The organism is Streptomyces sp. NPDC057623, assembly GCF_042800355.1.
GTDB lineage: Bacteria > Actinomycetota > Actinomycetes > Streptomycetales > Streptomycetaceae > Streptomyces.
Window position 1 is genome coordinate 1 of record NZ_JBHVGZ010000018.1, and the last position, 56,441, is coordinate 56,441.

General features: G+C 71.8%; 52 protein-coding genes and 1 pseudogene (1 of these 53 running past the window's edge). 27 read left to right on the forward strand and 26 right to left on the reverse strand.

The window, feature by feature from the left end; translation table 11 throughout:
• The coding region (locus ACFU95_RS20060) for a HAMP domain-containing protein (RefSeq protein WP_383829052.1) at nt 1–1,085 on the reverse strand (1,085 nt) is incomplete at its 3' end.
• Between the two features lie 102 nt (nt 1,086–1,187).
• Between ACFU95_RS20060 and ACFU95_RS20065 the strand changes: the two genes are divergently transcribed.
• The 3 genes from ACFU95_RS20065 to ACFU95_RS20075 all read left to right on the forward strand — a co-directional run bounded on the left by ACFU95_RS20065 (nt 1,188) and on the right by ACFU95_RS20075 (nt 5,061).
• Nucleotides 1,188–3,122, forward strand: a complete 1,935-nt coding sequence (locus tag ACFU95_RS20065; protein ID WP_383829054.1) for a SpoIIE family protein phosphatase — start codon at nt 1,188–1,190, stop codon at nt 3,120–3,122.
• A gap of 27 nt (nt 3,123–3,149) precedes the next feature.
• Nucleotides 3,150–4,382 carry a radical SAM family heme chaperone HemW gene (gene hemW, locus ACFU95_RS20070; protein WP_383829056.1) on the forward strand — a complete coding sequence of 411 codons (1,233 nt, stop codon included), beginning with the start codon at nt 3,150–3,152 and terminating at the stop codon, nt 4,380–4,382.
• Between the two features lie 100 nt (nt 4,383–4,482).
• Entirely contained in the window at nt 4,483–5,061 is a 579-nt protein-coding gene (locus ACFU95_RS20075; RefSeq protein WP_383829058.1) for a Uma2 family endonuclease, read from the forward strand.
• Here the strand turns inward: ACFU95_RS20075 and ACFU95_RS20080 are convergent.
• Together ACFU95_RS20080 and ACFU95_RS20085 are read right to left on the reverse strand one after the other, a co-directional pair.
• Complete coding sequence (locus ACFU95_RS20080) at nt 5,039–5,854, reverse strand: DUF3097 domain-containing protein (RefSeq protein ID WP_383829060.1); 816 nt, start codon at nt 5,852–5,854, stop codon at nt 5,039–5,041. The two genes, ACFU95_RS20075 and ACFU95_RS20080, sit on opposite strands and share 23 nt — an antisense overlap.
• Nucleotides 5,855–5,896: 42 nt before the next feature.
• Nucleotides 5,897–6,634 (reverse strand): MBL fold metallo-hydrolase, encoded by a 738-nt coding sequence (locus ACFU95_RS20085; RefSeq protein WP_383829062.1) that lies wholly within the window; start codon nt 6,632–6,634, stop codon nt 5,897–5,899.
• A 160-nt stretch (nt 6,635–6,794) separates the two neighbouring features.
• On the opposite strand from ACFU95_RS20085, the gene hrcA reads away from it, so the two are divergent.
• The 9 genes from hrcA to ACFU95_RS20130 all read left to right on the forward strand — a co-directional run bounded on the left by hrcA (nt 6,795) and on the right by ACFU95_RS20130 (nt 17,308).
• On the forward strand, nt 6,795–7,811 hold the full coding sequence (gene hrcA / locus ACFU95_RS20090) for a heat-inducible transcriptional repressor HrcA (RefSeq protein ID WP_383829064.1): 1,017 nt from the start codon (nt 6,795–6,797) through the stop codon (nt 7,809–7,811).
• The gene (gene dnaJ, locus ACFU95_RS20095; protein WP_383829066.1) at nt 7,812–8,948 is read left to right on the forward strand and encodes a molecular chaperone DnaJ; all 1,137 of its coding nucleotides are present in this window, start codon (nt 7,812–7,814) and stop codon (nt 8,946–8,948) included.
• Nucleotides 8,949–9,162: 214 nt separating this feature from the next.
• Complete coding sequence (locus tag ACFU95_RS20100; RefSeq protein ID WP_383829068.1) at nt 9,163–10,239, forward strand: nitronate monooxygenase; 1,077 nt, start codon at nt 9,163–9,165, stop codon at nt 10,237–10,239.
• Nucleotides 10,236–10,985 carry a 16S rRNA (uracil(1498)-N(3))-methyltransferase gene (locus ACFU95_RS20105; RefSeq protein WP_383829070.1) on the forward strand — a complete coding sequence of 250 codons (750 nt, stop codon included), beginning with the start codon at nt 10,236–10,238 and terminating at the stop codon, nt 10,983–10,985. The genes ACFU95_RS20100 and ACFU95_RS20105 overlap by 4 nt, the downstream gene beginning before the upstream one ends.
• Before the next feature lie 102 nt (nt 10,986–11,087).
• Nucleotides 11,088–11,657: a hypothetical protein gene (locus ACFU95_RS20110; RefSeq protein WP_383829072.1), complete on the forward strand. Its 570-nt coding sequence runs from the start codon at nt 11,088–11,090 to the stop codon at nt 11,655–11,657.
• A 74-nt stretch (nt 11,658–11,731) separates the two neighbouring features.
• Nucleotides 11,732–14,944, forward strand: coding sequence for a S41 family peptidase (locus ACFU95_RS20115; RefSeq protein ID WP_383829074.1), 3,213 nt, complete (start codon nt 11,732–11,734; stop codon nt 14,942–14,944).
• 85 nt (nt 14,945–15,029) lie between these two features.
• Nucleotides 15,030–15,383: a histidine triad nucleotide-binding protein gene (locus ACFU95_RS20120; protein ID WP_383829076.1), complete on the forward strand. Its 354-nt coding sequence runs from the start codon at nt 15,030–15,032 to the stop codon at nt 15,381–15,383.
• A gap of 6 nt (nt 15,384–15,389) precedes the next feature.
• Nucleotides 15,390–16,295 (forward strand): ribonuclease Z, encoded by a 906-nt coding sequence (locus ACFU95_RS20125; RefSeq protein WP_383829078.1) that lies wholly within the window; start codon nt 15,390–15,392, stop codon nt 16,293–16,295.
• A gap of 20 nt (nt 16,296–16,315) precedes the next feature.
• A complete protein-coding gene (locus ACFU95_RS20130) occupies nt 16,316–17,308 on the forward strand; it encodes an adenosine deaminase (RefSeq protein WP_383829080.1) in 993 nt (330 codons plus the stop codon).
• Nucleotides 17,309–17,314: 6 nt separating this feature from the next.
• On the opposite strand, the gene ACFU95_RS20135 is transcribed toward ACFU95_RS20130, so the two are convergent.
• Together ACFU95_RS20135 and ACFU95_RS20140 are read right to left on the reverse strand one after the other, a co-directional pair.
• Entirely contained in the window at nt 17,315–18,550 is a 1,236-nt protein-coding gene (locus tag ACFU95_RS20135; RefSeq protein ID WP_383829082.1) for an MFS transporter, read from the reverse strand.
• A gap of 188 nt (nt 18,551–18,738) precedes the next feature.
• Nucleotides 18,739–19,524 carry an IclR family transcriptional regulator gene (locus ACFU95_RS20140; protein WP_383829084.1) on the reverse strand — a complete coding sequence of 262 codons (786 nt, stop codon included), beginning with the start codon at nt 19,522–19,524 and terminating at the stop codon, nt 18,739–18,741.
• Between the two features lie 115 nt (nt 19,525–19,639).
• Here ACFU95_RS20140 and ACFU95_RS20145 point away from each other — a divergent pair, with 115 nt between their 5' ends.
• From ACFU95_RS20145 to ACFU95_RS20155, 3 genes are all read left to right on the forward strand, one after another.
• Entirely contained in the window at nt 19,640–20,578 is a 939-nt protein-coding gene (locus tag ACFU95_RS20145) for a 5-dehydro-4-deoxyglucarate dehydratase (protein WP_383829086.1), read from the forward strand.
• Entirely contained in the window at nt 20,575–21,864 is a 1,290-nt protein-coding gene (locus ACFU95_RS20150; protein ID WP_383829088.1) for a glucarate dehydratase family protein, read from the forward strand. The genes ACFU95_RS20145 and ACFU95_RS20150 overlap by 4 nt, the downstream gene beginning before the upstream one ends.
• A gap of 133 nt (nt 21,865–21,997) precedes the next feature.
• Nucleotides 21,998–23,170 (forward strand): carbohydrate kinase family protein, encoded by a 1,173-nt coding sequence (locus ACFU95_RS20155; RefSeq protein WP_383829090.1) that lies wholly within the window; start codon nt 21,998–22,000, stop codon nt 23,168–23,170.
• A gap of 30 nt (nt 23,171–23,200) precedes the next feature.
• Here ACFU95_RS20155 and ACFU95_RS20160 read toward each other — a convergent pair whose 3' ends face one another.
• From ACFU95_RS20160 to ACFU95_RS20170, 3 genes are all read right to left on the reverse strand, one after another.
• Nucleotides 23,201–24,001 (reverse strand): VOC family protein, encoded by an 801-nt coding sequence (locus ACFU95_RS20160; RefSeq protein WP_383829092.1) that lies wholly within the window; start codon nt 23,999–24,001, stop codon nt 23,201–23,203.
• A 265-nt stretch (nt 24,002–24,266) separates the two neighbouring features.
• Nucleotides 24,267–24,620 (reverse strand): cytidine deaminase, encoded by a 354-nt coding sequence (locus ACFU95_RS20165; RefSeq protein WP_383829094.1) that lies wholly within the window; start codon nt 24,618–24,620, stop codon nt 24,267–24,269.
• A 28-nt stretch (nt 24,621–24,648) separates the two neighbouring features.
• Complete coding sequence (locus tag ACFU95_RS20170) at nt 24,649–25,470, reverse strand: helix-turn-helix transcriptional regulator (RefSeq protein WP_383829414.1); 822 nt, start codon at nt 25,468–25,470, stop codon at nt 24,649–24,651.
• Between the two features lie 148 nt (nt 25,471–25,618).
• Here ACFU95_RS20170 and ACFU95_RS20175 point away from each other — a divergent pair, with 148 nt between their 5' ends.
• Nucleotides 25,619–27,073 (forward strand): MFS transporter, encoded by a 1,455-nt coding sequence (locus ACFU95_RS20175; protein WP_383829096.1) that lies wholly within the window; start codon nt 25,619–25,621, stop codon nt 27,071–27,073.
• A gap of 41 nt (nt 27,074–27,114) precedes the next feature.
• Here ACFU95_RS20175 and ACFU95_RS20180 read toward each other — a convergent pair whose 3' ends face one another.
• The 4 genes from ACFU95_RS20180 to ACFU95_RS20195 are packed head-to-tail and all read right to left on the reverse strand — an operon-like array spanning nt 27,115 to nt 30,361.
• Nucleotides 27,115–27,474 (reverse strand): MmcQ/YjbR family DNA-binding protein, encoded by a 360-nt coding sequence (locus ACFU95_RS20180; RefSeq protein ID WP_383829098.1) that lies wholly within the window; start codon nt 27,472–27,474, stop codon nt 27,115–27,117.
• A complete protein-coding gene (locus ACFU95_RS20185) occupies nt 27,471–28,781 on the reverse strand; it encodes a hemolysin family protein (protein ID WP_383829100.1) in 1,311 nt (436 codons plus the stop codon). Before ACFU95_RS20185 ends, ACFU95_RS20180 begins: the two co-directional genes overlap by 4 nt.
• Nucleotides 28,778–29,275, reverse strand: a complete 498-nt coding sequence (ybeY, locus tag ACFU95_RS20190; RefSeq protein ID WP_383829102.1) for an rRNA maturation RNase YbeY — start codon at nt 29,273–29,275, stop codon at nt 28,778–28,780. Before ybeY ends, ACFU95_RS20185 begins: the two co-directional genes overlap by 4 nt.
• A gap of 15 nt (nt 29,276–29,290) precedes the next feature.
• Nucleotides 29,291–30,361, reverse strand: coding sequence for a PhoH family protein (locus tag ACFU95_RS20195; RefSeq protein ID WP_383829104.1), 1,071 nt, complete (start codon nt 30,359–30,361; stop codon nt 29,291–29,293).
• Nucleotides 30,362–30,760: 399 nt separating this feature from the next.
• Between ACFU95_RS20195 and ACFU95_RS20200 the strand changes: the two genes are divergently transcribed.
• On the forward strand, nt 30,761–31,237 hold the full coding sequence (locus tag ACFU95_RS20200) for a hypothetical protein (RefSeq protein ID WP_383829106.1): 477 nt from the start codon (nt 30,761–30,763) through the stop codon (nt 31,235–31,237).
• Nucleotides 31,238–31,290: 53 nt separating this feature from the next.
• Here the strand turns inward: ACFU95_RS20200 and ACFU95_RS20205 are convergent, their stop codons facing one another.
• Together ACFU95_RS20205 and ACFU95_RS20210 are read right to left on the reverse strand one after the other, a co-directional pair.
• Nucleotides 31,291–31,629, reverse strand: a complete 339-nt coding sequence (locus ACFU95_RS20205; RefSeq protein ID WP_383829108.1) for a P-II family nitrogen regulator — start codon at nt 31,627–31,629, stop codon at nt 31,291–31,293.
• Nucleotides 31,626–32,945 (reverse strand): ammonium transporter, encoded by a 1,320-nt coding sequence (locus ACFU95_RS20210; RefSeq protein ID WP_383829110.1) that lies wholly within the window; start codon nt 32,943–32,945, stop codon nt 31,626–31,628. Before ACFU95_RS20210 ends, ACFU95_RS20205 begins: the two co-directional genes overlap by 4 nt.
• Before the next feature lie 165 nt (nt 32,946–33,110).
• Here ACFU95_RS20210 and era point away from each other — a divergent pair, with 165 nt between their 5' ends.
• Complete coding sequence (gene era, locus ACFU95_RS20215) at nt 33,111–34,070, forward strand: GTPase Era (protein ID WP_383829112.1); 960 nt, start codon at nt 33,111–33,113, stop codon at nt 34,068–34,070.
• A gap of 292 nt (nt 34,071–34,362) precedes the next feature.
• Here the strand turns inward: era and ACFU95_RS20220 are convergent.
• Nucleotides 34,363–35,203: pseudogene (locus ACFU95_RS20220) on the reverse strand (helix-turn-helix transcriptional regulator); the annotation flags it as partial.
• Nucleotides 35,204–35,326: 123 nt separating this feature from the next.
• Between ACFU95_RS20220 and ACFU95_RS20225 the strand changes: the two are divergent.
• Nucleotides 35,327–36,181 (forward strand): NAD-dependent epimerase/dehydratase family protein, encoded by an 855-nt coding sequence (locus ACFU95_RS20225; protein WP_383829114.1) that lies wholly within the window; start codon nt 35,327–35,329, stop codon nt 36,179–36,181.
• A gap of 25 nt (nt 36,182–36,206) precedes the next feature.
• On the opposite strand, the gene ACFU95_RS20230 is transcribed toward ACFU95_RS20225, so the two are convergent.
• The 4 genes from ACFU95_RS20230 to ACFU95_RS20245 are packed head-to-tail and all read right to left on the reverse strand — an operon-like array spanning nt 36,207 to nt 40,193.
• Nucleotides 36,207–37,448, reverse strand: coding sequence for an MFS transporter (locus tag ACFU95_RS20230; RefSeq protein ID WP_383829116.1), 1,242 nt, complete (start codon nt 37,446–37,448; stop codon nt 36,207–36,209).
• A complete protein-coding gene (locus tag ACFU95_RS20235) occupies nt 37,445–38,788 on the reverse strand; it encodes a GH1 family beta-glucosidase (RefSeq protein ID WP_383829118.1) in 1,344 nt (447 codons plus the stop codon). The genes ACFU95_RS20230 and ACFU95_RS20235 overlap by 4 nt, the downstream gene beginning before the upstream one ends.
• Nucleotides 38,789–38,834: 46 nt before the next feature.
• The gene (locus ACFU95_RS20240) at nt 38,835–39,101 is read right to left on the reverse strand and encodes a protealysin inhibitor emfourin (RefSeq protein WP_383829120.1); all 267 of its coding nucleotides are present in this window, start codon (nt 39,099–39,101) and stop codon (nt 38,835–38,837) included.
• A 21-nt stretch (nt 39,102–39,122) separates the two neighbouring features.
• Nucleotides 39,123–40,193: a M4 family metallopeptidase gene (locus ACFU95_RS20245; RefSeq protein ID WP_383829122.1), complete on the reverse strand. Its 1,071-nt coding sequence runs from the start codon at nt 40,191–40,193 to the stop codon at nt 39,123–39,125.
• Nucleotides 40,194–40,513: 320 nt separating this feature from the next.
• Between ACFU95_RS20245 and leuA the strand changes: the two genes are divergently transcribed.
• Nucleotides 40,514–42,262 carry a 2-isopropylmalate synthase gene (gene leuA / locus ACFU95_RS20250; protein ID WP_383829124.1) on the forward strand — a complete coding sequence of 583 codons (1,749 nt, stop codon included), beginning with the start codon at nt 40,514–40,516 and terminating at the stop codon, nt 42,260–42,262.
• A gap of 261 nt (nt 42,263–42,523) precedes the next feature.
• A complete protein-coding gene (locus ACFU95_RS20255; protein ID WP_383829127.1) occupies nt 42,524–43,222 on the forward strand; it encodes a TerB family tellurite resistance protein in 699 nt (232 codons plus the stop codon).
• 10 nt (nt 43,223–43,232) lie between these two features.
• Here ACFU95_RS20255 and ACFU95_RS20260 read toward each other — a convergent pair whose 3' ends face one another.
• Nucleotides 43,233–43,655: a DUF6234 family protein gene (locus tag ACFU95_RS20260; RefSeq protein WP_383829130.1), complete on the reverse strand. Its 423-nt coding sequence runs from the start codon at nt 43,653–43,655 to the stop codon at nt 43,233–43,235.
• 209 nt (nt 43,656–43,864) lie between these two features.
• Here ACFU95_RS20260 and ACFU95_RS20265 point away from each other — a divergent pair, with 209 nt between their 5' ends.
• Genes ACFU95_RS20265 through ACFU95_RS20280 form a run of 4 tightly spaced genes read left to right on the forward strand, consistent with a single transcriptional unit; the run spans nt 43,865 to nt 49,180 of the window.
• Complete coding sequence (locus ACFU95_RS20265; protein ID WP_383829134.1) at nt 43,865–45,961, forward strand: MMPL family transporter; 2,097 nt, start codon at nt 43,865–43,867, stop codon at nt 45,959–45,961.
• A 46-nt stretch (nt 45,962–46,007) separates the two neighbouring features.
• Nucleotides 46,008–47,261 carry a sensor histidine kinase gene (locus ACFU95_RS20270; protein WP_383829137.1) on the forward strand — a complete coding sequence of 418 codons (1,254 nt, stop codon included), beginning with the start codon at nt 46,008–46,010 and terminating at the stop codon, nt 47,259–47,261.
• Nucleotides 47,258–47,917: a response regulator gene (locus ACFU95_RS20275; RefSeq protein WP_383829140.1), complete on the forward strand. Its 660-nt coding sequence runs from the start codon at nt 47,258–47,260 to the stop codon at nt 47,915–47,917. Before ACFU95_RS20270 ends, ACFU95_RS20275 begins: the two co-directional genes overlap by 4 nt.
• Nucleotides 47,918–47,965: 48 nt before the next feature.
• The gene (locus tag ACFU95_RS20280) at nt 47,966–49,180 is read left to right on the forward strand and encodes an exo-alpha-sialidase (protein ID WP_383829143.1); all 1,215 of its coding nucleotides are present in this window, start codon (nt 47,966–47,968) and stop codon (nt 49,178–49,180) included.
• Here the strand turns inward: ACFU95_RS20280 and ACFU95_RS20285 are convergent.
• Entirely contained in the window at nt 49,161–50,087 is a 927-nt protein-coding gene (locus ACFU95_RS20285; RefSeq protein WP_383829146.1) for a helix-turn-helix domain-containing protein, read from the reverse strand. The two genes, ACFU95_RS20280 and ACFU95_RS20285, sit on opposite strands and share 20 nt — an antisense overlap.
• Before the next feature lie 232 nt (nt 50,088–50,319).
• Between ACFU95_RS20285 and ACFU95_RS20290 the strand changes: the two genes are divergently transcribed.
• Both ACFU95_RS20290 and ACFU95_RS20295 read left to right on the forward strand, forming a co-directional pair.
• Nucleotides 50,320–50,715 carry a hypothetical protein gene (locus ACFU95_RS20290; RefSeq protein ID WP_383829149.1) on the forward strand — a complete coding sequence of 132 codons (396 nt, stop codon included), beginning with the start codon at nt 50,320–50,322 and terminating at the stop codon, nt 50,713–50,715.
• Between the two features lie 67 nt (nt 50,716–50,782).
• Nucleotides 50,783–51,232: a hypothetical protein gene (locus ACFU95_RS20295; protein WP_383829152.1), complete on the forward strand. Its 450-nt coding sequence runs from the start codon at nt 50,783–50,785 to the stop codon at nt 51,230–51,232.
• Between the two features lie 41 nt (nt 51,233–51,273).
• On the opposite strand, the gene ACFU95_RS20300 is transcribed toward ACFU95_RS20295, so the two are convergent.
• The 5 genes in view from ACFU95_RS20300 to ACFU95_RS20320 are tightly spaced (at most 17 nt apart) and all read right to left on the reverse strand, a layout consistent with a single transcriptional unit that may run on beyond the window.
• Entirely contained in the window at nt 51,274–52,209 is a 936-nt protein-coding gene (locus tag ACFU95_RS20300) for a dihydrodipicolinate synthase family protein (RefSeq protein ID WP_383829155.1), read from the reverse strand.
• Complete coding sequence (locus ACFU95_RS20305) at nt 52,206–53,228, reverse strand: oligopeptide/dipeptide ABC transporter ATP-binding protein (RefSeq protein ID WP_383829158.1); 1,023 nt, start codon at nt 53,226–53,228, stop codon at nt 52,206–52,208. The genes ACFU95_RS20300 and ACFU95_RS20305 overlap by 4 nt, the downstream gene beginning before the upstream one ends.
• On the reverse strand, nt 53,225–55,213 hold the full coding sequence (locus ACFU95_RS20310; protein WP_383829161.1) for a dipeptide/oligopeptide/nickel ABC transporter permease/ATP-binding protein: 1,989 nt from the start codon (nt 55,211–55,213) through the stop codon (nt 53,225–53,227). Before ACFU95_RS20310 ends, ACFU95_RS20305 begins: the two co-directional genes overlap by 4 nt.
• The gene (locus tag ACFU95_RS20315; protein WP_383829164.1) at nt 55,210–56,169 is read right to left on the reverse strand and encodes an ABC transporter permease; all 960 of its coding nucleotides are present in this window, start codon (nt 56,167–56,169) and stop codon (nt 55,210–55,212) included. Before ACFU95_RS20315 ends, ACFU95_RS20310 begins: the two co-directional genes overlap by 4 nt.
• Before the next feature lie 17 nt (nt 56,170–56,186).
• On the reverse strand, nt 56,187–56,441 hold the final stretch of the coding sequence (locus ACFU95_RS20320) for an ABC transporter substrate-binding protein (RefSeq protein ID WP_383829167.1). 1,374 nt of this gene lie beyond the right edge of the window; 255 of the gene's 1,629 nt are visible here — the last part of the coding sequence; the start codon falls outside the window, past its right edge; its stop codon occupies nt 56,187–56,189.

Sequence of the window (56,441 nt, forward strand, 5' to 3'; positions counted from 1 at the left end):
TCGGTGCCGACCTCGCGGGCGACCCTGGTCACCTCGTCGGCGAAGGCGGAGAGCTGGTCCACCATCGTGTTGATGGTCGACTTGAGTTCGAGGATCTCGCCCTGGGCGTCGACGGTGATCTTCTGGCTCAGGTCGCCGTTGGCCACGGCAGTGGTGACCTGAGCGATGTTGCGGACCTGGGAGGTCAGGTTCGACGCCATGAAGTTGACGTTGTCGGTGAGGTCCTTCCAGACACCGGAGACGCCCCGGACCTGGGCGCGCCCGCCCAACTGGCCCTCGGTGCCGACCTCGCGGGCGACCCTCGTCACCTCGTCGGCGAAGGCGGAGAGCTGGTCCACCATCGTGTTGACGGTCAGCTTGAGTTCGAGGAGCTCCCCGGTCGCCTCGACGGTGACCGTACGGGTCAGGTCGCCGCGGGCCACCGCCGTGGTCACCAGGGCGATGTCGCGGACCTGGGCCGTAAGCCGGGACGCCATCGTGTTGACGGCCTCGGTCACATCCCGCCAACTTCCCGACAAGCCCGTCACCTTGGCCCGGCCGCCGAGCCGGCCCTCGGTGCCGACCTCGCGGGCGACGCGGGTGACCTCGCCGGTGAACAGGGAGAGCTGGTCGACCATCTTGTTCACGGCGCGGCCGAGGCGGCGCAGGTCACCGCGTAACTGGCGACTGCCGTCATGCAGGTCGACGCGCTGGGTCAGGTCGCCGCCGGCCACCGCGTCGAGTACCCGCGTCGCGTTCGCCGCAGGCGCCACCAGGGCGTCGAGCACATGGTTGACGTCGTTGACGCGGGTCGTCCAGTCACCCTGACCCGGGCTCGCCGAGAGCCGCTCGTCGAGCCGGCCGTGCCGCACCAACTCCCGTTTGACCCGCTGCACTTCGCCGTTGAAGTGCGTGCTGCGGTCCATGACCTGGTTGAAGACAGCCGTCAGTTCGGCCACCACTCCCTCGCCGGTCTCGGGGAGCCTGCGGAAGTCGCCGTCCCGGGCCGCGGTCATCGCGGCGAGCAGCGGGCGCAGTTCCGATGCTCGAATTTGACCGTCTTTCTGTCCATCTTCGAGCACACGCGTAGCACGGTTCTCACTCATGGCGGCCCACTTCGGTAACTCGGTGCTTATGGGCGCGGCCAGTCTGTCACTCTGTCGGCGTCGACCGAGGCCTATTCGCACGAACCGTTCGGGGAGCTGTCCATGGGGGCCATTCCGGCGCAACGGGAGACCGTTACCCGTGCCTCTGGTGCGCCTGCGTACGGAGGCGTGGGCGCGGAAACCCGCACCACCCTCCCCGGCAGCGCCCTCTCCCCGGGCTCCGCCCGCACCCTCGTGCGGAACGCCCTCACCGAATGGGCCGCCTCCGGTCTCCCCGGCACCGAACACCTCAGTGACCGGATCGTCGACGACGCCGTCGTGGTCGTGAGCGAGCTCGTCACCAACGCCGTCGTGCACGCCGGTACCGATGTCGAGCTCGCCTGCCGGCTGGAGGACGAGACCGGCGCCCTCCTCGTCGAGGTCCTGGACCACCACCCCTCGCGCGCCCCGCGCGACGGCGACGCCGAGGCGCCGTACGAGACACCGGAGTACGGACGCGGCCTGCGGCTGGTGTCCCGGCTCGCCGAGTCCTGGGGCGTCACCTACCGCACCGGCGCCAAGACCGTGTGGGCGCGGCTGCCCGCCGAGGACCCGGTGGCGGCCAGGGACGACATAGAGGCGTACGCGCAGGAGCGCGCGCTGGAGCGCGGGCTGCGCGTCGCCGAGATCCTCGCGCCCGAGCCCCTGCGCGCCGAGCGCGAACGGGACTGGCTCAACCGGGGCGCCCTGTCCTTCCTCGCCGAGGCGTCCGACCTGCTCGCCGGGCAGCTCGACGAGAACCTCGTCGCCGCGCTCGCCGGCCAGCTGATCGTGCCGCGGCTGGCGGACTGGTGCGCGGTGTGGCTGGAGGACGAGGTCGCCGGGCGCTGGGGATACCCCCGATCGGGTGAGGCCGAGGGCGGCTGGGCGGTGGACGGCACCGCGGGGACCGGGCCCCGGCTGGCCCGTGTCTGGCACGGCTCCGAGAACCTCATCGAGGACCTCCGCCGCGCCCTGGAGAAGGAGCCGCCGCTTCCGCCCGACACCCACCGCACCGGGCCCGTCACCTACCCCTGGCCCGGCGAGGCGCTGGGCGCGCGCGGGGTGCGCGGCACGGCGCTCGCGTACCGCCTGGTCGCCGGCGGCCGCCCGCTGGGCACGCTGGTCATCGGGCGGGCCGACCTCATGCGCTTCCCCGACGAGATCACCGGGCTCGTCGAGGACCTCAGCCGCCGGGTGGCCCTCGCCATCGGCGCGGCCCGCCAGTACGCCCGGCAGGCCACCATCAGCCGGGTCCTCCAGCGCGGTCTGCTGCCCGGCGCCGTCGCGGAGATCCCCGGGGTGGCCAGCGCCCTGGTGTACGAGCCGTGCGACAAGGGCGGCCCGAGCGGCGACTTCTACGACCTCTTCCCGGCCGGTGACGGCCGCTGGTGCTTCGCCATCGGCGACGTCCAGGGCAAGGGGCCCGAGGCGGCCGTCGTGATCGGCATCGCGCGGCCCTGGCTGCGGCTCCTGGCCCGCGAGGGCTACCGCGTCGCCGACGTCCTCGACCGCCTCAACCAGCTCCTCCTCGACGACGCCACGGAGGCCGCCGACGCCGCCGCCCGCGCCCTCGTCGGCCCGGTCGCCCCCGGCGACGGCCCCCAGACCCGCTTCCTGTCCCTCCTGTACGGCGAACTCACCCCCTTCGACGGCGGCATCCGCTGCACCCTCGCCTCCGCCGGACATCCGCTCCCCCTGCTGCTGGGCGCCGGCGGCGAGGTCCACACGGCAGCGCACCCGCAGACCCTCCTCGGGGTCGTCGAGGACGTGACGTACACCAGCGAGACCTTCGAGCTGCTCTCCGGCGACACCCTGCTCTGTGTGACCGACGGGGTCACGGAGCGGCGCAGCGGATCCCGCCAGTTCGACGACGGCGACGGCCTCGCGACCGCCCTCGCCGGGTGCTCGGGGCTGAACGCCCAGCTGATCGCGGAACGGATCCGTCGGCTGGTGCACGAGTTCAGCGGCCGCCCGCCGGACGACGATCTGGCGCTGCTGGTGCTGCAGGCCGAGTAACCGGCGGGGTACGGGACAATAGAACCCATGCCCTCCGCACTCCCCGACGGCGAGCCCGTCCCCGCCGACGGCGCGCTCCCCGCGTCCGCGCTCGCCGGGTCGGCCGACCGCCCCCTCGGCTTCTACCTGCACGTCCCGTACTGCGCGACCCGCTGCGGCTACTGCGACTTCAACACCTACACGGCGACCGAGCTGCGCGGCACGGGCGGAGTGCTGGCCTCCCGCGACAACTACGCCGAGACCCTCGTCGACGAGGTCCGCCTGGCCCGCAAGGTCCTCGGCGACGACCCGCGCGAGGTCCGCACGGTCTTCGTCGGCGGCGGTACGCCCACGCTGCTGGCCGCCGACGATCTCGTACGGATGCTGGGGGCGATCCGCGACGAGTTCGGGCTGGCGCCGGACGCGGAGATCACCACGGAGGCCAACCCGGAGTCCGTCGACCCGGCCTATCTGGCCACGCTCCGGCAGGGCGGCTTCAACCGGATCTCCTTCGGCATGCAGAGCGCGAAGCAGCACGTACTGAAGATCCTGGACCGCACGCACACCCCCGGCCGCCCCGAAGCCTGCGTCGCCGAGGCCCGCGCGGCGGGCTTCGAGCACGTGAACCTGGACCTGATCTACGGCACACCCGGGGAGTCGGACGACGACTGGCGGGCCTCGCTGGAGGCGGCGATCGGCGCCGGACCGGACCATGTGTCGGCGTACGCCCTGATCGTCGAGGAGGGCACCCAGCTGGCCCGCCGGATCCGCCGGGGCGAGGTCCCGATGACCGACGACGACGTCCACGCGGACCGCTACCTGATCGCCGAGGAGACCTTCACGGCGGCCGGTTTCGACTGGTACGAGGTCTCCAACTGGGCCACCTCCGAGGCCGCCCGCTGTCTGCACAACGAGCTGTACTGGCGGGGCGCCGACTGGTGGGGCGCCGGCCCAGGAGCCCACTCGCATGTGGGCGGGGTGCGCTGGTGGAACGTGAAGCATCCGGGCGCGTACGCGGCCGCGCTGGCGGCGGGGCGGTCGCCGGGGGCCGGGCGGGAGCTGCTGTCCGAGGAGGACCGGCGGGTCGAGCGGATCCTGCTGGAGCTGCGCCTTCGGGAGGGGGTGGCGCTGGAGCTGCTGCGGGAGGAGGGGCTGGCGGCGTCGCGGCGGGCGCTGGGGGAGGGGCTGCTTGAGGGCGGTCCGTATGAGGAGGGCCGCGCGGTGTTGACGCTTCGGGGGCGGTTGCTGGCGGATGCGGTGGTACGGGATCTGGTGGATTGATCACTCGGGCGAGTGAATCCCCCCGGAACGCCGGTTCGGTCCTTAACCTGGTTCGTAGGCTGCCGCCAAAAGGACGCGGCGGATGTGGAGGGCCACGGAGATGACCGCTGTGGACGAGCGTGGGATGACCAGGTTCTTCGAGGAGTTCGAACCTCCGGAGGGCGTGAGGGTCGAGCTTCTCCGGGGGGAAATCGTGATGATGGCGGCTCCCGATCTGGTGCACAACCGGATCGTGGCGGACGTGCAGGACCAGATCCCGCGCAGGCCCTGGGAACGACTCCAGACGACGGACCTGGACATCATCGACGAGGCCAGCGAGCCCATTCCGGACCTCGTGGTGCTGGAGCGTGGTGTGGCTCCGGACTCAGGCAACCTCGTGCCGTCCCAGATGGTCACATTGGTGGTCGAGGTGGTCTCGAAGACGAGTGTCGACCGGGACTACGGGATCAAGCGCTCTATCTACGCGGCAGGCAAGATCCCTGCCTACCTGATCATCGACCCGATCATGGCGCACTGTGTTCTCCTCACCGACCCCATCGGCGACGGAGATCAAGCCGACTATCGCGGGCAGTGGATCACGAAGTTCGGCGACCCCGTGCAACTCGAACTGCTCGGTATGGAACTGGACACGAGTGAGTTCGGAACCCTGACGGGGGTCAGGCGTCACCGGCTGCCGTAACGAAGTCGATCAACTCCTCCACCCTCCCCAACAACTCCGGCTCCAGGTCCTTGTAAGACCCCACCCGCTTCAGGATCGCCTGCCACACCGCCCCGGTGTTCTCCGACGGCCACCCCAGCGCCCGGCACACCCCCGTCTTCCAGTCCTGCCCGTGCGGGACCTTCGGCCAGGCGGCGATCCCCAGCGACGACGGCTTCACCGCCTCCCAGATGTCGATGTACGGGTGGCCCACGACCAACGCGTGCTCACTCGTCACCGACTCGGCGATCCGCCACTCCTTCGTGCCGGGCACCAAGTGGTCGACCAGGACCCCGAGCCGCGCGTCCGGACCCGGTGCGAATTCGGCCACGACCGACGGCAGATCGTCGACGCCCTCCAGGTACTCCACGACCACGCCCTCGATGCGCAGGTCGTCACCCCAGACCTTCTCGACCAGCTCGGCGTCGTGGCGGCCCTCGACGTAGATACGGCCGGCGCGGGCCACGCGGGCGCGTGCGCCGGGGACGGCGACCGAACCGGAGGCCGTACGGGTGGGACGTACCGGGGCCGCGCCTGACGGGCGTACGAGCGTCACCACCTTGCCCTCCAGCAGGAACCCCCGCGGCTCCAGCGGAAACACCCGGTGCTTGCCGAAGCGGTCCTCCAGGGTCACCGTGCCCGCCTCGCAGCGGATCACCGCGCCGCAGAAGCCCGTGCCCGGCTCCTCCACCACCAGGCCCGGGTCCGCCGGGACCTCGGGGACGGGCTTGGGCTTCTTCCAGGGCGGGGTCAGGTCGGCGGAGTACTGGCGCATTCGGATGACGATAGGAGAAGCGCGGGCCGCGCGTCCTGCCGTTCAGCCCGACACGCCGAAACGGGCGGCCAGCGCGTCGCGCTGACGTCGTACGAACTCCGCGTCCACCACCGCTCCGTGACCGGGCACGTACAGTGCGTCCTCGCCGCCCAGGTCGAGGAGGCGGTCCAGGGCCGCCGGCCACCGGGACGGTACGGCGTCGGGGCCCGCCTGGGGTTCGCCGGACTCCTCCACCAGGTCGCCGCAGAAGACCACCTCCCGGTCACCCGCGGCCCCGCCCGGCACGAGCACGACGAGATCGTGGGCCGTGTGGGCCGGGCCCACGTTCGCCAGGAGGACCTGGCGCCCGCCGTCCAGGTCGAGGGTCCACTCGCCGCTCACCTGGTGGCGCGGCTGGACCAGCGCGTCCACGGCCTCCTCCGCGGACGCCGGGTCCAGACCGTTGCGCACCGCGTCCGCCCGCAGCTCCTCGCGCTCGTGCGCGAGGACGGCGTCCATGCCCACCGGGCCGTACACCTCCGCCCCCGCGAAAGCCGCAGCCCCGAAGACATGATCGAAGTGGGGGTGGGTAAGCGCGAGATGAGTCACACGGTGACCGGCGAGCCACTGCGCCTGCGTACGCAAGCGCACGCCCTCACCGAGGCTCGACCCGGCGTCGACGAGCAGGGCGACGCCGTCCCCGACGACCAGCCCCGCCGTGCAGTCCCAGCCCGGAAGCCGACACCGTCCGACCCCCGCCGCCAGCCGCTCCCACCCCAGCTCTTCCCAAGTCACCGTCATACGGCGACGCTAAACGACACCACCGTCGGGCACGGTGGTGCGCGACCGGCCTTGCCCGGGGCGTACCCCACCGCCGTACACTGGCCGGGGACGGTTGGCACTCACCAGCGCAGAGTGCCAGGCGAGACGCCAAGGGGACGACTTCTGGAGGTGTGCGCGATTGCTGAGTGAACGCAGGCTTCAGGTGTTGCGTGCCATCGTCCAGGACTATGTCGGGACCGAGGAGCCGGTCGGGTCGAAGGCCCTGACCGAGCGGCACAGCCTCGGCGTGTCCCCGGCGACCGTCCGCAACGACATGGCGGCCCTGGAGGACGAGGGCTACATCGCCCAGCCGCACACCAGTGCCGGACGGATCCCGACCGACAAGGGCTACCGGCTGTTCGTCGACAAGCTCGCCGGCGTCAAGCCGATGACCCCGCCCGAGCGGCGCGCCATCCAGAACTTCCTCGACGGCGCCGTGGATCTCGACGACGTCGTGGCGCGCACCGTGCGGCTGCTCGCGCAGCTCACCCGGCAGGTCGCCGTCGTGCAGTACCCGTCGCTGACCCGGTCCACCGTCCGGCACGTCGAGCTGCTCTCCCTCGCGCCCGCGCGGGTGATGCTCGTGCTGATCACGGACACCGGGCGGGTCGAGCAGCGGATGGTCGACTGCCCGGCGCCCTTCGGTGAGGGGTCGCTCGCGGATCTGCGCGCGCGGCTCAACAGCCGGGTCGCGGGGCGGCGCTTCAGCGATGTGCCGACCCTCGTCGAGGACCTCCCCGAGGCCTTCGACCAGGAGGACCGCGGCACTGTCTCGGCCGTGCTCTCCACCCTTCTGGAGACGCTCGTCGAGGAGAACGAGGAGCGGCTGATGATCGGCGGAACCGCCAATCTCACCCGCTTCGGACATGACTTCCCCCTCACCATCCGGCCCGTCCTGGAGGCCCTGGAGGAGCAGGTCGTGCTCCTCAAACTCCTTGGCGAGGCGGGTGATTCGGGCATGACCGTGCGCATCGGGCACGAGAACGCCTATGAGGGACTCAACTCCACGTCCGTCGTGTCGGTCGGCTACGGTTCGGGCGGCGAGGCAGTCGCCAAGCTCGGCGTGGTCGGACCGACCCGCATGGATTACCCGGGAACGATGGGAGCGGTACGCGCAGTGGCACGTTACGTCGGACAGATCCTGGCGGAGTCGTAAGTGGCCACGGACTACTACGCCGTGCTCGGCGTGCGTCGCGACGCGTCGCAGGAAGAGATCAAGAAGGCCTTCCGGCGGCTCGCCCGCGAGCTGCACCCGGACGTCAATCCGGATCCGAAGACCCAGGAGCGGTTCAAGGAGATCAACGCCGCTTACGAGGTGCTGTCGGACCCGCAGAAGAAGCAGGTCTACGACCTCGGCGGCGACCCGCTGTCCCAGGCGGGCGGCGCGGGAGCCGGTGGCTTCGGCGCGGGCGGCTTCGGGAACTTCTCGGACATCATGGACGCGTTCTTCGGTACGGCGTCGCAGCGCGGTCCGCGCTCGCGCACCCGCCGGGGCCAGGACGCGATGATCCGGCTGGAGATCGAGCTCGACGAGGCGGCCTTCGGCACGACGAAGGACATCCAGGTCGACACGGCCGTCGTCTGCAACACCTGCAACGGCGAGGGGGCCGCCCCAGGCACCTCCGCCCAGACGTGTGACATGTGTCGCGGTCGCGGTGAGGTGTCGCAGGTGACGCGGTCCTTCCTGGGCCAGGTCATGACGTCCCGGCCCTGTCCGCAGTGCCAGGGCTTCGGCACCGTCGTCCCGACGCCGTGCCCGGAGTGCGCGGGCGACGGACGGGTCCGGTCCCGCCGGACCCTCACGGTCAAGATCCCGGCCGGTGTCGACAACGGCACGCGGATCCAGCTCGCCGGTGAGGGCGAGGTCGGGCCGGGTGGCGGTCCCGCCGGTGACCTCTATGTCGAGATCCACGAGCTCCCGCACTCGACCTTCCAGCGGCGCGGCGACGATCTGCACTGCACGGTGACGATCCCGATGACGGCGGCGTGCCTCGGCACGAAGGTGCCGCTGGAGACGCTGGACGGGCTGGAGGAGGTCGACATCCGGCCCGGCACCCAGTCCGGTCAGTCGATTCCGCTGCACGGGCGTGGGATCACGCATCTGCGAGGCGGAGGGCGTGGCGATCTCATCGTGCACGTCGAGGTGACGACGCCGACCAAGCTGGATCCCGAGCAGGAGCGGTTGCTGCGCGAGCTGGCCAAGCTGCGAGGCGAGGAGCGGCCGCAGGGGCAGTTCCAGCCGGGGCAGCAGGGGTTGTTCTCGCGGTTGAAGGATGCGTTCAACGGTCGTTGACGTGAGCTGCGGGGTCGCTGCTGGGGGTCCGGGGGTCGGCCCCCGGGGAGGCACGGTCTGCCGGGGCAGCAGGGGTTGTTCTCGCGGTTGAAGGATGCGTTCAACGGTCGTTGACCCCTGGTGCGACGGGCGCTGACCCCCACGGGAAGTGTTGGCCTATGCCAAGGGGAAGGGCCGATTCGGACTTGTTCGGAGGACGTGACAACATGCCGTCATGTCCTCCGCGCTGACCGATCTCTTCCCCCACCCGATCGTGCAGGCCCCCATGGCAGGCGGCGTCTCCGTGCCGCAGCTCGCCGCTGCCGTGGCCGAGGCCGGAGGGCTGGGGTTCCTCGCCGCCGGGTACAAGACCGCCGACGGGATGTACCAGGAGATCAAGCAGCTCAGGGGGCTGACCGGGCGGCCTTTCGGGGTCAATCTGTTCATGCCGCAGCCCGAGTACGCGGACGCGGCCGCCGTGGATGTCTACGCCCACCAGCTCGCCGGTGAAGCCGCCTGGTACGAGACCGAGTTGGGGGACCCGGACAGCGGCCGGGACGACGGCTACGACGCCAAGCTGGCCGTGCTGCTCGACAACCCGGTGCCGGTCGTCTCCTTCCACTTCGGCGTGCCCACCGGTGACGTCCTGGAGTCGCTGCGCCGCGCCGGGACCTTCACCCTCGTCACCGCCACCACTCCGGACGAGGCCCTCGCCGTGCAGCGGGCCGGTGCCGACGCCGTGATCGTGCAGGGTGTCGAGGCCGGTGGGCACCAGGGGACGCATCGCGACAACCCGGAGACGGACCGGTCCGGCGTCGGGCTGCTCTCCCTCGTCGCACAGGTCCGCGAGACCGTGAGCCTGCCGATCGTCGCCGCCGGCGGCATCATGCGCGGCAGCCAGATCGCCGCCGCCCTCGCGGCCGGGGCGAGCGCCGCCCAGCTCGGCACCGCCTTCCTCGCCACCCAGGAGTCCGGCGCCAACGCCGTGCACAAGCAGGCGCTGACCAACCCCCTGTTCGTACGGACCGAGTTGACGCGCGCGTTCTCCGGCCGCCCCGCCCGTGGCCTGGTCAACCGCTTCCTGCGCGAGCACGGCCCGTACGCCCCCGCCGCCTACCCCGAGGTCCACCACCTCACCTCGCCGCTGCGCAAGAAGGCCGCCTCCTCCGGCGACCCGCAGGGCATGGCCCTGTGGGCGGGCCAGGGCCACCGGATGGCCCGCGAGCTGCCCGCCGGGCAGCTGGTCGAGGTGCTGGCCGCCGAACTGGACGCGGCGTCGACAGCGTTGTCGGGCAAGGGGGGTCCGCGATGACCGCCCCGGTGTTCGTGGTGGAGCACTTCGACGCCGGCGCCGGCGGACAGTACGTCCTCGACGGCCCGGAAGGCCGCCACGCGGTCTCCGTGAAGCGGCTGCGGGCCGGCGAGGAGGTCGTCCTCACCGACGGAGCCGGGCGCTACGCCGTGTGCGACGTGATCGCCGCCGAGGGCAAGGACCGGCTCGTCGTCCACATGACCTCGGTGTCCGAGGACCCGGAACCCACCCCCCGCATCACCGTCGTCCAGGCCCTCCCCAAGGGCGACCGGGGCGAGCTCGCCGTGGAGACCATGACCGAGGTCGGGGTCGACGCCGTCGTGCCCTGGCAGGCGGCCCGTTGCATCACGCAGTGGAGGGGCGACCGCGGACTGAAGGCGCTCGGCAAGTGGCGGGCGACGGCCCGCGAGGCCGGCAAGCAGTCCCGCAGGCTCCGCTTCCCCGACATCGCGGACGCGGCGACGACCAAGCAGGTCGCGGCGCTGCTCGCCGGAGCCGACTTCGCCGCCGTACTGCACTCCGACTTCGAGCACGGCAGCGAGCCGCTCGCCACCGCGGAACTGCCCTCCGAGGGTGAGATCGTGCTGGTCGTCGGGCCCGAAGGGGGCGTCGCCAAGGACGAGTTGGCCCTCTTCGAGGAAGCCGGGGCGAGGGCGTACGTGCTGGGGCCCAGCGTGCTGCGCACGTCGACCGCCGGGACCGCGGCGACCGCCCTGCTCCTCGGCCGTACCGGCCGCTGGTCCTGACGTCGGACACTCGTCCGGTTCGCGACCCCGGACCGGAACCGGAACCCGGAGTGGCCGTATGTGCCCTACCGCGTCGGCCGGGACAGTGGCAGGCTGCCCTCCATGGGGGCATTCAGGAGGATTTGGGGTCGCGCGGGCCACACGGGGCGTACGCGTGGGGTGCGGGTGGCCGGTGTGGCGGGACTCGCGGTGGTCGCCGTTGGCGGGGCGGTCGGCTGTGACCCCGGTGGGCTGAGTTCCGCGACCGTGGCGTTCACCACCGACCAGACCGTGACCGCGGAGCTGGAGCGGCAGAAGGCCGATGTGCAGTGGCTCAACTGCACGGGCTCGTACGACAACGGCGACGGCGACGGCAAATCCGGTGCGGCGACGGCCAGCGCGAACACCGTCGTCAAGGTCGACTGCGAGGGCGAGACCGCCGACGGCAAGGACATCGTCGTCACCGGCCGGATCACCCGGGCCGTCAGCGGGTCCTGCGTCCGCGGGGACCTCGTCGCCAAGATCGGCGGCAAGGAGTGGTTCCACGTCAACGGGCTCGGCGACTGCGACGCCACACCCTCGCCCGTCAACCCGTCCGGCGGCGGACAGCAGCCCGGGCCCACCGTCACGGTGACCGTCACCAAGACCGTCTACTGCAAGGAGCACCCGAACTGCTGGCCGGAAGGCAAGTGAGCGGTCACGGCCCGGAGTTGGGCAAGTGATCCAAAGGTCTGTCCCCGGACGCCGCCCCTGCTTAAGGTGATCGGGTGACTCAGTCCGTGACGTCCGGATCGTCTTCGTATCTCCGGTATCCGCATCTGCACGGCGACCTGGTCGCCTTCACCGCCGAGGACGACGTGTGGCTCGCCCCGCTCGACGGCGGCCGGGCCTGGCGGGTCAGCGCCGACAACGTGCCGGTCACCCTGCCGCGCATCTCGCCCGACGGGACGACCGTCGCCTGGACCTCCACCCGCGACGGCGCCCCCGAGGTGCACATCGCGCCGGTCGACGGCGGCCCCTCGAAGCGCCTCACCCACTGGGGCAGCGGGCAGACCCGGGTGCGCGGCTGGACGCCGGACGGCCAGGTCCTCGCGATCAGCACCCAGGGCCAGGCGGGCAGCCGCCGCACCTGGGCCCACACGGTCCCGCTCGACGGCGGACCGGCCACCACCCTGCCCTACGGCCCCGTCGCCGACGTCGTCCACGGACCCCACCTGGTCCTCGCGTCCGCGCCCATGGGCCTTGAGGCCGCACGGTGGAAGCGCTACCGGGGCGGTACGGCGGGGAAGCTGTGGATCGACCTCGCGGGCGACGGCGACTTCGTCCGGCTGCACGAGGAGCTGGACGGGAACATCGAGTACCCCCTGTGGGCCGGGCAGCGGCTCGCCTTCCTCTGCGACCACGAGGGCGTGGGCGCGCTGTACTCGTCCCTCGCCGACGGGTCCGAGCTGCGCCGGCACACCCCCCTCGACGGCTTCTACGCCCGGCACGCCGCGGGCGACGGCACCCGTGCCGTGTACGCCTCCGCCGGGGAACTGTGGCTCCTGGACGACCTCGACGGGGCCGAGCCGCGCCGGCTCGACATCCGGCTCGGCGGGCAGCGCACCGACCGGCAGCCGTACCCGCTGAACGCCGCCCGCTCCTTCGGGGAGGCCGCGCCCGACCACACCGCGCGCGGCAGCGCGGTCTCCGTCCGGGGCGCCGTGCACTGGGTCACCCACCGCTCCGGCCCCGCCCGCGCGCTCGCCGCCGAGCCCGGCGTACGGGCCCGGCTGCCGCGCACCTTCCGGGCGGAGAGCGAGGAGTGGGTCGTCTGGGTGACGGACGCGGAGGGCGACGACGCGCTGGAGTTCGCCCCGGCGACCGGTCTCGCACCGGGTGCCACGCCACGCAGGCTCGGCGCCGGGCAGCTCGGCCGCGTCCTGGAACTCGCCATGGCGCCCGACGGGAGCCGGGCGGCGGTCGCCGCGCACGACGGGCGCCTGCTGCTCGTCGAGCGGGAGACCGGCGAGGTCCGTGAGGTCGACCGCAGCCAGGACGGGGACGTGGCCGGACTGGTCTTCTCGCCCGACTCGGCCTGGCTCGCCTGGTCGCACCCCGGCCCGCGCCCGCTCAGCCAGCTCAAGCTCGCCAACACCACCGACCTGTCGGTCTCCGAGGCGACCCCGCTGCGCTTCCAGGACTACGCGCCCGCGTTCACCCCGGACGGCAAGCACCTGGTGTTCCTGTCGACGCGGGCCTTCGATCCCGTCTACGACGAGCACGTCTTCGACCTCGCCTTCGTCGTCGGCTCCCGCCCCCACCTGATCACCCTCGCCGCGACCACCCCGTCCCCCTTCGGCCCGCAGCGGCACGGCCGCCCCTTCGACGCGCCGGACAAGGACGAGACCCCCGACAGCGAGGGCGCCCCGACCACCCGCATCGACCTCGAAGGGCTCGCCGACCGGATCGTGCCGTTCCCGGTCGAGGCCGCCCGCTACACCAACCTGCAGGCCGCCAAGGACGGCGTGCTGTGGTTGCGGCATCCCGTACGCGGCGCGCTCGGCGCCTCCCGGGCCACGCCCGACGACCCCGAGCCCAAGACCGAGCTGGAGCGCTACGACCTCCTCCAGCGGCGCGTCGAGCATCTCGCCGACGACGCCGACCACTTCGAGGTCAGCGGCGACGGCAAGCGGGTGCTGCTGTGGACCGACGGCCGGCTCAAGGTCGTCCCCAGCGACCGGCGGGCCTCCGGCGACGACGACAGCGACTCGAACATCACCGTGGACCTGACGCGCGTACGGCAGCAGGTCGACCCGGCGGCCGAGTGGCGGCAGATGTTCGACGAGACCGGCCGCATCATGCGCGACCACTTCTGGCGGCCGGACATGAACGGCGTGGACTGGACGGGGGTGCTGGACCGCTACCGCCCGCTGACCGACCGGGTCGCCACCCACGACGATCTGATGGACCTGCTGTGGGAGGTCCAGGGCGAGCTGGGCACGTCGCACGCCTATGTCGCCCCGCGCGGCGGATACGGCGGCGGAGCCCGCCAGGGCCTCCTCGGCGCCGACATCTCCCGCCACCAGGACGGCAGTTGGCGCATCGACCGCATCCTGCCGTCGGAGACCTCCGACCCCGACGCACGGGCGCCGCTGGCCGCCCCCGGGGTCGCGGTGCGGGCCGGGGACGCGATCGTGGCGGTGGCCGGGGCACCGGTGGACCCGGTGACCGGGCCCGGGCCGTTGCTCGTCGGTACGGCGGGCAAGGCGGTGGAGCTGACGATCTCTCCGGCCGGGGGCGGCGACGTACGGCACGCGGTCGTCGTACCGATCGCCGACGAGCAGCCGCTGCGCTACCACGCGTGGGTGAGCGACCGGCGGGCGTACGTCCACGAGAAGTCCGGCGGCCGGCTCGGCTATCTGCACGTGCCGGACATGCAGGCGCCGGGCTGGGCCCAGATCCACCGTGACCTGCGGGTCGAGGTGGCCCGCGAGGGCCTCGTCGTGGACGTCCGCGAGAACGGCGGCGGGCACACCTCGCAGCTGGTCGTGGAGAAGCTGGCCCGGCGGATCGTCGGCTGGGAACTGCCGCGCGGTATGCGGCCGTACAGCTATCCGACGGACGCCCCGCGCGGGCCCGTGGTGGCGGTGGCGAACGAGTTCTCCGGGTCCGACGGCGACATCGTCAACGCGGCGATCAAGGCGCTGGGGCTCGGCCCGGTGGTGGGAACGCGCACATGGGGCGGCGTGATCGGCATCGACAGCCGCTACCACCTGGTCGACGGCACCCTGATCACCCAGCCGAAGTACGCCATCTGGCTGGAGGGTTACGGCTGGGACGTGGAGAACCACGGCGTGGACCCGGACGTGGAGGTGGCCCAGCGCCCACAGGACTGGGTGGCCGGGCGCGACGCCCAACTGGACGAGGCAGTGCGGATCGCGTTGGAGGGACTGGAGACCAGTCCCGCGAAGTCACCGCCGGCTCTGCCGACCTCCTAGGGGCGCGACCAGCCACAACCCACCCGCACCCGTCGACGATACGATGCCCTGCGTCAACCAGACCGGCCCGACCCCCGGAGGGAACATGGCAGGGGAGCCACAGGACGACTGCTTGTTCTGCAAGATCGCCGAAGGCCACGTCCCGGCGACGATCGTCCGCGAAACGGACGCGACCGTCGCCTTCCGGGACATCAACCCCCAGGCGCCCACCCACGTCCTGGTCATCCCCAAGGCGCACTACAAGGACGCCGCCACCCTCGCCACCGCCGCCCCGGCCCTCGCCGCGGACGTCCTGCGGGAAGCCCAGGCCGTCGCCGACGAGGAAAAGCTGGAGAGCTACCGCATCGTCTTCAACACCGGCGCGGGAGCCGGCCAGACGGTCTGGCACGCCCACGCCCATGTCCTCGGCGGCCGCGGCATGCAGTGGCCCCCCGGGTAACCGATCGTGTCCGTACGTGAACTGGTCGTCCTCGGAACAGCGAGCCAGGTCCCGACCCGGCACCGGAACCACAACGGGTATCTGTTGCGGTGGGACGGAGAGGGCATCCTCTTCGATCCCGGTGAGGGCACGCAGCGGCAGATGCTGCGTGCCGGAGTCGCGGCCCACGACCTGAACCGGATCTGTGTCACCCACTTCCACGGGGACCACTCGCTCGGCCTCGCCGGCGTCATCCAGCGGATCAACCTCGACCGGGTCCCCCATCCCGTCACCGCCCACTACCCGCGCTCCGGCCAGCGCTTCTTCGACCGGCTGCGGTACGCCACCGCCTACCGGGAGACCGTCGACCTCACGCAGGCGCCGGTCGCCGAGGACGGGGTCGTCGCCGACACCGGCGGCTACACGCTGGAGGCCGCGCGGCTGTCGCACCCCGTCGAGTCCTACGGCTATCGCCTCGTCGAGCCCGACGGCCGCCGCATGCTGCCCGAACGCCTCGCCGCGCACGGCATCAAGGGGCCGGACGTCGGCAGGATCCAGCGGGAAGGCGCGCTCGGCGGAGTCTCGCTCGCGGACGTGAGCGAGCAGCGGCGCGGGCAGCGGTTCGCGTTCGTGATGGACACGCGGCTGTGCGACGGGGTGTACACCCTCGCCGACGGCTGCGACATGCTCGTCATCGAGTCCACCTTCCTGGACGACGATGTCGAACTCGCCGTCGAGCACGGTCATCTGACGGCCGGTCAGGCCGCTCGTGTCGCGCTGGACTGCGGCGTACGGCATCTCGTGCTCACCCACTTCAGCCAGCGCTACTCCGAGCCGGACGAGTTCGAACGGCAGGCACGGGCCGCCGGTTTCGACGGGGAGCTGACGGTGGCGCACGACCTGCTGCGGGTGCCGCTACCGAAACGTCGGTGACACCCCCGTACGATGCTTTGATGCCCCTCCCCAAAGCAGAACTGCACCTCCATATCGAAGGCACCCTCGAACCCGAGCTCGCCTTCGAGCTGGCCGCACGCAACGGCGTCGAGCTGCCGTACGCCGACACCGACGCGCTCCGCAAGGCCTATCAGTTCGAGGACCTCCAGTCCTTTCTGAACCTGTACTACGAGCTCATGGCCGTCCTGCGCACCGAGCGGGACTTCGAGGACCTCGCGAACGCCTACCTCGCCCGTGCCGCCGCGCAGGGCGTGCGGCACGCGGAGATCTTCTTCGACCCGCAGGCGCACACCAAGCGCGGCCTTGAGCTGGGCACGGTCGTCGAGGGGCTGTGGCGGGCGCTGGGGAGCAGCGAGGCGAACCACGGCGTCTCCACCCGGCTCATCCTGTGCTTCCTGCGCGACGACTCCGCCGAGTCGGCCATGGAGACGCTCCGGGCCGCCGAGCCGTATCTCGACCGGATCACCGGCGTCGGCCTCGACTCGGCCGAGGTCGGCCACCCGCCGGTGAAGTTCCGCGAGGTCTACGAGGCCGCCGCCGCGCTCGGTCTGCGGCGCGTCGCGCACGCGGGCGAGGAGGGGCCGCCCGCCTACGTCACCGAGGCCCTCGACATTCTCGGCGTCGAGCGCGTCGACCACGGGCTGCGGTGCATGGAGGACCCGGCGCTGGTCGAGCGGCTGGTGCGGGAGCGGGTGCCGCTGACGCTGTGTCCGCTGTCGAACGTACGGCTGCGGACCGTCGACGTCCTCGCCGACCACCCCCTGCCCGCCATGCTCGACGCCGGGCTGATGTGCACGGTCAACTCCGACGACCCGGCCTACTTCGGCGGGTACGCCGGCGACAACTTCGACGCCGTGCACCGGACCCTCGGCCTGACCGGCGAACGGCTCCGGGAGTTGGCCCGCAACTCGTTCCTCGCCTCTTTCCTGGAGGACGACGAGGAGCTGCGGGCGCGGTATCTGGCCGAGGTGGAGGCGTACGAGTTCCCGTAGCCCGACTCAGGTGGCCCGGGTCAGACGGCCGGTGGCGGCCGGGGTGGCCTCGGTGGTGTCCAGGGGGATCTCGACGATGTCCAGGACCTCGACGCTTTCGGCGACCTCGACCGTCTCCCGCGGCCGTCGGCCCAGTGCCACGGCCGTCATCGGCACGGCGACGACCAGCAGGCCGACCGCCAGGACCGCGCCCATGACCGGGAAGCCGGCCTGGGCCGACAGCACGCTGCCGGCCAGCGGGCCCGCCGCCGTGCCCAGCGAGGACGCCGAGCCCACGAGGACCGCCCAGCGGCCGCGGGCGTCGAGCGAGGCGGCGAGGCCGATGACGTACGACAGGACGATCGGGTAGAGCGTGTTCCAGGCGATCTCGCCGGTCGCGAAGGTCGCCAGGTCGGTGGCGGACGCGCTGAGCGCGATGCCCGCCGCGATGAGGGCCGTACCGGCGCCGATGGGGAGCGCGCGGCCGAGACGCGGGCCGAGCGCGCCCGCCCCGGTCACGCCCAGCAGTCCGGCGCCGAGCCCCACCGCGAACACCGCGCCGACCGTGGCCTCGGTCAGTTGCGCCTGCGTCAGGCCGATCCGGCCGCTGACGCCCCAGAGGGAGTTCTGGGCGAGGGACCAGCACAGCATGCAGGCGGCGAGGGCCAGGCCGTGGCGGCGGTGGGGGAGACGGCCGGCGGCGGCCCGGGTCTGCGGCTGCGGGGCGGCGTCCGCGGGCAGACGGCCCGTCAGCGGCCATACGGCGAGCGAGGTGAGGGCGATGGCGGCCAGCGGCTGGCCGTGGCCCGGCCCGAGGTGCGGCACCGTCAGATAGACCGCGCCGGCGAGGGCGGAGACCCCGAGCAGGCCGACCGTGGTGGCCCGGTGCGGGTCCCGCTGGGCGGCGATACGGGTGGCGGCGACCGCGGTGGCCGTACCGGATCCGAAGCCGCCGAGCAGCACGCCCAGGACGACGGCCGGTACGGCGTGGGCGAGCGCCGCGCCGCCGTAGCCGAGCAGGGCCAGGGTGAGGCCGAACCGGGCCAGCCTGCGGGCGCCGACGCGGTCGACGCGCGAGGCCAGCAGGAACCCCGCCGACGCCGAACTCAGCAGCAGCGCGCTGCCGACGGCACCGGCCTGGGTGGGGGAGAGCGGAAGTCCGGAGTCGAGCCTGCCGACGACCGTCGGCAGCAGATAGGGGGCGAGGTACCCGGCCGTGAAAAGGGCGACGAGGGGCCAGGAAGTGGTGCGGGGGGCGAACACGGGCGTTCCCAGGGCATGCGAAAGGAGCGGCTCAGAAGGGGGAGGAGCGCAGGCCGTCGACGGACAGGAACGCGCGGGCAATTTGTATCAAGGAGGGGGAGGCGCGAAAAAGCGGGGGCGGTGTGATGTGGAGCACGTCCTGTTTGGGGTGAGGGAAGCCGGGTAGAAGAGCGCCTTCATTCAGGCCCTCACCTGCGCCAGTGCACCGACCCGGCCCCGCCGGGAACCGTCGCCTCGATCTTCGCCCTGATCTCCCGCATCACCGCGACGATCCGCTCCTCGTGGCCCGCCGACAGCCGGGCCACCGGCACCGAGCAGCTGATCGCGTCCTGGGCCGGGACGTCGTAGCGCAGGGCGAAACCGAAGCCGACGATGCCGGGGACGCCCTCCTCACGGTCGATCGAGTAGCCGCGCGCCCGCACTCCGGCGAGGTCGGCGGCGAGGGCCTCGCGGGTGGTGCGAGTGTGGGGGGTGAGGGATGCGTACGGACCCTCGGGGAGGTCGCCGTCGGGGCGTTCGGCGAGCAGGGCCTTGCCCAGGGCGCCCGCGTGCGCCGGGAGACGCCGGCCCACCCGGCTGATCGTCCGCAGGTATTCGTGCGACTCGCGCGTCGCCAGGTACGTCACGTCCCCGCCGTCCAGCCGCGCCAGGTGGATCGTCTCGCCGAGCGCCTCCGACGCCTCGTCGAGATACGGGCGTACGACCCGCACGCGCGGGTCGGAGTCGAGGTAGCTGGTGCCGGTGAGCAGGGCGTGGATGCCGATGCCGTAGAGGGAGCCGGTGACGTCGGTGCGGACCCAGCCGCGCGAGATCAGGGTCTGGAGCAGCGCGTACATGGAGCTGCGCGGCACGTCCAGCGCGTCGGCCAGCTCCTGGAGGCGTGCGGGGCGGTCGCCGCGCGCGGCGAGGAGCTCCAGCAACTCGACCGTGCGCGCCGCCGACTTCACTTCGCGGACGCCGCCTGTCTCCGACATGGGGCGATCGTAATCGGAGCGAGCATCGGATCGACCGCGCCATTGACGGTCGCGGTTCGCGTATCTAATCTCCATTCCCATACGTGGATGATGTCTACATGGGGAGATGGCAAGGGTGAGCCTCGATACGGACACGACCCGGCGCTTGCGGGAGGGCATGGCACAGGGCGTGCTGTCGTTCCCGCTCACGAGCTTCCACGAGGACGGCACGCTGGACCCGGACGGCTTCCGCACCCATGTCGCCGCCCAGCTCGCCACCGCCCCCGGCGCGGTCTTCCCCGCCTGCGGCACCGGTGAGTTCTTCTCGCTGGACGAGGACGAGTACCGGGTCGTCGTCACCGCCGCCGTCGAGGAGTCGGGCGGCCGGGTGCCGGTGGTGGCCGGCGTCGGGTACGGCTGGGCGCAGGCGGCGCGGTTCGCCCGGATCGCCGAGGAGGCCGGCGCCGACGCCCTCCTCGTCCTGCCGCACTACCTCGTCGCCGCCCCGCAGGACGGCCTGGTCGCCCAGCTGGAGCAGCTCGCCGCCCGGACCCGGCTGCCGCTCATCGCCTACCAGCGCGGCCAAGTCGCCTTCACCGCCGACTCGTTGCGGCGCATCGCCCGCATCCCGAACGTCATCGGGCTCAAGGACGGCCACAGCGACCTCGACCGCCTCCAGCGCCTCACCCTCGCCGCCCCCGAGGGCTTCCTGTTCTTCAACGGGGCCGCCACCGCCGAGATCCAGGCCCGCGCGTACGCCACCGTCGGCGTCCCGGCCTACTCCTCCGCCGTCCACGCCTTCGCCCCCGAGATCGCGAACGCCTTCTTCGCCGCTCTCCGGCGCGGCGACCACGGCACGGTCGACAAGCTGCTGCGCGACTTCTACGTCCCGCTCGTCGAACTCCGCGACCGGGTGCCCGGATACGCCGTGTCCCTGGTGAAGGCGGCGGCCCGGCTGCGCGGCCGCCCCGTCGGCCCCGTCCGCGCCCCGCTCACCGACCCGTCGGCCGGCGACCTGGCCGACCTCCGCACCCTCCTCGTCACCGGACTCGACCTCGTAGGAGCAGCGCTGTGAACCTCACGATCACCGACGTCCGCCTCACGCCCATCCTGGTCGCCGACCCGCCGCTGCTGAACACCCAGGGCGTCCACCAGCCGTACACGCCCCGCCTGATCGTGGAGGTCGTGACGGCCGACGGGATCACGGGCGTCGGCGAGACGTACGGCGACACCAAGTACCTGGAGCTCGCCCGGCCGTTCGCCGACAAGCTGATTGGGCGTCAGGTCAGCGATGTGAACGGCCTGTTCGTCGTCGCGGACGAGCTGGCCGTCGACCGGTCCCGGGTCCGGGGCCAGGTCGACGTCGGCGGGCTGCGCGGCGTCCAGACCGCCGACAAGCTGCGGCTGTCCGTCGTCTCCGGCTTCGAGGTCGCCTTCCTGGACGCCCTCGGCAAGGCGCTCGGGCTGCCCGTGCACGCGCTGCTCGGCGGCAAGGTGCGGGACGCGGTCGAGTACAGCGCGTATCTCTTCTACAAGTGGGCCGAACACCCGCAGGGCGTGGCGGCCGAGAAGGACGACTGGGGCGCCGCCGTGGACCCGGCCGGCGTCGTCGAGCAGGCGCGGAAGTTCACCGAGCGGTACGGCTTCACCTCCTTCAAGCTCAAGGGCGGTGTCTTTCCGCCGGACGAGGAGATCGCGGCGATCCGGGCACTCGCGGAAGCCTTCCCCGGGCACCCCCTGCGGCTCGACCCCAACGGGGCGTGGTCCTTGGAGACCTCGCTGAAGGTGGCGCGGGAGCTCGGGGAGGTCCTGGAGTACCTGGAGGACCCGGCCCTCGGTACGGACGCCATGGCCGAGGTCGCCGCGCGGACCGGCGTGCCGCTGGCGACCAACATGTGCGTGACGACGTTCGCGGAGATCAAGGAGGCGTTCACCCGGGACGCCGTGCAGGTCGTCCTCTCCGACCACCACTACTGGGGCGGGCTGCGCAACACCCAGCAGCTGGCGGCGATCTGCCGCACCTTCGGCGTCGGGGTCTCCATGCACTCCAACACCCACCTGGGCATCTCCCTGGCCGCCATGACCCACGTGGCGTCCACCGTCCCGAACCTCCAGCACGCCTGCGACTCCCACTACCCCTGGCAGTCCGAGGACGTCCTCACCGAGCGCCTCACCTTCGAGGGCGGCAAGGTCACCGTGTCCGACGCGCCCGGCCTCGGCGTCGAGCTGGACCGCGACAGGCTGACGGAGCTGCACCGGCGGTGGCTGGAAGACGACGGCCCACTCCGGGACCGCGACGACGCGGCCGCGATGCGGGTCGCCGAACCCGGCTGGGTCACGCCCACGGTGCCGCGCTGGTAGCGGCCCGAGGGCCGGACAGGCGGTGACGTCGCCCGACCGGGGACCGGCGCGGAGGGCGCGGGCGGGATCTCGGTGGCGTTGTCGGTGAGGTGGTGCACACTGGCCAGATCAGCACCACGTCAGGGAGCGCACCGTGACCACGCCCACCGGGCCCACCGTGCCCACCGGAAACGGAAAGGGACCCTCGCCCCAGGGGTCGACGTCCAGGGCAGGGAAGCCGTACCGCCGGAGCCAGGTCGACCCCCTCGCCGGCCTGCGCACCTCCGCCGACCCGCCCTGGGACGTGTATCTCACGGGCACGGTCTTCCTCGACATCATCTTCACCGGCCTCGACTCCGCCCCGGTGCGCGGCACCGAGTCATGGGCGCGCGGGATGGGATCGAGCCCCGGCGGCGTGGCGAACATGGCGACGGCCCTGGCCCGCCTCGGCCTGAGGACGTCGCTCGCGGCGGCCTTCGGCGACGACCACTACGGCGAGTACTGCTGGGACGCGCTGGAGCACGGCGAGGGCATCGACCTCTCGCCGTCGCGCACCGTGCCCGGCTGGCACTCGCCGGTGACGGTCTCGATGGCGTACGAGGGGGAACGCACCATGGTCTCCCACGGCCACGAGCCGCCCCCCGAGGAGCCCGCCCCCGACTGTCCTCCGAGTGCCCGTGCCGCGGTCGCCTCCCTCGTTCCGGGCCGGCGGGCCCCCTGGATCGCGCAGGCCGCGAGCAAGGGCGCCCGCATCTTCGCCGACGTCGGCTGGGACGACACCGGAGCGTGGGACCTGGCGGGGCTGGCCGACCTGGAGCACTGCGAGGCGTTCCTGCCGAACGCGCAGGAGGCGATGCGGTACACGGGCGCCGAAAGCCCGCGCGAGGCGGCCCACGCGCTCACCGCGTACGTGCCCGTCGCGGTGGTCACCCTCGGCGCGGAGGGCGCGTACGCGGTGGACGGCCGGACCGGGGAGACCGCCGTGGTGCCCGCGATCGCCGTGGAGGCGCTGGACCCGACGGGCGCCGGCGACGTCTTCGTGGCCGGCTTCGTCACCGGCACCCTGGCCGACTGGCCCCTGGCCGACCGCCTCGCCTTCGCCGGCCTCACGGCCGCCCTCTCCGTCCAGGAGTTCGGCGGGTCCCTCTCCGCCCCCGGCTGGGCCGAGATCGGCGCCTGGTGGCGCAAGGTCCGGTCCCTCGACCGGCAGGACCCCGAGGCCCTGCGCCGGTACTCCTTCCTGGCGGACCTGGTGCCGGAGGAACAGGGGAGACCCTGGCCGCTGCGGCGGGCCGTGCCGACGATCGGGTTCAGACGGTCGGCGTGACAGCCGGGGCCGACGCCGCCCCGCACGGGTTCAGCTCGGGGTCGCCGGGGTCAGGACCACGAAGTCCGCGTCCGCCGGGTCCACACAGACGGCCAGCCGGCCGACGCCCTCCGCGTCCTCCGGGCCCATCTGCACACTGCCGCCGTTCTCGGTGACCTTGGCGACGGCGGCGTCGCAGTCGTCGACGTTGAAGACCGGGTGCCAGTAGGGCAGGCCGTTCGCCAGCGCGAGGTTCTCCGCCGGGAGTTCCATGAGGCCGCCCTGCATACGCTCCTCGGGCAGCCCGGCCGGGGTGATCAGGGTGTAGGCGCCGCCGCCGCCCGGCATCGGCATCTCGCTGAACTGCCAGCCGAAGACACCGCCGTAGAACTCCTTCGCGCCCGCGGCGTCGCTCGTGTACAGCTCGGTCCACGACAGCGAGCCGGGCTGGTCCGCCAGCTCGAAGCCCGAGTCCTTCCCCGGCTGCCAGACGGCGAACTGGCCGCCCAGCGGATCGTTGAACTGCGCCATCCGTCCCCAGTCCTCCAGGTCCCGCGATGGCACCCGCACGGTGCCGCCCGCGCGCTCCACGGCCTGGGTCGTCGCGTTCGTGTCATCGACGGTGAAGTAGATCATCCAGGCCGAGCGCGCCCCCTCCTCGGTGAGCTTGCCGAGCCCGGCGACGGTCTTGCCGTCCTTCTTGAACATCCCGCCCTCGAAGTCCTCCGCCGCGCCCATGGACTCGTACTCCCAGCCGAGCACCGCACCGTAGAAGGCCGCTGCGGCCCCGACGTCGGGCGAGCCGAGGTCGAGCCAACAGGGGGAGCCGGGAGTGAGGTCAGTGGTGATCATGACGATTCCCTTCGCAGATCCTCTGCCCTCAGCGTGACACCCGCCACAGCCACTCGCCCCCGGAGTCCGCCCCCGCCGCCCCTACCCGTCCCATCCCTGGGGGCTGCCGCCCCCAGACCCCCGTTTCGGCCCCTAAAGGGCCTCGTCCTCAAACGCCGGACGGGCTGACAAACTCAGCCCCTCCGGCGTTCGAGGAGCGGGGTCTGGGGCGGAGCCCCAGAAGGATGGGACGGGTAGGGGCGGCGGGGGCGAGAAACCTCGGGGATCAGCCCGCCGTCACCGTGGACCGCACCACCCCGTCCGCCCCTGCCACCAGCACCGGCGTCCCCGGCCCGCCAAGATCCCGCACAGCCGCCCGGTCCTCCGCCGACGGCGCCTCCGCCTCCGTCACGACCGCCGCCGCCTCCAGCGACGTCGCCCCCGACGCCACCGCCATCGCCACCGCCGTGCGCAGCGCGCTCAGCTTCAGGGAGTCCAGGGCGACGGTCCCGGCGACATAGGTACGGCCCGTCTCGTCCCGTACGGCCGCGCCCTCGGGCACACCGTTGCGGGCCCGCGCGGAACGGGCCAGGGTGACGATCTTGCGGTCCTCGGGGTCAAGCGCGCTGTTGTCCGTCATGACCTGAGCATACGAAGCGCCGACCCGCCTACCCGGCCACGGGGTACATCGCCCCGCGCCGCCCCTCCGGCGACGCCAGCCACTGAAGCTTCGCCGCCGTGTTCGCCTCGTCCAGCGGCGTGTGCAGGACGATCGACAGATCGGGCCGCACCGGCATCTGCATCACGCTCGACTCCAGACACAACAACCCCACCAGCGGATGGTCCAGCTCCTTGCGGATCTGCCCGGCGTCCTCGATGTCCCGCCGCTCCCACAACTCGGTGAACTCCGGGCTGGCCGCCATCGCCTCGGCCAGCACGGCCTGGAACCCCTCGTCGTCGGGAGAGGCCGAGCAGAGCGCACGGAACTGCGCCACGACCGTACGGGCGTTCTGCTCCCAGCTCTTCGACCGCGACCGGTACATCGGATCAGTGAAGAAGTCGATCAGGCAGTTCCACCGCTTGCCGGGCCGCATCCCCAGCACCGTCGCCGCCGCGTCGTTGTGCATCACGCCGTTGTAGTACCGGTCCATGATGTGCGCCGGATACGGTATCCACGCGTCGATCAGCCGCCGCAGCCCGTCACACATCTCCTGCTTCTCGGGCTCCACCTCGCGCTCCGGCGGGTTCATCCCGGCCAGCAGATACAGATGCCGGCGCTCGGCGTTGCTCAGCCGCAGCACCCGGCCCACGGCGTCCAGCACCTGCGGCGACACGGAGATGTCCCGCCCCTGCTCCAGCCACTGGTACCAGGAAGCGCCAACTCCCGCGAGCACGGCGACCTCCTCGCGCCGCAGCCCCGGCGTACGGCGCCGCGCCCCACCGTCCGGCAGACCCGCGTCGGCCGGAGTCACCCGGGCCCGTCTGCTCATCAGGAACTCGCGCAGCTCAAGCCGCCGATGACTCTTCAGCGTGTCCACGGACACCTGCCGATCCCCCTCGTCCTGTTGGCTGGTGCTGCCACCACCAGCACAACTTCCCGCTCCCCACGGCTATTCCGAGCAGAGCAGGCTCTTGGCCATGGCGATCGACACCACCAGTTCCAGCACGACCACCCCCCACCCCACCACGACCCCACCGCCCGGCACCCCGGCCCGACCGCTCGACAACCCCCGGATGTCGACGCGCGACAGACTCGTCCTGTTCGTCCTGTGCGCGGCCCAGTTCATGGTCGCCCTCGACTTCTCCGTCCTGAACGTCGCCCTGCCCGTCCTCGGCGCCGACCTCGGCATGAGCCAGTCGGCGCTGCAATGGGCGGTCACGGCCTTCGCGTTGCCGTCCGGCGGCTTTCTGCTCCTCTTCGGCCGCATCGGCGACCTGTACGGCCGCCGCAAGCTGTTCCTCATGGGACTCGCCCTGTTCGCCGCGGCCTCGGTGCTCGCGACGTTCGCCTGGGACCCGGCGTCGTTCCTCGCGGGACGCGCACTCCAGGGCCTCGGCGCCGCCGTCATCGTCCCGTCGGGCATGTCCCTGCTGACCACCACCTTCGCCGAGGGCCCCGCCCGGGACCGCGCCCTCGGCATCTCCGGGACGCTGATGTCCCTCGGCTTCACCATCGGCATGGTCGCCGGCGGCGTCCTGACCGACGCCTTCGGCTGGCGCTCCACGATGGGCCTGCTCGCGGTGTTCGCGCTGATCGTGCTGCCGCTCGCCCCCGGCCTGCTGCCCGAGTCCCGCACCCCCGACCGCCCACACCTGGACGTGCCCGGCGCGGTCACCGTCACCGGCGGTCTGCTGTCCCTGATCTACGCCCTGACGACGGCCGCCGACCACGGCTTCGCCCGCGTCGACGTCATCGCGGCACTGGTCGCCGGCCTCGCGCTCCTCACGGCCTTCGTGGTCGTCGAGTCCCGCACCGAGGCACCCCTGGTCTCCCTGCCCATGCTGCGCCGCCGCACGGTGGCGTGGGGCAACCTGGGCGGCCTGGTCACCTTCTCGATGATGTCGACGGTGATCTTCGTCCTGACCCTGTACCTCCAGGAGATCCTGCGCCTGTCGGCCTGGGAGACCGGCCTGGTCTTCGGCGTCCAGGGCGTCATGTCGGTGATCGCGGGCACGCTCACCCCGAGGTTCGTCAGCCGGCTCGGCGCACGCCGCACGCTGGTCTTCTCCCTCGCGGGACAGGGCGCCTTCATCGCCGCCCTGGTGTCCCTCAACGCCCACACCTGGTCCGTCTGGCTCGCCACGGCCGCCGTCTCGCTGGCGAGCATGTTCCACCTGGGCGCGATCATCTCCTACGGACTGACGGCCACCTCCGGGCTACCCGACGAGGAGCAGGGCCTGGCCACCGGCCTGGTCACCTCGACCCAGCAGGTCGGTCTCACCGTCGGCATCCCGCTGCTGGGCGTCCTCGCGACGACCTCCGGCGACCTGCTGTCCGGCACCCGCACCGTACTGGCGCTCGACGCGGGGATCGTCCTGGCCGCCGCGGCCCTGGTCGCACTCGGCCTGCGGACCCGGCGGGCGGCAGGCTGAGGGGTGGCGGGCCGAGTGCGGTCGGCTGAGGCGCGGCAGGCTCAGCGACGGTCGAGGCGGAGCCGCTCGGCCTTCGGCAACCCGGCCACGACAAGGTCGTACGAGTCCTCGATGAGCTCCCGGACCAGCCGGTCCGGGAGCTCGCCGTCCACGGTGACGGTGTTCCAGTGCCGCTTGTTCATGTGGTAGCCGGGGGCGATCAGCCCCTCGTGCTCCCCGCGCAACCGGATCGCGTCCTCCGGGTCGCACTTGAGGTTGACGGCGAGAGGGCGGGCGTCCATCCAGCTCAGGGCGAACATCTTGCCCAGGACCTTGAAGACGGAGATGTCCGGGTTGAAGGGGAAGTCCTCCACCGCGGCGTTGAAGGACAGGCAGAAGCCGCGCAGTTCCTCGGGGGTCACTCCGCCTTCGCCTCTTCCTCGTCCGCAGCCACCGCCGGGCCCACCGGCTCCACGAGCACGGTCACGATCTTGTTCCGCCGGCCGGCCGCCGCCTCCGCGGTCAGCCGCAGCTCGCGGCCGTCGGGCAGCTCGACCACCGACGAGGCCCCGGCGATCGGCACCCGGCCCAGCGCCTTCGCCAACAGCCCGCCGACCGTCTCCACGTCCTCGTCGTCGTACTCGTCGAGGCCGTACAGCTCGCCGAGGTCGGTGATGTCCAGGCGGGCGGTGACCCGGTAGCGGTCCCCGCCCAGCTCCTCCACCGGCGGCAGCTCACGGTCGTACTCGTCGGTGATCTCGCCGACGATCTCCTCGAGGATGTCCTCGATGGTGACGATGCCGGCGGTGCCGCCGTACTCGTCGATGACCACGGCGACGTGGTTGCGCTCCTTCTGCATCTCGCGCAGCAGGTCGCCGGCGTTCTTGGTGTCGGGCACGAAGAACGCGGGCCGCATCGCGGTCGACACCAGCTCGCTCTCCGCGTCCCGGGAGATGTGCGTCTTGCGGGTCAGGTCCTTCAGATACACCATCCCGACCACGTCGTCCTCGCTCTCCCCGACGACCGGTATGCGCGAGAAACCGGAGCGCAGGGCGAGGGTGAGGGCCTGGCGGATGGTCTTGTAGCGCTCGATGACGACGAGGTCGGTGCGCGGGACCATCACCTCCCGCACCAGCGTGTCGCCCAGTTCGAAGACCGAGTGCACCATGCGGCGCTCCTCGTCCTCGATCAGCGACTCCTTCTCGGCGAGGTCGACCAGCGCGCGCAGCTCCGCCTCGGAGGCGAACGGGCCGCGGCGGAAGCCCTTGCCGGGGGTGAGCGCATTGCCGATGAGGATCAGCAGATACGGGATCGGGCCCATGACGCGGGCCAGCGGCAGCAGGATGTACGCCGCCGCCGTCGCCGTGTTCAGCGGGTGCTGGCGGCCGATGGTGCGCGGGGAGACCCCGACGGCGACGTACGACACCAGCACCATGACCGCTATGGCGACCAGGAGCGCCTCGGTGGTGCTGTCGAACTCCTGCAGACAGGCGTACGTGACGAGCGCCGCGGCGGCCATCTCGCAGGCCACGCGCACCAGCAGCGCCACGTTCAGATAGCGCGTCGGGTCGGCGGCGACGAGCGCGAGCTTCTCGCTGCCGCGCCGGCCGCCGCGTACGGCCTCCTCGGCGCGGAAGCTGGAGACGCGCGCCAGGCCCGCCTCCGCGCAGGCGGCGAGCCAGGCGACGACCACCAGGGCGATCGCGCCGGCGACGAGGGGGAGGCTCATGACACGGTCGGGGCCGGGGAGGGGCCGGTCAGGCCCTTCTCCGAGCGCCAGCCGTCCACGATGGCGGCCTGAAGCCCGAACATCTCGGCCTTCTCGTCCGGCTCCTCGTGGTCGTACCCGAGCAGATGCAGCACTCCGTGGACGGTGAGCAGCTGCAGCTCCTCGTCCATGGAGTGCTGTGTGGGCGCCTCGGTCCCCTGCCTGGCGGCGACTTCGGGGCACAGCACGATGTCACCGAGGAGCCCCTGCGGGGGCTCGTCGTCGTCCTTGGACGGCGGCCGCAGCTCGTCCATCGGGAAGGACATGACATCGGTGGGTCCCGGCAGGTCCATCCACTGGATGTGGAGCTGCTCCATGGCGTCGGCGTCCACGACGATCACCGAGAGCTCGGACAGCGGGTGGATGCGCATCCGCGCGAGCGCGTAGCGGGCGATGTCGAGGATCGCCTGCTCGTCGACCTCGGTGCCGGACTCGTTGTTGACGTCGATCGACATGGTCGTGCGTGTTCTCTACTTCCCCTTGTGCCCGGCCTTGCCGCCCCGGCCCTTGTGCGTGCCGTTCTGGGTGCCGTGCGTGTTGTCGAACTTCTCGTACGCGTCGACGATACGGCCGACCAGCTTGTGCCGGACGACATCCTGCGAGGACAGCCGGGAGAAGTGGACGTCCTCGACACCGTCCAGGATGTCCTGCACCTGCCGCAGACCGGACTTGGTGCCGTCCGGGAGGTCGACCTGGGTCACGTCACCGGTGATGACTATCTTCGAGTCGAAGCCGAGACGGGTGAGGAACATCTTCATCTGCTCGGGGCTGGTGTTCTGGGCCTCGTCGAGAATGATGAAGGCGTCGTTGAGAGTCCTGCCGCGCATGTACGCGAGCGGCGCGACCTCGATCGTCCCGGCCGCCATCAGCCGCGGAATCGAGTCCGGGTCCAGCATGTCGTGCAGGGCGTCGTACAGCGGCCGCAGGTAGGGGTCGATCTTCTCGTAGAGCGTGCCCGGCAGGAACCCCAGCCGCTCACCGGCCTCGACCGCCGGCCGGGTCAGGATGATGCGGTTGACCTGCTTGGACTGCAGGGCCTGCACCGCCTTGGCCATGGCGAGGTAGGTCTTGCCGGTACCGGCGGGGCCGATGCCGAAGACGATCGTGTGCTTGTCGATCGCGTCGACGTACCGCTTCTGGTTGAGGGTCTTGGGGCGGATGGTGCGGCCGCGGGAGGAGAGGATGTTCTGGGTGAGCACCTCGGCCGGCGTCTCCTTGCCGTCCCCCTCGCCGTTCTCACTCGCTCTGAGCATGGCGATCGAGCGTTCCACTGCGTCCTCCGTCATCGGCTGTCCGGTGCGGAGCACCAGCATCATCTCGTCGAACAGGCGCTGGATGAGGGCGACTTCAGCGGCGTCGCCGACCGCGCTGATCTCATTGCCCCGGACATGGATGTCGGCCGCCGGGAAAGCCTTCTCGATCACACGCAGCAGGGAGTCGCCGGACCCCAGCACGGTCACCATGGGGTGCTGGGCGGGGACGGTGAAGTGTGCTCTCGCCTGCCCCTGCGCGGGTGTGTGAGCTGTGGGTGTCTGAGTCATGGGCCGGCTCGTAGGCCTTGCTCGTCCTCCTCGATACGACTCGCCCGCCACGGGGGCGGCCTGGCGATTTCCAGGGTACGCCGGGGGACTGACAACGCCGTAGGGCTTTTCGGTGAGGACGTCTCACGGGGTGGGTGGCTCGCGCTCGGTGCCCGACTTGTGGCGCTGTGTCACCGTTTGGTGGCCGGTAGTTGACCCGTCGGTAGTTGAGGCCGGAAATCACCCTTGCCGACCCTCGCCCCACGCGCATCAATGGGAGCGGCGGATCCGACGGACCGTCAGATATGCCGGGACCGTCAGGTTCGGCTCTCCATCGCAGTGTGTCCGCATCCACCTGCCGAGCAGTTCCCCCACCCCCCACTCCTGGAATTCCCCCACCTCGAAAGGGAACGGATCCCCATGAGACGCATGCGCATCGGAGCTGGTGCGACGCTGGTCGCCGGGGCCCTCGCGGTCACCGGACTGGCCTTCGCACCCGCCGCCCTCGCGGTCACCCCCGGCACGGCGACGATCACCGCGGACTGCGGCAGCTTCGGCGGTGGCGAGGCCACCCTCACGGCCACGCAGGACGGCACCGCCGCCACCCTCACCCTCAACTCCTCCGCGATCACCGCGCCGATCGCGCTCGGGGAGGACTCGATCGCCTCGACGCTCACCCTGGTGAAGGCGAGTGGCGGCACCACCAGCTTCACCGGCACGGAGAACCCGGCGATAGCCGCCGGTGCCCCCGTCCAGGTCGGCCCGCTGAGCGGCACCGTCGCCTCCGGGGACAGCCTGGAGGCCTTCGGCGGCTCGCTCCAGATGACCGTCTTCGGCATCACCATCACCTGCACGGCGACCGGGCCGCAGTCGCCGGGCCCGTTCGTGTTCGACTGAGCCGCGTGACGTACGACGTCATGGACTGAGGGGCGCGGTCCCGGCGCTGCTGCTTACAGCGCGTCGGGACCGCGCTCGCCCGTCCGCACCCGTACGACCGTGTCGACCGGCAGCGCCCAGACCTTGCCGTCGCCGATCTTGCCCGTGTGGGCGGCCTTCACGACGGCGTCGATGACGTCGTCGGCCGTGGCGTCGTCGACAACGACCTCGATGCGGACCTTCGGCACCAGGTCGACCTGGTACTCCGCGCCCCGGTACACCTCGGTGTGGCCGCGCTGACGGCCGTAGCCACTCGCCTCGGTCACGGTCAGGCCGTGCACGCCGATTTCCTGGAGGGCGGTCTTGACCTCGTCGAGCCGGTACGGCTTGACGATCGCGGTGATCAGCTTCATGCCTGCTTCTTGACCTTCTGCGCGGCGGGGACGGCGGAGGAGAGGGACGCGGTGACCGGGGCACCGTGCCCCAGGACCCCGTGATCGTAAGCGGTCTCGGCGTGCACCGTAAGGTCCAGGCCGGTGTGCTCCTGCTCCTCGCTCGCCCGGAACCCCATGACCTTGTCGATGACCTTGGCGATGCCGTAGGTGACGAGGAAGGCGTACGCCGCCACGACCACGATCGCCACCGACTGCCTGCCGAGCTGCGCGAGTCCGCCGCCGTGCAGCAGGCCCTCGGCGCCGCCCGTCATGGTGGCCGTCGCGAAGACGCCGATCAGCAGGGTGCCGATGACACCGCCGACCAGGTGGACGCCGACGACGTCCAGGGAGTCGTCGTAGTTCAGCCTGAACTTCCAGCCCACGGCGTACGAGCAGACGACACCGGCGGCGAGGCCGATGACGAGCGCGCCCAGCAGCGAGACCGAGCCGCAGGACGGGGTGATGGCGACGAGACCGGCGACCGCGCCGGAGGCCGCGCCCAGGGTCGTCGGGTGACCGTCGCGCTTCTGCTCGACGAAGAGCCAGCCCAGCAGGCCGGTGCAGCCGGCGGCGAGGGTGTTGAGGAAGACGGCCGCCGCGAGCCCGTTGGCGCCGAGTGCGGAACCGGCGTTGAAGCCGAACCAGCCGAACCACAGCAGTCCCGCGCCGAGCACGACCATGGGCAGGTTGTGCGGCCGCATGGCGTCCTTCTTGAATCCGAGCCGCGGCCCGAGGACCAGACACAGCGCCAGTCCGGAGGCGCCGGAGGTGATCTCGACGGGGAGGCCGCCGGCGAAGTCGAGGGCGCCGAGGTGTTCGAGGATCCAGCCACCGGGGCCCCAGGTCCAGTGCGCGATCGGAACGTATACGAGCAGCGCCCACACCGGCACGAACACGAGCCACGCCCCGAACTTCACCCGGTCCGCGACCGCGCCGCTGACCAGCGCGGCGGTGATGATCGCGAAGGTGAGCTGGAACGTGGCGAAGAGGACGGTGGGGACGGTGCCCTGGACGCTGTCCGGTCCGAGCCCGGCCATGCCGACGTGTTCGAGTCCGCCGATGAGTCCGCCGCCGGCATCGTCCCCGAACACGAGCGAATACCCGCAGGCCAGCCATACGACGGTGACGAGCGCGATGGACACGAAGCTCATCATCAGCATGTTGAGGACACTCTTCGTGCGGACCATGCCGCCGTAGAACAGGGCCAGGCCCGGGGTCATCAGCAGGACGAGGGCGGTGGCGGCGAGCAGCCAGGCGGTGTCGCCGGTGTCGGCGCTTGCGGCGGCGAGGGTCACGGTTGTCTCCAACGGTGTGGGGGCTCGTCAGAGATTCACCGGTCCGCGTTTCCGGTCGTGTACGGGTGTGTTTCGGTGACGTTTCGTTGCGCGGGGGTTTCCGGAAGCTCACCGGGTGGGGTGCGGTCGGGCGCATGTGCGGCAGGGGTCTGTGGATCAGGGAGAATGGGCGCCATGAGCGTGCGCAGTAAGTCATCCGAGCCGTCCGAGGCGCCCCATCGCGCCGGCTTCGCCTGCTTCGTGGGCCGCCCCAACGCGGGCAAGTCCACGCTGACGAATGCTCTGGTCGGCCAGAAGGTGGCGATCACCGCGAACCAGCCGCAGACGACGCGGCACACGGTGCGGGGGATCGTGCACCGGGAGGACGCCCAGCTGATCCTGGTCGACACCCCTGGGCTGCACAAGCCGCGCACGCTGCTGGGCGAGCGGCTCAACGACGTCGTGCGCACCACGTGGGCCGAGGTCGACGTGATCGGCTTCTGCCTGCCGGCGAACGAGAAGCTCGGTCCCGGTGACCGCTTCATCGCGAAGGAACTCGCGTCGATCAAGAAGACGCCGAAGATCGCGATCGTCACGAAGACCGACCTCGTGGATGGCAAGGCGCTCGCCGAACAGCTCATCGCGATCGACCAGCTCGGCAAGGAGCTGGGCTTCGAGTGGGCCGAGATCGTCCCCGTCTCGGCGGTCGGCGACAAGCAGGTGGGCCTGCTGGCCGACCTGCTCGTCCCGCTGCTGCCGGAGGGGCCCGCGCTCTATCCCGAGGGCGACCTCACGGACGAGCCCGAGCAGGTCATGATCGCCGAGCTCATCCGGGAGGCCGCGCTGGAGGGTGTCCGCGATGAGCTCCCCCACTCCATCGCGGTCGTGGTGGAGGAGATGCTCCCCCGCGAGGACCGCCCCGCCGACAAGCCCCTCCTCGACATCCACGCCTTCGTCTACATCGAGCGCCCCAGCCAGAAGGGCATCATCATCGGCCCCAAGGGCAAGCGTCTGAAGGACGTCGGCATCAAGTCCCGCAAGCAGATCGAGGCGCTGCTGGGGACGCCGGTCTTCCTTGACCTGCATGTGAAGGTGGCGAAGGACTGGCAGCGGGATCCTCGGCAGTTGCGCAAGCTGGGGTTCTAGGGTTTTCGCCCCCGCCGCCCCTACCCGTCCCATCCCCAGGGGCTCCGCCCCTTCGACCCCGACTACGGGGGCCAGCCCCCGGACCCCCGCTCCTCAAACGCCGGAGGGGCTGGGTTCGAGCCCCGCTCTTTGAGCGCTGGAGGGGCTGGGTTCGAGCCTCGCTCTTTGAGCGCTGGAGGGGCTGGGTTCGAGCCTCGCTCTTTGAGCGCTGGAGGGGCTGGGTTCGAGCCTTGCTCTTTGAGCGCTGGAGGGGCTGGGTTTGATCCCCGTTCCTTGAGCGCTGGAGGGGCTGGGGTCGGGGACATGTTCTGGAGGCCCACCACGCGCAGGAGTCGCAGGCGTTCGTAGGCCTCCGTGCCCGGGCGGGCGGTGTGGACGACCAGCAGGTGGTGGTGCTCGTGGCTGACCATGATCTCGCAGTCCAGCTCCAGGAGCCCGACCACCGGGTGCACGAAGCGCTTCGTCGCCCGGTTGCGCTGGGAGACCTCGTGCTCGTCCCACAGCCGCGCGAACTCCTCGCTGGACGAACGCAGTTCGGCGACCAGTGCGGCCGGTTCCGGGTCGTCGGGGCGGGCCGCGGCCACCGCCCGCAGGGTGGCGACGTGGGCGCGCGCGTGACCGGAGAGGTCCTCCTCCGGGAAGAGGGTGCGCGCGGCCGGGTCCAGGAAGAAGAGGCGGGTCAGGTTGCGCTCGCGGCGCGGGCGTGACATCACGTCGCCGACCAGCGCCTTGGCCATCGCGTTCTGGGCCAGCACCTCACCGCAGTCGTTCACCACCTGCGCCGGAGTGTCGTGCAGCCGGTCCAGGATCAGCAGCAGCCCGGGGCGGACATGCGCCGAGGCCGTCTCGCGCCTCGGCGGCTCCTCGCCGGCCAGGTGGAAGAGGTGGTCCTGTTCGACGTCGGTCAGGCGCAGCGCGCGGGCCAGTGCCGTCAGCATCTGGCGGGACGGGCGCGGGCCGCGGGACTGTTCGAGGCGGGTGTAGTAGTCCACGGACATGCCCGCCAGCTGTGCCACCTCCTCGCGGCGCAGACCGGGTGTGCGACGCCGGGGGCCCGGCGTCAGGCCCACGTCCGGCGGGGTCAGCCGGGCGCGGCCGCGGCGCAGGAAGTCGGCGAGTTCGGGTCGGTTCACCTCTCCAGCCTGCGCCGGCGCGCCCCGCTTATCCAGGGACTGCCGATCCCCTGATCAACGGGTCTCTCCCGCCGGCGCCGGCCCCGCCCGAGGCTGGTGGCACCAGACCGAGAGGAACCGATCATGTTGACACTGGTGACAGGTACGACGGGGCAGGTCGGCCGGCGCTTCGTCCCCCGGCTGCTGGCACAGCGGCGGCCGGGGGAGGAGGTACGGGTTCTCGTGCGGGACGCCTCACGCGGTGAACCCTTCGCCGAGCTGGGCGCCCAGGTCGTCGTAGGAGATCTGCGGGACACCGGGACGCTGGGCAAGGCCGTCGCCGGGGTCGATGCCGTCGTGAACGTCGCCGCGTCCTTCCGGGGCGTGCCGGACGAGGAGGCCTGGGCCGTCAACCGGGACGCGGCCGTCGAGCTCGGCCGCGCCGCGCAGGCCGCCGGCGTACAGCGGTTCGTGCAGGTCAGCACGGGACTGGTGTACGGCACCGGACGCGGCCGCCCGCTCACCGAGGACGACGAGAGCCGGCCCGGCGGGCCGATGTGGGGCGCCTACCCGGAGTCCAAGGCGGCGGCCGAGCGGGAGTTGCTGGCGCTGGAGGGCGTGGACGTACGCGTCGGGCGGCTGCCCTTCGTCTACGGCGAGGGGGACCCGCATCTCGCCCAGTCCATGATGTGGGCCGCGAACTGGGCGGCGACGCAGCGGCTGCACATGGGGCATCACGCGGATGTCGCCCAGGGGCTGCTGCGGATCCTGTACGCGCCGGGCATCGCGGGGCGGGTGTACAACATCGCGGACGACGCGCCTGTGACGGCGGTTGAGCTGCATCAGCTGAACGGGGTGGAGGTGCCGGACGAGCTGTATGACCGGACGGATCCGGATCCGTGGGGCGCGATCACCTCGACGGAGCGGATTCGGCGGGAGCTGGGGTATCGGCCGGTGTATCCGTCGGTGTACGCGGCGCGGGACGCCGGTGCGCTGTGAGGTGGTGCCGCAAAGGCAGGGCGTTCTAGTCGACGCTCCTGATACGGCTCACCAGCACCGCCCCCGCCAGGCCCGCCACCGCCGCTGACGCGTACAGCACCCGGTACCCGCCCAGGTACGTCACGATCGGGGCGGCCAGGGCGGGGGCCGCCACCTGGGGCAGGGCGTTGGCGATGTTGATGACGCCGAGGTCCTTGCCCCGGTCGAGGGCCTTCGGCAGCACGTCCGTCATCAGCGCGAAGTCGACCGACATGAACACCCCGAGGCCCAGGCCCAGCAGAGCCGCCACGACGATCGCGCTCGGCCAGGTCTGCCAGACGGCGAGCAGGGCCGTGGCCGCCGCCATCAGCACGCCGGACCAGACCACGAACGGCTTGCGGCGGCCCACCCGGTCCGACCAGGCGCCGCCCACCACGACGGTGGCCAGCAGGGTCACGCTGTTCACCGCGGTGAGGATCAGCACGCCCTGCTCGGGGTCGTCGTGGTGGAGGCGGTCCCGCAGGTAGTACAGCAGGTAGAGGATCACCAGCGCGTTGCTGAGGTTGATCAGGAAGCGGGTCAGCCAGGCCCAGCCGAAGTCGGGGTAGCGGCGCGGGCTCAGCCAGAAGCCGGTCGCGAACGAGCGCCAGGACCAGCCCGGCCGGTCCGCGGCCCCCAGCCGGAGGTCCCCGTACCGCAGCACGTACGGCAGGACACCCGCCAGCGCGAACACCGCGCAGGCCGCGTACCCGGCCGCGATCCCGCCCACCGCGGTCGCCAGCCCCGTGCCGGTGACCGCTCCGAGGATCTGTGCCGCGCCCAGCCAGCCGCCCACCACGCCCCGTTGCGGCCGCGGCACGCGGTCCGGCACCGCCGCCGTCACCGCGGCGAAGGCCGCGTTCAGGGTCAGCTGGACCAGGCACCAGCCGGCTGCCATGGTCCACAGCCCGCCCGCCCCGGCGAGCAGCAGCAGCGACAGCGCGCCGCCCGCCGCGCCGGCCACGATCCACGGGGTACGGCGGCCCCAGCGGGCCGTGGTGCGGTCCGACAGCGCCCCGAAGAGCGGGTTGGCCACCAGCGAGACGACCGCGCCCGCGCCCGTCACCCACGCCAGCAGCGTCTCCTTCGACATTCCCGTGCCGGGCGCGAAGTCCTCCGACTGCCGGGCGAGCAGGATCTGGAGCGGGCCGTACCAGCCCACCCAGATCGCCACGTTGGCCAGCGACAACGCGGCCGTCCAGCCCCGGCCGACCCGTTCCGTCGGATCGGCCAGGGCGTCGACCGTCATCCCTGGGCCCGGAGCACGTCCCGCAGCCAGCCGTAGGACGCCTTGGGTGTCCGCGTCAGCGTCGTCGCGTCCTCGAAGTCCACGTGCACCAGCCCGAACCGTCGCGCGTACCCCTCGGCCCACTCGAAGTTGTCCAGCAGCGACCAGACGAAGTACCCGCGTACGTCCACGCCCGCCTCCATCGCCCGGTGCAGTGCGCGGATGTGGCCGTCCAGGTAGGCGATCCGCTGCTGGTCGTCGACACCCTCGCCGGAGCAGCCGTTCTCGGTGATGACGATCGGCGGCAGCCTGTCGCCGTAGCGCTCCCGGAAGCCGCTGAGCAGTTCCGTCAGGCCCTCGGGGACGATCGGCCAGCCGAAGTCCGTCGTCGGCACGCCCTCGACCTCCCTTACGGAGAAGGGCAGTTCGGCCGGCATGGTCACCCCGCCGAACTCGATCTCGGTGCCCTGCGGGGCGCCCACGCGGGTCGGCGCGTAGTAGTTGACGCCGTAGAAGTCGAGCGGCTCCGAGATGACCTTGAGGTCCGCCGAGACGTCCCCGGGCATCAGCTCGCCGATGCCGTCCGGGTAGGCGCCCAGCAGCAGCGGGTCGGCGAACAGCTGGTTGAGCAGCAGGTCGTAGAAGCCCGCCGCCTCCAGGTCCGCCTGCTCCTGGGACGCCGGCCAGGTCGGTCCGTGCGAGTTGGCGATCCCGATGTCCGTCGCGCCGGCCGCGCGCAGGGCCCGTACGGCCTGGCCGTGGGCGAGCAACTGGTGGTGGGCGACCGGGAGGGCGTCGAAGAGGAGCCGCCTGCCCGGGGCGTGGGTGCCGAGGGCGTGGCCCAGCAGGGTGTGCTCGGCGGGTTCGTTGAGGGTGATCCACTTCCGGACGCGGTCGCCCAGGCGCTCGGCCACCACGGACACGTAGTCGGCCAGGCGGTCGGCCGTGTCCCGGTCGAGCCAGTCCAGCCCGACCGGAAGGTCCCAGTGGAAGAGCGTCGGCACCGGCTGTACGCCCGCCGCGCACAGCTCGTCGACCAGACGGTCGTAGAAGCCGAGGCCGTTCGGGGTGTTCACGCGGGGCCAGGAGACCGAGAAGCGGTACGCGTCCACGCCCAGGCCGGCGAGCAGCGCCACGTCCTCGGGGTAGCGGTGGTAGTGGTCGCAGGCCACCTCGGCCGTGGAGCCGTCCTTCACGCTGCCCGGTTCGGCCGTGAAGGCGTCCCACACGGACCGCTCGCGCTCGTCCGCGGCGCCCTCGATCTGGTGGGCGGACGTCGAGACGCCCCACAGGAAACCGGCCGGGAACTGAGGTATCGGGTGCGTCGCACCGCGCTCGTCGATCGCCATGCGCCGGATCATCCGTACCGGCGGTAACGGAAGTCAACGCCCAGGCGTGAACTGACCGTTACGCCCCTTCCTTCAGCACCCGCGAGATCAGTTTCCGCTGTTCGTCCGTGAGCCGGGGGTCCGCGCAGTACACCGTCCGGCCGTCGACGGTGATCTGGTAGCTGAAGCCGTCCGGGACCCCGATGGGGGGCGTGCCCCGGCCGGACGCGACCGCGCGTCCGGCCAGGGCGTGCCACTCCTCGGCGTCGGGCCGCCCCGAGGTGTCCACCTCGGCGTGCCGCTCGATGCCCGCGAACCCACCCGTGCGCCGTACCTGAATACGCATGGGTCAATGTCTAGTACGGACTTACAGGATCCGCACCCCGACCTGCTCCCACGCCTTCTGCACGGCCTGGAGCTCCTCGCCGCCGTCGCCGAAGCGCTCACGCGCGGCCTTGACGGTCAGCCCCGCGAAGTCGGTGAACAGGGCCCGGTCGGACAGCTCGCCGCCGGTCAGGACGTCGTACCAGATCTGCCCCGCCTTCTCCCAGGCGTGGCCGCCGAGGGCGGTGGCGGCCAGGTAGAAGGCGTGGTTGGGGATGCCGGAGTTGATGTGCACACCGCCGTTGTCGCGGCCGGTGCGGACGTAGTCGCCCATCGTCGCGGGCTGCGGGTCCTTGCCGAGGACGTCGTCGTCGTACGCGCTGCCCGGCTCCTTCATCGAGCGCAGGGCCTTTCCGGTGACGCTCGGCGCGAGGAGTCCGGCGCCGATCAGCCAGTCGGCCTCGGCGGCGGTCTGGCCGAGCGTGTACTGCTTGATGAGGGCGCCGAAGACATCCGACATCGACTCGTTCAGCGCGCCGGGCTGGCCGTAGTAGGTGAGGTTGGCCGTGTACTGGGTGACGCCGTGGCTGAGCTCGTGGCCGATGACGTCGATCGGGATGGTGAAGTCGAGGAAGATCTCCCCGTCCCCGTCGCCGAACACCATCTGCTCGCCGTTCCAGAAGGCGTTGTTGTAGTTCTCGTCGTAGTGGACGGTGGCGTCCAGGGGCAGGCCGTCGCCGTCGATGGAGTGCCGGGCGTACGCCTTGAGGAAGAGGTCGAAGGTGGCGCCGAGCCCGGCGTAGGCACGGTTGACCGTGGCGTCCTGCCCGGGATCGGCGCCCTCGCCGCGGACCTCGGTGCCGGGCAGGGCGGTGCGGTGCTCGGCGTCGTAGATGGTGCGCAGCGGCTGGTCAGAGGGTGCCTTCGCCGTCGGGGCGGCCGCGAGGGCGAACTCGGTCGTCACGCGACGCCTGCCGCGCAGTTCGCTGTCGCGCATCAGGGTCCGTCGGGCGGGACCGGAGAGTGCGGGGTCGTCGTTCCGTGCCAGCTTGTCCAGGACGTGCGGCGGTACGACGGTGCAGAAGACGGGCTCGAAGCCCCCGTTCGTCGTCATGCCCGGCACCCTTGCACCGGGTCATCACGCTGTCACTACCCGCAACCATGATTGGTGAAATATACGGACAGGGAGCGGCACGCTCCGTGACGAAGTGGTATGGAACACGTTTTGCCCTATTCGTCCCCCGGGTCCCGCATACTGATACGACGCCCCGCACGGGGAGCGGCTCGGCTAGCATGCTGCGCATCATGCGTTTCGGGCTGCTTCTTCTTAGCTGCCGCGGCGAGGGCCTGTAGTCCAGGTCGACTCCCTCCCCGCGGAGCTTCGCGTTGCGTCGTCGGCCGTCCTTTCCGGACATCCTGAGGAGCCCCGCAAACATGGCGAACCGCCAGCAGCCCAGCGCTATGCCGATCCACAAGTACGGCCGCTACGAGCAGGTCGACATCCCGGACCGCACCTGGCCCCAGAACCGCGTCACCACCGCCCCGCGCTGGCTCTCCACCGACCTGCGTGACGGCAACCAGGCCCTGATCGACCCGATGTCGCCCGAGCGCAAGCGCCGGATGTTCGACCAGCTGGTCAAGATGGGCTACAAGGAGATCGAGGTCGGCTTCCCGGCGTCGGGCCAGACGGACTTCGACTTCGTGCGCTCCATCATCGAGGAGCCGGGCGCGATCCCCGACGACGTCACCATCTCCGTACTGACCCAGGCCCGCGAGGACCTGATCGAGCGCACGGTGGAGTCCCTGAAGGGCGCCAGGCGCGCCACCGTCCACCTGTACAACGCCACCGCCCCCGTCTTCCGCCGGGTCGTCTTCCGTGGCTCCAAGGACGACATCAAGCAGATCGCCGTCGACGGCACCCGCCTGGTGATGGAGTACGCCGAGAAGCTGCTGGGCCCGGAGGCTGATGGCACGACGTTCGGCTACCAGTACAGCCCCGAGATCTTCACCGACACCGAGCTGGACTTCGCGCTGGAGGTCTGCGAGGCGGTGATGGACGTCTACCAGCCGGGTCCGGGCCGCGAGATCATCCTCAACCTGCCCGCCACGGTGGAGCGTTCGACCCCCTCCACGCACGCGGACCGCTTCGAGTGGATGAGCCGCAACATCTCGCGCCGCGAGCACGTCGTCATCTCCGTCCACCCGCACAACGACCGCGGTACGGCCGTCGCCGCCGCCGAGCTGGCGCTGATGGCCGGCGCCGACCGCGTCGAGGGCTGCCTGTTCGGACAGGGCGAGCGCACCGGCAACGTCGACCTGGTCACCCTGGGCATGAACCTGTTCTCGCAGGGCGTCGACCCGCAGATCGACTTCTCCGACATCGACGAGATCCGTCGCACGTGGGAGTACTGCAACCAGATGGAGGTCCACCCCCGCCACCCGTACGTGGGCGACCTGGTCTACACCTCCTTCTCCGGCTCCCACCAGGACGCCATCAAGAAGGGCTTCGACGCGATGGAGGCCGACGCGGCCGCCAAGGGCGTCACGGTGGACGACATCGAGTGGGCCGTGCCGTACCTGCCCATCGACCCGAAGGACGTCGGGCGGTCGTACGAGGCGGTCATCCGCGTCAACTCGCAGTCCGGCAAGGGCGGTATCGCGTACGTCCTGAAGAACGACCACAAGCTGGACCTGCCGCGCCGGATGCAGATCGAGTTCTCGAAGCTGATCCAGGCGAAGACGGACGCCGAGGGCGGCGAGGTCACCGGCGGCGCCATCTGGTCGGTCTTCCAGGACGAGTACCTGCCGAACCCGGAGAACCCCTGGGGGCGTGTCCAGGTCAAGAACAACCAGTCGACCACCGACACGGATGGTGTGGACACGCTGAAGGTGGAGGCCACGGTCGACGGTCAGGACACCGTGCTGACCGGGTCTGGGAACGGTCCGATCTCGGCCTTCTTCGACGCCCTGCAGTCCATCGGGATCGACGTACGGCTGCTGGACTACCAGGAGCACACGATGAGCGAGGGCGCGTCGGCGCAGGCCGCTTCGTATATCGAGTGTGCGATCGACGGCAAGGTTCTGTGGGGGATCGGGATCGATGCGAACACGACGCGTGCGTCGCTGAAGGCGGTCGTCTCCGCCGTCAACAGGGCGGGGCGCTCCGCGGGAGTGCCGCGATAGGACGTGCCGCGACAGGTCGTTGATCGGCTGCCGCGCCGTTGTGGCTTGTCGCGCAGTTCCCCGCGCCCCTGGCGGCGCTGCCGCGCCCGGCGTTTTGAAGGCCCCGTCTGCCGTACTTCGGTGGGCGGGGTCCGCTCATTTCCGGCCATTGACCTGTGCAGGTCACGGAAAGGTCTCGTCCAGGGTGCTGACTCCGGCTGCTGGATGTGGCTAACATCACGCAAGCGCGGCGACGTTGCCGTGGGGTTACGGAGGTGCGACGTGCTGCCAGGACGGGGACGAGACGGCCGTGCTGCCAGGGCTGCGCGCATCCTGGGCACCCGCACCGCGTGGTCGGCCGTCGGGGACGGGGAGTTCTTCTGCCCCGGCTGCGGAGGAGACCGCAACTACCAGCGGCTGAGCGGACATCGCCGCTTCACCTTCCTCGGCGTGCCCGTGCTGCCGCGCGGTGAGACCGGGCCCGTCGTGGAGTGCGCGGCCTGCCGCCGCCACTTCGGCACCGACGTCCTCGACCATCCGACCACCACCCGCTTCTCCGCGATGCTCCGCGACTCCGTCCACACCGTCGCCCTCGCCGTGCTGGCGGCGGGCGGCACCTGCGCCCGCCCGTCCCTGGAGTCCGCGGCGGCCACCGTGCGCGCGGCCGGCTTCGACGACTGCACGGAGGAACAGCTGGGCGCCCTGGTCGAGGCGCTGGCGGCGGACACCGGACGGGTCTTCTCCGAGCCCTGCGGCGCCGGGCTGGCCATAGAGCTCCACGAGGCGCTGGACCCGCTGGCCCCGCACCTCGCACCGCCCGGCCGGGAGTCGATCCTGCTCCAGGGGGCACGCATCGCCCTGGCCGACGGCCCGTACACACCCGCCGAGCGCGACGTCCTCGCGACGGTCGGCGCCGCCCTCACCATCTGCGCGGACGACGTGACCCGTCTGCTGGCCGCGGCGGCACGGACGCCGTCGTAGCCCCGGGCCGTCAGCGGTACGCCACGGACACGGCCGGCTCGGCCCGGGCTCCGCGCTCCTCGTCGTACCGTGCGCCGCTCATCGAGGCGACCAGGACGACCATGCCGACGAGCACCTGCAGTGCCACGCCGGCGAAGGCCCGCAGCAGGTAGGGCAGCGCGGCGGTCAGCAGCACGACGACGCCGGCGATCCCCACGTAGAGCCAGCTGAACGTGAGCGTGACGTCGGAGTTGTCCGCGCCCGGGTCGAACGGCCTCCAGTCGCCGCTGACGTCGATGCCGAGCAGGAAGGCCGCGACCACCCCGACGGCGTCGAGAACGAGCAGCCCGACCGCGAGGGCGATGTCCGCCGCGACGGGCAGCCGCCCGCGTCCGGTGGGCGGGGGCGGCACATTGGCGCCGCGGAAGCGCGGGAGGTCGGCGGGGGCGGTCATGGGGGCCAGCATGTCCCGGAGAACAGGGCCGGTGCCTGAGTACGGATACTCAGGCACCGCGTCCCGCCGTACTCCCCAGGGAGTAATCGCGCCGTCGCGCCGCCCCCGGCAGTAGGCCCCAACTCGCCCTCCCGCCCGACGAACCGGCCCCTTCGCGCCGGGAGTCTGGAATCGACCCAGACATCCCGGACCGGAGGGAGGCCCGTCAGATGGGGGCCGCAAGGACAAGTACACGGCGACGGGTGGCCGTGCCCTGGCTCGTGCTGGGGCTGTGGATCGCCGTACTGGCGCTCGCCTCACCGTTCGCGTCGAAGCTGGCGGACGTCCAGCGGGACCGTGCCGTCGACTATCTGCCCGCGAGCGCCGACTCCACGCAGGTGGCCAGCATCGAGGACCGGCTGCCGGGTGGCGAGGCCACCGAGATGGTGGTCGTCTACCACCGGGACGGGGGACTGACCGCCGGGGACAGGGCGACCGCCGCCGAGCAGATCGACCGGATCGCCGGCGCGCACCGGCTCACCGGGGAACCGGAGGGCATCCCGTCCCGGGACGGCACCACGCTGATGTACCCGGTCGCCAGCACCGAGCCGGGGCAGGACGAGGAGGCCCGTGACGCGCTCGTGGGCGACGTACGGGACATCGCGCGGGGCGACGACGGGCTGAGCGTCGACGTGGGCGGGCCCGGCGCGCTCGCCACCGACGCCAGCGAGGTCTACAACTCGCTCGACGGACCGCTGCTCTACACCACGGCCGCCGTGGTCGCGCTGCTGCTGATCCTCATCTACCGCAGCCCGTTCCTGTGGCTCGTCCCGCTCGCCGTCGCGGGCATCGCCGACTATCTGTCCATGGGCGTCGCCTACGGGCTCAACCAGGGGTTCGGGACGTCCGTGTCCGGCCAGAGCTCCGGGATCATGACGATCCTCGTGTTCGGGGCCGGGACCGACTACGCCCTGCTGCTCGTCTCGCGGTACCGGGAGGAACTACGGCGCATCGAGCGGCCGTACGACGCCATGGTCGCCGCGCTCAAGGGCTGCGGGCCCGCCGTGCTCGCCTCCTCCGGCACCGTCGCCGCCGGACTGCTGTGCCTGCTCGCCGCCGATCTCAACTCCAGCCGGGGCATGGGCCCGCTCGGCACCGTCGGGGTGCTGTGCGCGCTCGCCGCCATGCTGACGCTGCTGCCCGCGATCCTCGTGCTGCTCGGCCGGCGCGTGTTCTGGCCGCTCGTGCCGCGCTACGGCAGCACGCCCAAGGCCCGCCGGTCCCTGTTCACCGCCATGGGCGGCTCCGCCGGACGCCGGCCGCTCACCGTCCTCGCCGCCGGTGCCGTCCTGCTCGGCGCGCTCGCGCTCGGCGTCCTGAATCTGCCCGGCAGCCTCAAGCAGGAGGACTCCTTCACCAGCAAACCCGACGCGGTCACCGCCATGGAGACGCTCGCCAGGGCCTACCCCGAGCGCGGCACCCAGCCCATCAGCGTCATCACGCCGCACGACCGCGCGGAGGCCACCCTCGCGTCGATCCGCGACACCCGGGGCGTCGACAGCGCGCGGGAAGGACGTACCGGAGACGGCTGGACGGAGATCTCCGTCCTCGCCACCGCACCGCCCCAGTCCGCCGGGGAGAGCGCCACCATCGAGGCCCTGCGCGACAAGCTGGACGGTTCCTACGTCGGCGGACCGAGCGCCGAGCAGATCGACCTGAAGGACACCAACGCCCGGGACCGGCTGGTCGTCGTGCCGATCGTGCTGCTGTCCGTGCTGCTGGTCCTGGTCGCCCTGCTGCGCTCGCTCGTCGCGCCGCTGATCCTGGTGGCGGCCGTGGTCGCGGTGTGGGGCGCGGCGCTCGGCATCGCCGGACTCGTCTTCGGGCCGCTCTTCGGCTTCGAGGGCACCGATCCGGGGCTGGGACTGCTCTCCTTCGTGTTCCTGGTGGCGCTCGGCGTCGACTACGGCATCTTCCTGATGCACCGGATGCGCGAGGAGTGCCTGAACGGCGTCGAACCGGCGTCGGCCGCGCTCACCGCGCTGCGCACGACGGGCGGCGTCATCGCCTCCGCCGGGCTCGTCCTCGCCGCCACCTTCGCGGTGCTCACCAGCATGCCGCTGGTGCAACTCGTCGAGCTGGGCTTCGTCATCGCGGTGGGCGTCCTGCTCGACACGTTCCTGGTACGCACCTACCTGGTGACCAGCGCGAGCGTGGCCCTGGGACGCAAGGTGTGGTGGCCGGGCCCGCTCTCCCGCGCACCCGACGGGCCCCGACCGCCCGTCCCGCCGAAGGAACCGGAGCCCGTGGCGGTCTCCGTCCCCTGACCGACCGGCGCCCCTCCCTCCCGGAGGGGCGCCGCCGTCCCGGAAGATGAACCCCGTGCAGGCAACCACGACAGCCCGGCGGCCCCGCCTCGGCGAGCGGGCCATGGCCGCGATCAACCGCGACCCCCTGACCGCCCCGCACCGCACCCGCAACGACGCGCTGCTCGCCGTGGCAGGGGCCGTCCTCGCCACCGCCACGGCCCTGCTCGGCGACCAGGGGATGCGCCCCGACGCGCTCGGCTGGACCCTGCTGCTCGCCGCCCACGTGCCCCTGGTGTGGCGGCGCCACCGTCCGGTGCCGGCCCTGCTCGCGGTGATGGTCTGCATCGCGCCGTACCACGCCCTGGAGAACAACCACGGCGCGCCCATCTTCGCGACCATGGTGGTGCTGTACACGGTCGCCGCGACCGGCACGGTACGCCGCACCCTGCTCATCGGCGCCGCCGTCCTCGGTGTGACGCTGATCCTCAACGCCGTCACCAACCCCGACGGGACGATGGAGCTCCTGCGGATCTCCGGCTGGGTCTTCGCGTTCCTCTTCTGCGGCATCGACGTGCGCTACTACCGCCGGTACGTGGCCTCCATCGTCGAACGCGCCGAGCGCGCCGAACGCACCCGCGAGGAGGAGGCCCGCCGCCGGGTCGCCGAGGAGCGCCTGCGCATCGCCCGCGACCTGCACGACCTGCTGGCCCACAGCATCACCCTCATCGGCGTGCAGACGTCGGTGGCCGCGCACGTCCTGGCGGCGGACCCGGAACGGCTGGACCGCCAGGCTGTCGCCAAGTCCCTCGACGACATCGCCGACACCTGCCGCACGGCCCGCGGTGAACTCCGTACGACGCTGGAAGTCCTGCGCGAACAGGGCGTCGCGGGCGAGACGCGCGGCCCGCTGCCCGGTCTCGACGGGGTGCCGGACCTGGTGGCGGCGGCACGCCTCGCGGGGGCGCGGGTCGAGTCGACGGTACGGGTGCGGCAGGCGCCGCCCGCCGTGGGGGCGGCCGCGTACCGGATCGTGCAGGAGGCGCTGACGAACGTGGTCCGGCACGCGGGCCCGGCACCGGACGTACGCGTCGAGCTGTACGAGCAGCGCGGCGCCCTGCACCTGTCGGTCAGCGACGACGGCCCCTGCCCCGAGCCCGGCGCGCAGGCCCCCGGCTACGGTCTCGTCGGCATGCGGGAGCGGGCGCGCAGCGTGGGTGGCACACTCGACGCCGGACCGCGTGACAAGGGGGGTTTCGAGGTGAGCGCCGTGCTGCCGGTCGGAGCCGACCTCGTCGCCGACGGGGGAGGGGAGCGATGATCCGCGTCCTGCTCGCGGACGACCAGACACTCGTACGGGAGGCGTTCGCCATGCTGGTCGAGTCGGCGCCCGACATGGCGGTCGTCGGCCAGGCGGCCACCGGCCGGCAGGCGGCGGAACTGGCCCGCAGCGCCCGCGCCGACCTCGTCGTGATGGACATCCGCATGCCCGACCTGGACGGCATCGAGGCGACCCGGCTGATCGCGGCGGACGAGGACCTGGCCGGGGTGCGGGTCCTGGTCCTCACCACCTACGACACCGACGAGAACATCGTGGACGCGCTGCGCGCCGGTGCCTCCGGATTCCTCGTCAAGGACACCCGCCCGGCCGAACTCCTCGACGCCATCCGCACGGTGGCGGCGGGCGACTCCCTGCTGTCGCCGGGCCCGACCGCACGGCTGATCGAGCGGTTCCTGCGCAGCCCCTCCGCCCCCACGACGGCCGGGCCCGCATGCCTGTCCGAGCGTGAGCGCGAGGTGCTGGCCCTGGTCGCGCGCGGCCTCAACAACACCGAGGTGGCCGAGGCGTTGGGGCTGAGCCCGCTGACGGCGAAGACCCACGTCAGCCGCATCATGGGGAAGCTGGGGGCGCGGGACCGGGCACAGCTGGTCATCGTGGCGTACGAGTCGGGGATGGTGACGCCGGGAAGTCTGTGACGGACAGGTCAATGCTGACACTCCGTCAAGGGAACCCGAGGGAACTCGATGGCCGTCCTGAGCCGCACGCTCCTCGTCACCGCGGTCCTGCTGACCACCCCGCTCGCCACGGCCGGTACCGCCTCGGCGGACCCCGGCTGCACGTCCTCCGTCCCGTACCGCTCGGGCCAGGGCGATTACGACACGTACCGCATCCCCGCGACGATCACGACCCCCCGCGGCACGGTGCTGGCCTTCGCCGAGGGCCGGCACGACGGCGCGGGCGACACCGGCGACATCGATGTCGTCCTCAGACGCTCCCACGACGGCGGCTGCACCTGGGGGCCGGTGACGGTGGTCGCCGCCGGGGAGGGGGACACCCGGGGCAATCCGGCGCCGGTGGTGGACCCGGTCACCGGTGCGGTCGTGCTGGTCACGTCCTACAACAGCGGTGATGTGACGGAGGCGCAGATCATGCGGGGCGAGGCGACGCCGGAGCAGAGCCGGCGGGTGTTCGTCCAGCGCAGCCTTGACGACGGCCGCCACTTCACGGCGCCGCGCGACATCACGACGCAGGTGAAGCCGTCGAACTGGCGGTGGTACGCGACGGGGCCGGGCCACGCGGTCGCGCTCCGGCGCGGGCCGTACGCGGGACGGCTGGTCGTCGCGTCGAACCACTCGGTGGCCCCCGCGCCGGGTTCGGCCGACACCGGCCAGGAGCCCAGGTACTACGGCGCCCACGCCATCCACAGCGACGACGGCGGGCGGACCTGGCGGCTGGGCTTCGTGGACGACTCCTACGACGGTGTCAGCAACGCCAACGAGTCCACGGCCGCCGAACTCCCCGACGGCAGGCTGTACTTCAACTCCCGGGACCAGCTCGGCACGAGTACCGGCAACCGCCTCGACAGCCACTCCGGTGACGGCGGCGAGACCCTGGACCGTCCGTACACCGTCCAGCCCACGCTGAACGACGTCCCGGTGGTGGAGGGCAGCGTCCTCCAACTGCCCGGTGCGGGAGCCCCGTTGATCTTCTCCGGCCCGTCCGTACCGACCGCCCGGCAGTCGATGGCCGTCTGGCGGAGCGCCGACGGCGGAGCGACCTTCACCAAGGCGCTGACGCTTTCCCATCGGCGCGCGGCCTACTCCGACCTGGTGCCGCTCGGCCGGCACACGGTCGGGATCCTGTACGAGACCGGGGTGACGGGGCCGTACGAGTCGATCGAGTTCCGCAGGCTGCCGGCCGACGGGCTCCAGGGGGCCGTCACGGCGCCGACCGGATGACGAAGACCTGGCTGTCCTTCGGGCGGCACGGCTCCACCAGGGCCTCGGCTCCCTCCGAGGTGTCCGCGTCCCGGATGGCCACGCAGCCCCGGCCGTCGACACGCAGCGAGTACCGCCGGCTTCCGTCCGGCCCGGCCGGCTCGATCCGGAACGGGGTCGTCCGTCCGCAGTCGTCCCACGGCTCCAGCAGTCCGACGCCCGGCCCCTCGGCCAGCGCCGTCAGACAGCCGGGGCCGTGGTCCGGGTGGTACCAGCGGATCCGGAAGGTGTTCCCGCCGAGCGGAACCAGCGTGGTCTCCTGGGGCGCGACCTCGTCGCACGGCCGCTGCACGGCGACCAGTGACGTGTACCGGCTGCCGTAACCGTCCGTCAGGCAGAGGCCGTTCGTCAGCGCCGGAAGGATCTGCGTGCGGCCCCGGGGCAACGGGGACCGTGCGTCGGTCGCGGCGACGCCTCCGCCCCCCGCGCTCTTCCGGTCGCCGTCGTCCCGGGAGGGGACCAGGGCCCAGACGGCGGCGGTCACGAGCGCCACCAGGACCGCCGACGCCGGCAGGAGCGGAACCCCGAGCACCCGGGCGCCGAGGTGGACGCCCCGCCTCGGAGCCGCGCCCATGTCTTCGGCGACCTTCCCTCGGGCGAGGTCGTCCCGGGCTGCCAGCCACTGCGCCGCCCGTTCCCCGTCCCCGCAGGCGCGGACGAAGGCGGCCAGCAGTTCCGGGCGGGGCAGGGTCCGGCCGCGCAGCACATCGGCCAGGGTGCTGCGCGGCAGCACCTCGCCGTGCTCGGCGGCCCGCTCCTCCAACTGGCGGTACGTCAGCCCCGCCCGTTCCTTGAGCCCCCGCATGGCGGCGGTGAACTCGGCGGTGTCACGCGCCTGTTGAGGCCCCGCATCCCCCCTGGTCTCCATGTCGCACATCGTCGGCCCTGCCCGAACGGTCGCACAATCCCGTTTCCCGCCACCGTCCCCATGATCCGGACAAGGTCCGCGGAAGACCCGGACAAGGCGCTGACCAGGCCGGACAGCGGGTGGGTTGTCCGGGACAGCGACGGCCCTTGTTCCCGCCCGGCCCGCCCCAGCAGGCTCGGTGCTGCCCCGGCCGGAGCATCCACCCGAACCGTCGATTCCAGGGGGACATGTCATGCCCATGCGTCAGCGCATCGCCGCGACCACGATCTCAGCCGTGCTGGCGGGCGGCGCCATCGGCCTCGCACCGGCGGCCCAGGCCCGCGACATCGCGCCGGCCTCCTGCTACGGCAGCGCGAACAGCTACCACAAGCCGGCCGGAACGAACTGGCTCCCGGCGGGCGATCTGTTCAGCACCTCCGGCGCGTGCACCGACATCAACATCAAGCCCAACACGAACCGGTACGTGAAGGTCTGCTTCGAGACCGACGGCCGCCTGGAGTGCCAGGAGAAGTACAGGCTCGCCCGCGCCGGGCAGTGGAAGGTGATCGCCACGAACGTGCGGGACGGCGCCCTGTTCGCCTTCGAGTTCCGCTCCGACGCGAAGTCCACCGGCAGCTGGGCCGCCTGACCCGCGGGCACCGACACCGACCACCGACCACCGACCACCAGGAAAACCGACCGAAAGGACGCCAACGATGGCAAGAGGTACTTGGCGGGCCGCGGCCTCGCTGACCGGAGTGACCACGGCCCTGCTCGCTCTCGGTGTCGCGCTGCCGGCCCAGGCCCACGCCGCCGTCCGCTGCGAGACGCTGCGCGCCACCGTGGCCAACTCCCAGGGGCTGTCCGGCGGCACCGTGCAGGCGACCGTGTGCAAGCCCGGCAGCGGACACGCCTACTTCGACGACGGCTACTACAACTACGTGCAGGACCACCAGGCCGACGGTGCCGCGGCCCGTGCGTACGTCATGGACGCGAACGGCCGCTACGGCCCGCTCGAGACCGACGACACCTCCACCTCCGGTGGGCAGCCCATCTGGTGGGAGTCCAACGCGACGGGCAGCGGGACGGTCCGCGTGTACGTCTGCCTGGGCAAGAAGTACCCGTGGGACAGCGGATCCCGCTGCGCCTCCGACTCCATGAGCTAGGGCCGAGGGGGGACGGGGGACGGGGGACGGGGCCGGGCTGTCTAGAGCAGCCCGGCCCCCGCGAGGAACTTCCCCACCCGCTCCACTTCCTCCGGCGACAGCGGCACCTGGGGCTCCGCCGTCGCCGGACAGTCGATGACCCCTCGCAGATGCAGCGCCGCCTTGAACGCGCCCAGCGCCGACGAGCTGCCGCCCATCCGCCCGGGGTCCCCGACGGTCACCATGCCGAACAGCCCGCACAGCCGCTCCTGTTCGGCCCGGGCCGACTCCAGGTCGCCGGACCGGTACAGGCGGTCGAGACGGACGTACCCCGCCGGATCGACGTTGGCGAGCCCCGGCACCGCCCCGTCCGCGCCCATCGCGAGCGCCGCGTCGATGACGAGCTCGGAGCCGGTCAGCACGCTGAAGCCGTGCACGTCGGGACGGGTGCGGGCGCCGACGACGACCTCACGGAAACCCGCCAGGTCGCCGCTGGAGTCCTTCAGACCGGTCAGCGTGCCCTCGGCGGCGAGGTCGAGGACCACGTCGGCGGGGAGTCTGGTGTGGACGGCGGCCGGGATGTCGTAGGCGATGACGGGGACCGGACAGGCCGCGGCGAGAAGGCGGTAGTGGCGGGCGATCTCGGCGGGGTGGGTGCGGGCGTAGAAGGGCGCCGTCGCCACCACGGCGTCCGCACCCGCCGCCGTGACCTCCCGTACGTGGTCCAGGACCCTCGGCGTCGTCATGTCGATCACGCCGGCCAGGACCGGAAGCCGGCCGCCCACGTGTCCCACCGCCGACTCCACCACCAGCCGCCGCTGCCGGTCCGTCAGAAACGCCACCTCCGACGTCGAGCCGAGCACGAACAGGCCGTGCACCCCGCCCTCCACCAGATGGTCGATCAGCCTGAGCAGGGACGGGACGTCCACCTCGCGGTCCGGTGTCAGGGGCGTGCAGACGGGTGGGACGACTCCGGTGAGCGGGGTGGGGATGGTCATGAAGGCTCCCTCAGGTGGTGGCTCTGTCGTACGAGGTCGCGGGTGGCCTCGCCCTCCTCCACCGGATGGTGGCACCTGTAACGGTGCTCCGCGCTCGACGCGGCCGAGAAGCCCGGCATCTCCCGCGCGCACACCCCGTCCGCCTTCCAGCACCGCGTCCGGAAGGGACACCCGCTCGGCGGCCGGGTCGCCGACGGGACCGGGCCGACCAGCGGGATCGGGTCGATGGGGTCCAGCAGGCCGGGGGTCGCGGAGAACAGGGCCCGGGTGTACGGGTGCCGGGAGCCGTCGGTGACCCCCGTCGCCGGGGCCTCCTCGACGATCCGGCCCAGGTACATCGTGATCACGCGGTCGCTCATCCGGCGTACCGTCTGGATGTCGTGGGAGACGAAGACCAGGGCCAGGCCCAGCCGCTCCTTGAGGTCCAGGAGGAGGTTCAGGATCTGGGCCCGGACCGACACGTCCAGTGCGCTCGTCGGCTCGTCCGCCACCACCAGCCCGGGGTCCAGGGCCAACGCCCGGGCGATCGCGACGCGTTGGCGCTGTCCGCCCGACAGCTGGCCGGGGAGGGCCTCGGCGAGCGCGCGGGGCAGCCCGACCAGGGACATCAACTCCCGCACCCGCGCCTCGCGTTGGGACCTGGTGCCGCGGGCGTGCACGTCCAGCGGGTCCCGCAGCACCCGCCGGACCGGCAGACGGCGGTTCAGTGCCGTCGACGGATCCTGGAAGATCATCCCGGTGCCCGCGCCGACCGCCGTCCTGCGCTCGGCCGGGCTCATCGCCCACAGGTCCCGGCCCCGCAGGGCCACCGTGCCGGACGTCGGCCGCTGCACGCCCACCAGCACCTTCGCCAGCGTCGACTTGCCGCACCCCGACTCGCCGACCACGCCCACCGTCTCGCCGGGCGCGATGGTGAGATCGGCGCCGGTCAGGGCGTACACCCTGTCCCGTGTGAACAGCCCGCCGCTGCGCGCCCTGTGCACGACGTGCGCGTCCGACAGCTCCACCAGCGCGTTCATTGGACGACCCCGCTCTCTTCGCGATCCGTCGGCGCCAGCAGGACCGCCGGGTGGTGGCAGGCCGCCGTGTGGGCCGGCGTTCCCACCAGGTCCGGTGCCGTCGTCCGGCACACCTCGCTCGCCAGCGGGCAGCGGTCGGCGAAGCGGCAGCCCGCCGGGAAGTCCGCCGGGGAGGGGACCACGCCCCTGATCTGCGTCATCCGCTCCTGGGCCGACTCCAGGGACAGCACGCTGCCCAGCAGGCCGCGCGTGTAGTGGTGCGCCGGCGCCTCCACCAGGTCGGCGGTCACACCGGTCTCCACGATCTGGCCGCCGTACATCACGACCACCCGGTCGGTGACGTCCGCGATCAGCGCGAGGTCGTGCGAGACCAGGACCAGGGCGAAGCCCAGCTCCTCCCGCAGCCTCAGCAGCAGCTCCATGACCTGCGCCTGCACGGTGACGTCCAGCGCGGTCGTCGGCTCGTCGGCGACGATCAGCTTCGGGTCGCGGGACAGGGCCATGGCGATCAGGACGCGCTGGCGCTGGCCGCCGGAGAGCTCGTGCGGGTAGCTGCGCAGGGTGCGTTCGGGGTCCAGGCCGACCATCGTCAGCAGTTCGTCGGGGCTGCGGCGGCCGCCGCGGCGTACGACCTGCTTGAGCTGGGCACGGATCGTCATCGCCGGGTTCAGGGACGACAGGGCGTCCTGGTAGATCATCGCCATCTCGTGGCCCAGCAGCCTGCGGCGTACGCGCATCGGCTCGCCCACCAACTGCCGCTGGTCGAACCGGACATGGCCGCGCACCCGGGCGTCCTTCGGTTCCAGGCCCATCACCGCGAGAGCCGTCAGCGACTTGCCGCAGCCCGACTCGCCGACCAGGCCCAGCACCTCACCGGGCCGCACCTCGAAGCTGATGCCGTCGACGATGTCCACGCCGGCATGACGGCCCTCGAAGCCGATCGTCAGGTGCTCCACCGCGAGCACCGGCAGCTGCCCCTCCGGCAACGGGCGGGCCCGTGCCCGCAGCCGTGCCGCCGCCTGCGTCAGGCCCGGCAGCTGGAGCACCTCACCGCCGCCCGGCTCCGCTGCCTCCAGCCGGTCGTCGTCGTCCCGTACGTCGACCTCGCGTGCCGACGGTGCCGCCCACGCGTCCGAGACGCCCTCGGAGAGGATGTTCAGCGAGAGCACCGTCAGCAGCATCAGCAGGCCCGGGAACACGGTCGCCCACCATCCGCCGGTCAGCACCATGTTCTTGCCGTCGGCGATGACACTGCCCCAGGAGGGGTCCGGCGGCCGCACGCCCGCGCCGATGAAGGACAGCGACGCCTCGAAGACGATCGCCTCCGCCACCTGCACGGTGCAGAACACCAGCACCGGGGCGGCGCAGTTGATCGCCACGTGCCTGATGACGATGTGGGGCGTGCGGGCACCGATGACCCGTTCCGCCGTCACATAGTCCTCGCCGTACTGGTCGAGGACGTTCGCCCGCGCCACCCGCGCCACCGGAGGCGTGAACAGGAAGGCGATCGCGCAGATCAGGACGGTGATGCCGCCGCCGAAGACCGCGACGAGCACGGCGGCCAGCGCGATGCCCGGGAACGCCATCACCACGTCCAGGCAGCGCATCAGCGTCTCGTCGACCGCCTTGCGCGAGGTGGCCGCGACGGCGCCGAGCAGAGCTCCCACGACGAGCGCGAGCCCGGTCGCGCCGAGCCCGATCGCCAGCGACCAGCGGGCGCCGTACATCAGCCGGCTGAGGATGTCCCGGCCGAGGCTGTCCTGGCCCATCCAGTGGTCGGCGGACGGGTGTCCGGTGCCGTCGACGGGCGGCTGCTGGTCGAGCGGGTCGTGCGGCGCGAGCAGCGGGGCGAACAGGGCCAGCAGGACCACGACCGCGAGGAAGCAGGTCGCGATCCTCGACAGCGCCGGCAGCCGACGCCAGCCGCGCAGCCGGATGCCGGGCCGGGACAGCGCCTCGGCCAGGCGCTTGCGGTCGAACGTCACGTCGCCTCCCGCAGGCGCGGGTTGACCAGCAGATACAGGATGTCGATGACGAGGTTCACGACCACGAAACCGGTGGCCGTCGTGAGGACGACGCCCTGGACGACCGCCGGGTCACCGTTCTTCACGGCGTCGATCATCAGTTTCCCCATCCCGGGCAGGGAGAAGATCGTCTCGATGACGACCGCGCCGCCCAGCAGATAGCCGACGCGCAGGCCCAGCACGGTCAGCGGGTTGATGAGCGCGTTCCTGAGGACGTTCCGGCCGACCACCACCCGCGGCGGCAGCCCGCTGCCGATCGCCGTGCGGACGTAGTCCTTGTCCAGCTCCTCCACCACCGCGGTGCGCACGATCCGCGTCAGCTGCGCCGCCACCGGCAGCGACAGCGCGAGGGCGGGCAGGGTCATGGTCTTCAGCCAGCCGGTGACGGAGTCGGCCGGGTTGATGTAGCCGCCGGTCGGGAACCAGCCGAGGTCGACGGCCAGGTACTGGATCATCAGCAGCGCCAGCCAGAAGCCCGGGGCGGCCACCCCGGTGAGGGAGACGACGCGGATGACCTGGTCGGGCAGGCGGTCGCGGTAGATGGCCGCCGTCACGCCGCCGAGGAGCGACAGCACGACCGCGATGCCGAGGCCCAGGAAGGTCAGCTGGAGGGTGAGCGGCAGCGCGGTCATGACCTGGTCGACGACCGGCGCCCGGGTCAGGGCGCTGACGCCCAGGTCGCCGTGGAGCAGATCGGCGATGAAGGCGACGTAGCGGACGGGGAGGGGATCCAGCAGGCCGTTCTCCTCGCGGAAGTCGTGCAGCTGCTGGGCGGTGGGGTTCGCGCCCTGGAAGAACGCGGACGCCGGGTCGACGTCCGAGAACCGCATGACCAGGAACACGAACAGCACGATGCCGAGCATCAGCGGCACGAGCAGCGCGACGCGACGGGCGAGGATCCTGATGACGGTGACCACTCAGGAACTCCTACGCCCTAGGACCACTTGGCCTGGAGGAGGTTGATGCCGGGATACGGCTGTGCCCTTATGCCGGTGAGCTGCCTCGCGTTCCAGGCCGTCATCAGCTCGTTGTGGACGACCGGGTAGAGCACGGCCTGCTCGGCGACGACGTCGATGTAGTCCTGGACCATCGTCTTCTTCTTCTCGGTGTCCGCCTCCTGCGTGGCCCGGTCCATGTCCTTGAACAGCGCCTTGGCGACGGGGTCGCCGGCCCACCGCGTGTACTGCAT

Coding starts and splice junctions, on each gene's coding strand:
- ACFU95_RS20275 (WP_383829140.1), top strand. CDS start 47,258: ATGATCCGCGTCCTGCTCGCGGACGACCAGACACTCGTACGGGAGGCG.
- ACFU95_RS20230 (WP_383829116.1), bottom strand. CDS start 37,448: ATGACGGTCGACGCCCTGGCCGATCCGACGGAACGGGTCGGCCGGGGC.
- ACFU95_RS20065 (WP_383829054.1), top strand. CDS start 1,188: ATGGGGGCCATTCCGGCGCAACGGGAGACCGTTACCCGTGCCTCTGGT.
- ACFU95_RS20130 (WP_383829080.1), top strand. CDS start 16,316: ATGCCCCTCCCCAAAGCAGAACTGCACCTCCATATCGAAGGCACCCTC.
- ACFU95_RS20140 (WP_383829084.1), bottom strand. CDS start 19,524: ATGTCGGAGACAGGCGGCGTCCGCGAAGTGAAGTCGGCGGCGCGCACG.
- ACFU95_RS20235 (WP_383829118.1), bottom strand. CDS start 38,788: ATGATCCGGCGCATGGCGATCGACGAGCGCGGTGCGACGCACCCGATA.
- ACFU95_RS20110 (WP_383829072.1), top strand. CDS start 11,088: ATGGGGGCATTCAGGAGGATTTGGGGTCGCGCGGGCCACACGGGGCGT.
- ACFU95_RS20085 (WP_383829062.1), bottom strand. CDS start 6,634: ATGACGGTGACTTGGGAAGAGCTGGGGTGGGAGCGGCTGGCGGCGGGG.
- ACFU95_RS20170 (WP_383829414.1), bottom strand. CDS start 25,470: ATGAGCAGACGGGCCCGGGTGACTCCGGCCGACGCGGGTCTGCCGGAC.
- ACFU95_RS20270 (WP_383829137.1), top strand. CDS start 46,008: ATGAACCCCGTGCAGGCAACCACGACAGCCCGGCGGCCCCGCCTCGGC.
- ACFU95_RS20225 (WP_383829114.1), top strand. CDS start 35,327: ATGTTGACACTGGTGACAGGTACGACGGGGCAGGTCGGCCGGCGCTTC.
- ACFU95_RS20080 (WP_383829060.1), bottom strand. CDS start 5,854: ATGCGCCAGTACTCCGCCGACCTGACCCCGCCCTGGAAGAAGCCCAAG.
- ACFU95_RS20100 (WP_383829068.1), top strand. CDS start 9,163: ATGTCCTCCGCGCTGACCGATCTCTTCCCCCACCCGATCGTGCAGGCC.
- ACFU95_RS20245 (WP_383829122.1), bottom strand. CDS start 40,193: ATGACGACGAACGGGGGCTTCGAGCCCGTCTTCTGCACCGTCGTACCG.
- ACFU95_RS20285 (WP_383829146.1), bottom strand. CDS start 50,087: ATGGAGACCAGGGGGGATGCGGGGCCTCAACAGGCGCGTGACACCGCC.
- ACFU95_RS20185 (WP_383829100.1), bottom strand. CDS start 28,781: ATGAGCCTCCCCCTCGTCGCCGGCGCGATCGCCCTGGTGGTCGTCGCC.
- ACFU95_RS20260 (WP_383829130.1), bottom strand. CDS start 43,655: ATGACCGCCCCCGCCGACCTCCCGCGCTTCCGCGGCGCCAATGTGCCG.
- leuA (WP_383829124.1), top strand. CDS start 40,514: ATGGCGAACCGCCAGCAGCCCAGCGCTATGCCGATCCACAAGTACGGC.
- ACFU95_RS20265 (WP_383829134.1), top strand. CDS start 43,865: ATGGGGGCCGCAAGGACAAGTACACGGCGACGGGTGGCCGTGCCCTGG.
- ACFU95_RS20105 (WP_383829070.1), top strand. CDS start 10,236: ATGACCGCCCCGGTGTTCGTGGTGGAGCACTTCGACGCCGGCGCCGGC.
- ACFU95_RS20120 (WP_383829076.1), top strand. CDS start 15,030: ATGGCAGGGGAGCCACAGGACGACTGCTTGTTCTGCAAGATCGCCGAA.
- ACFU95_RS20240 (WP_383829120.1), bottom strand. CDS start 39,101: ATGCGTATTCAGGTACGGCGCACGGGTGGGTTCGCGGGCATCGAGCGG.
- ACFU95_RS20200 (WP_383829106.1), top strand. CDS start 30,761: ATGAGACGCATGCGCATCGGAGCTGGTGCGACGCTGGTCGCCGGGGCC.
- ACFU95_RS20295 (WP_383829152.1), top strand. CDS start 50,783: ATGGCAAGAGGTACTTGGCGGGCCGCGGCCTCGCTGACCGGAGTGACC.
- ACFU95_RS20305 (WP_383829158.1), bottom strand. CDS start 53,228: ATGAACGCGCTGGTGGAGCTGTCGGACGCGCACGTCGTGCACAGGGCG.
- ACFU95_RS20160 (WP_383829092.1), bottom strand. CDS start 24,001: ATGATCACCACTGACCTCACTCCCGGCTCCCCCTGTTGGCTCGACCTC.
- ybeY (WP_383829102.1), bottom strand. CDS start 29,275: ATGTCGATCGACGTCAACAACGAGTCCGGCACCGAGGTCGACGAGCAG.
- ACFU95_RS20075 (WP_383829058.1), top strand. CDS start 4,483: ATGACCGCTGTGGACGAGCGTGGGATGACCAGGTTCTTCGAGGAGTTC.
- ACFU95_RS20280 (WP_383829143.1), top strand. CDS start 47,966: ATGGCCGTCCTGAGCCGCACGCTCCTCGTCACCGCGGTCCTGCTGACC.
- ACFU95_RS20175 (WP_383829096.1), top strand. CDS start 25,619: ATGGCGATCGACACCACCAGTTCCAGCACGACCACCCCCCACCCCACC.
- ACFU95_RS20165 (WP_383829094.1), bottom strand. CDS start 24,620: ATGACGGACAACAGCGCGCTTGACCCCGAGGACCGCAAGATCGTCACC.
- ACFU95_RS20300 (WP_383829155.1), bottom strand. CDS start 52,209: ATGACCATCCCCACCCCGCTCACCGGAGTCGTCCCACCCGTCTGCACG.
- ACFU95_RS20195 (WP_383829104.1), bottom strand. CDS start 30,361: ATGACTCAGACACCCACAGCTCACACACCCGCGCAGGGGCAGGCGAGA.
- hemW (WP_383829056.1), top strand. CDS start 3,150: ATGCCCTCCGCACTCCCCGACGGCGAGCCCGTCCCCGCCGACGGCGCG.
- ACFU95_RS20290 (WP_383829149.1), top strand. CDS start 50,320: ATGCCCATGCGTCAGCGCATCGCCGCGACCACGATCTCAGCCGTGCTG.
- era (WP_383829112.1), top strand. CDS start 33,111: ATGGGCGCCATGAGCGTGCGCAGTAAGTCATCCGAGCCGTCCGAGGCG.
- ACFU95_RS20205 (WP_383829108.1), bottom strand. CDS start 31,629: ATGAAGCTGATCACCGCGATCGTCAAGCCGTACCGGCTCGACGAGGTC.